Origin of the sequence: Pseudomonas sp. PDM13, from assembly GCF_025685765.1 — a bacterium.
Lineage (GTDB): Bacteria > Pseudomonadota > Gammaproteobacteria > Pseudomonadales > Pseudomonadaceae > Metapseudomonas > Metapseudomonas solani.
Map to the genome: position 1 here is coordinate 1 of NZ_JAOTQU010000037.1, position 56,032 is coordinate 56,032.

General features: G+C 64.9%; 53 protein-coding genes (1 of these 53 cut by a window edge). 22 read left to right on the plus strand and 31 right to left on the minus strand.

Going from position 1 to position 56,032, the window contains the following annotated elements; all coding sequences use genetic code 11:
- Positions 1-38: 38 nt before the first annotated feature.
- The 4 genes from msrQ to ilvC form a co-directional block, all read right to left on the minus strand.
- A complete protein-coding gene (msrQ, locus tag OEJ36_RS27970) occupies positions 39-665 on the minus strand; it encodes a protein-methionine-sulfoxide reductase heme-binding subunit MsrQ (RefSeq protein ID WP_263404290.1) in 627 nt (208 codons plus the stop codon).
- A complete protein-coding gene (msrP, locus tag OEJ36_RS27975; RefSeq protein WP_263404291.1) occupies positions 665-1,666 on the minus strand; it encodes a protein-methionine-sulfoxide reductase catalytic subunit MsrP in 1,002 nt (333 codons plus the stop codon). The genes msrQ and msrP overlap by 1 nt, the downstream gene beginning before the upstream one ends.
- Before the next feature lie 61 nt (positions 1,667-1,727).
- Positions 1,728-2,543, minus strand: a complete 816-nt coding sequence (gene pssA / locus OEJ36_RS27980; RefSeq protein WP_021219282.1) for a CDP-diacylglycerol--serine O-phosphatidyltransferase — start codon at positions 2,541-2,543, stop codon at positions 1,728-1,730.
- Positions 2,544-2,697: 154 nt separating this feature from the next.
- Positions 2,698-3,714, minus strand: a complete 1,017-nt coding sequence (ilvC, locus tag OEJ36_RS27985; RefSeq protein ID WP_021219283.1) for a ketol-acid reductoisomerase — start codon at positions 3,712-3,714, stop codon at positions 2,698-2,700.
- 124 nt (positions 3,715-3,838) lie between these two features.
- Between ilvC and ilvY the strand changes: the two genes are divergently transcribed.
- Complete coding sequence (ilvY, locus tag OEJ36_RS27990) at positions 3,839-4,720, plus strand: HTH-type transcriptional activator IlvY (RefSeq protein ID WP_263404292.1); 882 nt, start codon at positions 3,839-3,841, stop codon at positions 4,718-4,720.
- Positions 4,721-4,775: 55 nt separating this feature from the next.
- Here ilvY and ilvN read toward each other — a convergent pair whose 3' ends face one another.
- Together ilvN and OEJ36_RS28000 are read right to left on the minus strand one after the other, a co-directional pair.
- On the minus strand, positions 4,776-5,267 hold the full coding sequence (gene ilvN, locus OEJ36_RS27995) for an acetolactate synthase small subunit (protein ID WP_173179236.1): 492 nt from the start codon (positions 5,265-5,267) through the stop codon (positions 4,776-4,778).
- Positions 5,268-5,269: 2 nt separating this feature from the next.
- The gene (locus OEJ36_RS28000; protein ID WP_263404293.1) at positions 5,270-6,994 is read right to left on the minus strand and encodes an acetolactate synthase 3 large subunit; all 1,725 of its coding nucleotides are present in this window, start codon (positions 6,992-6,994) and stop codon (positions 5,270-5,272) included.
- Between the two features lie 410 nt (positions 6,995-7,404).
- Between OEJ36_RS28000 and OEJ36_RS28005 the strand changes: the two genes are divergently transcribed.
- Complete coding sequence (locus OEJ36_RS28005; RefSeq protein ID WP_263404294.1) at positions 7,405-7,905, plus strand: DUF4124 domain-containing protein; 501 nt, start codon at positions 7,405-7,407, stop codon at positions 7,903-7,905.
- Between the two features lie 40 nt (positions 7,906-7,945).
- On the opposite strand, the gene OEJ36_RS28010 is transcribed toward OEJ36_RS28005, so the two are convergent.
- The 3 genes from OEJ36_RS28010 to mrcB are packed head-to-tail and all read right to left on the minus strand — an operon-like array spanning position 7,946 to position 11,327.
- Positions 7,946-8,266, minus strand: a complete 321-nt coding sequence (locus OEJ36_RS28010) for a YqcC family protein (protein ID WP_263404295.1) — start codon at positions 8,264-8,266, stop codon at positions 7,946-7,948.
- On the minus strand, positions 8,266-8,991 hold the full coding sequence (locus OEJ36_RS28015) for a tetratricopeptide repeat protein (protein WP_031287622.1): 726 nt from the start codon (positions 8,989-8,991) through the stop codon (positions 8,266-8,268). The genes OEJ36_RS28010 and OEJ36_RS28015 overlap by 1 nt, the downstream gene beginning before the upstream one ends.
- A gap of 17 nt (positions 8,992-9,008) precedes the next feature.
- On the minus strand, positions 9,009-11,327 hold the full coding sequence (gene mrcB, locus OEJ36_RS28020; protein ID WP_263404296.1) for a penicillin-binding protein 1B: 2,319 nt from the start codon (positions 11,325-11,327) through the stop codon (positions 9,009-9,011).
- 116 nt (positions 11,328-11,443) lie between these two features.
- Between mrcB and OEJ36_RS28025 the strand changes: the two genes are divergently transcribed.
- The 4 genes from OEJ36_RS28025 (at position 11,444) to OEJ36_RS28040 (ending at position 14,849) form a co-directional block, all read left to right on the plus strand.
- Positions 11,444-13,003 (plus strand): AAA family ATPase, encoded by a 1,560-nt coding sequence (locus OEJ36_RS28025; RefSeq protein WP_263404297.1) that lies wholly within the window; start codon positions 11,444-11,446, stop codon positions 13,001-13,003.
- A gap of 83 nt (positions 13,004-13,086) precedes the next feature.
- Complete coding sequence (locus tag OEJ36_RS28030) at positions 13,087-13,434, plus strand: pentapeptide repeat-containing protein (RefSeq protein ID WP_263404298.1); 348 nt, start codon at positions 13,087-13,089, stop codon at positions 13,432-13,434.
- 236 nt (positions 13,435-13,670) lie between these two features.
- The gene (locus OEJ36_RS28035) at positions 13,671-13,943 is read left to right on the plus strand and encodes a TfoX/Sxy family protein (protein ID WP_021219293.1); all 273 of its coding nucleotides are present in this window, start codon (positions 13,671-13,673) and stop codon (positions 13,941-13,943) included.
- 105 nt (positions 13,944-14,048) lie between these two features.
- Entirely contained in the window at positions 14,049-14,849 is an 801-nt protein-coding gene (locus OEJ36_RS28040) for a cyclic nucleotide-binding domain-containing protein (protein ID WP_263404299.1), read from the plus strand.
- Between the two features lie 290 nt (positions 14,850-15,139).
- Here OEJ36_RS28040 and OEJ36_RS28045 read toward each other — a convergent pair whose 3' ends face one another.
- The 12 genes from OEJ36_RS28045 to OEJ36_RS28100 all read right to left on the minus strand — a co-directional run bounded on the left by OEJ36_RS28045 (position 15,140) and on the right by OEJ36_RS28100 (position 28,068).
- Positions 15,140-16,072 carry a S1/P1 nuclease gene (locus OEJ36_RS28045; protein WP_263404300.1) on the minus strand — a complete coding sequence of 311 codons (933 nt, stop codon included), beginning with the start codon at positions 16,070-16,072 and terminating at the stop codon, positions 15,140-15,142.
- 80 nt (positions 16,073-16,152) lie between these two features.
- Positions 16,153-16,866 (minus strand): purine-nucleoside phosphorylase, encoded by a 714-nt coding sequence (deoD, locus tag OEJ36_RS28050; protein ID WP_263404301.1) that lies wholly within the window; start codon positions 16,864-16,866, stop codon positions 16,153-16,155.
- Complete coding sequence (locus OEJ36_RS28055) at positions 16,867-18,105, minus strand: phosphopentomutase (RefSeq protein WP_263404302.1); 1,239 nt, start codon at positions 18,103-18,105, stop codon at positions 16,867-16,869.
- Between the two features lie 9 nt (positions 18,106-18,114).
- A complete protein-coding gene (gene deoA / locus OEJ36_RS28060; protein ID WP_263404303.1) occupies positions 18,115-19,422 on the minus strand; it encodes a thymidine phosphorylase in 1,308 nt (435 codons plus the stop codon).
- Between the two features lies 1 nt (position 19,423).
- Positions 19,424-20,200: a deoxyribose-phosphate aldolase gene (gene deoC / locus OEJ36_RS28065; protein WP_263404304.1), complete on the minus strand. Its 777-nt coding sequence runs from the start codon at positions 20,198-20,200 to the stop codon at positions 19,424-19,426.
- Positions 20,201-20,251: 51 nt separating this feature from the next.
- The gene (locus OEJ36_RS28070) at positions 20,252-21,514 is read right to left on the minus strand and encodes a NupC/NupG family nucleoside CNT transporter (RefSeq protein ID WP_263404305.1); all 1,263 of its coding nucleotides are present in this window, start codon (positions 21,512-21,514) and stop codon (positions 20,252-20,254) included.
- Between the two features lie 48 nt (positions 21,515-21,562).
- Positions 21,563-21,976 (minus strand): cytidine deaminase, encoded by a 414-nt coding sequence (cdd, locus tag OEJ36_RS28075; protein WP_236209346.1) that lies wholly within the window; start codon positions 21,974-21,976, stop codon positions 21,563-21,565.
- An 80-nt stretch (positions 21,977-22,056) separates the two neighbouring features.
- Positions 22,057-23,769 (minus strand): bifunctional metallophosphatase/5'-nucleotidase, encoded by a 1,713-nt coding sequence (locus OEJ36_RS28080; protein ID WP_263404306.1) that lies wholly within the window; start codon positions 23,767-23,769, stop codon positions 22,057-22,059.
- A 20-nt stretch (positions 23,770-23,789) separates the two neighbouring features.
- Positions 23,790-24,428 (minus strand): MotA/TolQ/ExbB proton channel family protein, encoded by a 639-nt coding sequence (locus OEJ36_RS28085; RefSeq protein WP_111260127.1) that lies wholly within the window; start codon positions 24,426-24,428, stop codon positions 23,790-23,792.
- A 65-nt stretch (positions 24,429-24,493) separates the two neighbouring features.
- Positions 24,494-26,830: a TonB-dependent receptor family protein gene (locus tag OEJ36_RS28090; protein WP_263404307.1), complete on the minus strand. Its 2,337-nt coding sequence runs from the start codon at positions 26,828-26,830 to the stop codon at positions 24,494-24,496.
- A gap of 61 nt (positions 26,831-26,891) precedes the next feature.
- Positions 26,892-27,656 (minus strand): energy transducer TonB, encoded by a 765-nt coding sequence (locus OEJ36_RS28095; protein WP_263404308.1) that lies wholly within the window; start codon positions 27,654-27,656, stop codon positions 26,892-26,894.
- Between the two features lie 4 nt (positions 27,657-27,660).
- Positions 27,661-28,068 (minus strand): ExbD/TolR family protein, encoded by a 408-nt coding sequence (locus OEJ36_RS28100; protein WP_263404309.1) that lies wholly within the window; start codon positions 28,066-28,068, stop codon positions 27,661-27,663.
- Positions 28,069-28,512: 444 nt separating this feature from the next.
- Between OEJ36_RS28100 and aphA the strand changes: the two genes are divergently transcribed.
- Positions 28,513-29,160 (plus strand): acid phosphatase AphA, encoded by a 648-nt coding sequence (aphA, locus tag OEJ36_RS28105; RefSeq protein WP_263404310.1) that lies wholly within the window; start codon positions 28,513-28,515, stop codon positions 29,158-29,160.
- On the opposite strand, the gene OEJ36_RS28110 is transcribed toward aphA, so the two are convergent.
- From OEJ36_RS28110 to OEJ36_RS28135, 6 genes are all read right to left on the minus strand, one after another.
- Positions 29,154-30,050, minus strand: a complete 897-nt coding sequence (locus OEJ36_RS28110) for a ChaN family lipoprotein (RefSeq protein ID WP_263404311.1) — start codon at positions 30,048-30,050, stop codon at positions 29,154-29,156. The genes aphA and OEJ36_RS28110 overlap by 7 nt on opposite strands.
- Positions 30,051-30,071: 21 nt before the next feature.
- Positions 30,072-30,839 carry a heme ABC transporter ATP-binding protein gene (locus OEJ36_RS28115; RefSeq protein ID WP_263404312.1) on the minus strand — a complete coding sequence of 256 codons (768 nt, stop codon included), beginning with the start codon at positions 30,837-30,839 and terminating at the stop codon, positions 30,072-30,074.
- Positions 30,839-31,876, minus strand: coding sequence for a FecCD family ABC transporter permease (locus tag OEJ36_RS28120; RefSeq protein WP_263404313.1), 1,038 nt, complete (start codon positions 31,874-31,876; stop codon positions 30,839-30,841). The genes OEJ36_RS28115 and OEJ36_RS28120 overlap by 1 nt, the downstream gene beginning before the upstream one ends.
- On the minus strand, positions 31,873-32,772 hold the full coding sequence (locus OEJ36_RS28125; protein WP_021219311.1) for a hemin ABC transporter substrate-binding protein: 900 nt from the start codon (positions 32,770-32,772) through the stop codon (positions 31,873-31,875). The genes OEJ36_RS28120 and OEJ36_RS28125 overlap by 4 nt, the downstream gene beginning before the upstream one ends.
- 85 nt (positions 32,773-32,857) lie before the next feature.
- Positions 32,858-33,922, minus strand: a complete 1,065-nt coding sequence (locus tag OEJ36_RS28130; protein WP_263404314.1) for a hemin-degrading factor — start codon at positions 33,920-33,922, stop codon at positions 32,858-32,860.
- A gap of 18 nt (positions 33,923-33,940) precedes the next feature.
- Positions 33,941-34,543 carry an energy transducer TonB gene (locus OEJ36_RS28135; RefSeq protein WP_263404315.1) on the minus strand — a complete coding sequence of 201 codons (603 nt, stop codon included), beginning with the start codon at positions 34,541-34,543 and terminating at the stop codon, positions 33,941-33,943.
- A 351-nt stretch (positions 34,544-34,894) separates the two neighbouring features.
- Here OEJ36_RS28135 and OEJ36_RS28140 point away from each other — a divergent pair, with 351 nt between their 5' ends.
- A complete protein-coding gene (locus tag OEJ36_RS28140; RefSeq protein ID WP_263404316.1) occupies positions 34,895-37,114 on the plus strand; it encodes a TonB-dependent hemoglobin/transferrin/lactoferrin family receptor in 2,220 nt (739 codons plus the stop codon).
- 80 nt (positions 37,115-37,194) lie between these two features.
- Positions 37,195-37,512 (plus strand): Rieske (2Fe-2S) protein, encoded by a 318-nt coding sequence (locus OEJ36_RS28145; protein WP_263404317.1) that lies wholly within the window; start codon positions 37,195-37,197, stop codon positions 37,510-37,512.
- A gap of 154 nt (positions 37,513-37,666) precedes the next feature.
- Here OEJ36_RS28145 and OEJ36_RS28150 read toward each other — a convergent pair whose 3' ends face one another.
- From OEJ36_RS28150 to OEJ36_RS28160, 3 genes are all read right to left on the minus strand, one after another.
- Entirely contained in the window at positions 37,667-37,963 is a 297-nt protein-coding gene (locus OEJ36_RS28150) for a hypothetical protein (protein WP_263404318.1), read from the minus strand.
- Between the two features lie 287 nt (positions 37,964-38,250).
- A complete protein-coding gene (sfsA, locus tag OEJ36_RS28155) occupies positions 38,251-38,958 on the minus strand; it encodes a DNA/RNA nuclease SfsA (RefSeq protein WP_263404319.1) in 708 nt (235 codons plus the stop codon).
- Positions 38,955-40,136, minus strand: coding sequence for a pyridoxal phosphate-dependent aminotransferase (locus OEJ36_RS28160; protein WP_263404320.1), 1,182 nt, complete (start codon positions 40,134-40,136; stop codon positions 38,955-38,957). The genes sfsA and OEJ36_RS28160 overlap by 4 nt, the downstream gene beginning before the upstream one ends.
- A gap of 192 nt (positions 40,137-40,328) precedes the next feature.
- Here OEJ36_RS28160 and dksA point away from each other — a divergent pair, with 192 nt between their 5' ends.
- The 11 genes from dksA to pgi all read left to right on the plus strand — a co-directional run bounded on the left by dksA (position 40,329) and on the right by pgi (position 52,915).
- Positions 40,329-40,772 carry an RNA polymerase-binding protein DksA gene (gene dksA, locus OEJ36_RS28165; RefSeq protein ID WP_015478905.1) on the plus strand — a complete coding sequence of 148 codons (444 nt, stop codon included), beginning with the start codon at positions 40,329-40,331 and terminating at the stop codon, positions 40,770-40,772.
- Positions 40,773-40,826: 54 nt separating this feature from the next.
- Complete coding sequence (gluQRS, locus tag OEJ36_RS28170) at positions 40,827-41,714, plus strand: tRNA glutamyl-Q(34) synthetase GluQRS (protein WP_263404321.1); 888 nt, start codon at positions 40,827-40,829, stop codon at positions 41,712-41,714.
- 68 nt (positions 41,715-41,782) lie between these two features.
- Complete coding sequence (locus tag OEJ36_RS28175) at positions 41,783-41,959, plus strand: hypothetical protein (protein ID WP_003095129.1); 177 nt, start codon at positions 41,783-41,785, stop codon at positions 41,957-41,959.
- The gene (locus tag OEJ36_RS28180; RefSeq protein ID WP_263404322.1) at positions 41,943-44,897 is read left to right on the plus strand and encodes a sensor histidine kinase; all 2,955 of its coding nucleotides are present in this window, start codon (positions 41,943-41,945) and stop codon (positions 44,895-44,897) included. The genes OEJ36_RS28175 and OEJ36_RS28180 overlap by 17 nt, the downstream gene beginning before the upstream one ends.
- A 23-nt stretch (positions 44,898-44,920) precedes the next feature.
- On the plus strand, positions 44,921-46,345 hold the full coding sequence (locus tag OEJ36_RS28185; RefSeq protein WP_021219320.1) for a sigma-54-dependent transcriptional regulator: 1,425 nt from the start codon (positions 44,921-44,923) through the stop codon (positions 46,343-46,345).
- Positions 46,346-47,028: 683 nt separating this feature from the next.
- Complete coding sequence (locus tag OEJ36_RS28190) at positions 47,029-48,429, plus strand: polynucleotide adenylyltransferase PcnB (protein WP_184491005.1); 1,401 nt, start codon at positions 47,029-47,031, stop codon at positions 48,427-48,429.
- A 2-nt stretch (positions 48,430-48,431) separates the two neighbouring features.
- Positions 48,432-48,944, plus strand: a complete 513-nt coding sequence (gene folK, locus OEJ36_RS28195) for a 2-amino-4-hydroxy-6-hydroxymethyldihydropteridine diphosphokinase (protein WP_031287631.1) — start codon at positions 48,432-48,434, stop codon at positions 48,942-48,944.
- A 103-nt stretch (positions 48,945-49,047) separates the two neighbouring features.
- The gene (gene panB / locus OEJ36_RS28200; protein WP_263404323.1) at positions 49,048-49,848 is read left to right on the plus strand and encodes a 3-methyl-2-oxobutanoate hydroxymethyltransferase; all 801 of its coding nucleotides are present in this window, start codon (positions 49,048-49,050) and stop codon (positions 49,846-49,848) included.
- A complete protein-coding gene (panC, locus tag OEJ36_RS28205) occupies positions 49,845-50,705 on the plus strand; it encodes a pantoate--beta-alanine ligase (protein WP_263404324.1) in 861 nt (286 codons plus the stop codon). The genes panB and panC overlap by 4 nt, the downstream gene beginning before the upstream one ends.
- A gap of 82 nt (positions 50,706-50,787) precedes the next feature.
- Entirely contained in the window at positions 50,788-51,168 is a 381-nt protein-coding gene (gene panD / locus OEJ36_RS28210) for an aspartate 1-decarboxylase (protein WP_263404325.1), read from the plus strand.
- Between the two features lie 82 nt (positions 51,169-51,250).
- Positions 51,251-52,915, plus strand: a complete 1,665-nt coding sequence (gene pgi / locus OEJ36_RS28215) for a glucose-6-phosphate isomerase (RefSeq protein ID WP_263404326.1) — start codon at positions 51,251-51,253, stop codon at positions 52,913-52,915.
- A gap of 56 nt (positions 52,916-52,971) precedes the next feature.
- Here pgi and OEJ36_RS28220 read toward each other — a convergent pair whose 3' ends face one another.
- Complete coding sequence (locus OEJ36_RS28220; RefSeq protein ID WP_263404327.1) at positions 52,972-53,961, minus strand: GlxA family transcriptional regulator; 990 nt, start codon at positions 53,959-53,961, stop codon at positions 52,972-52,974.
- 113 nt (positions 53,962-54,074) lie between these two features.
- On the opposite strand from OEJ36_RS28220, the gene OEJ36_RS28225 reads away from it, so the two are divergent.
- Together OEJ36_RS28225 and acs are read left to right on the plus strand one after the other, a co-directional pair.
- Positions 54,075-55,160 (plus strand): DJ-1/PfpI family protein, encoded by a 1,086-nt coding sequence (locus OEJ36_RS28225; RefSeq protein WP_263404328.1) that lies wholly within the window; start codon positions 54,075-54,077, stop codon positions 55,158-55,160.
- Between the two features lie 111 nt (positions 55,161-55,271).
- Positions 55,272-56,032, plus strand: the 5' portion of a protein-coding gene (acs, locus tag OEJ36_RS28230; RefSeq protein ID WP_263404329.1) for an acetate--CoA ligase. Its footprint extends 1,177 nt past the window's final position; only the first 761 of its 1,938 coding nucleotides appear in the window; the start codon lies at positions 55,272-55,274; its stop codon lies off the right edge, out of view.

Below are 56,032 nucleotides of genomic sequence, written 5' to 3' on the forward strand. Positions count from 1 at the left end.
GTGCGCATTATAGGGATCCGAAACGGCACGTCAACACTTTATTGAAATCTTTTCGTCATCTTCTCTGCAGGCCTCGGAACTGGCCGCTTGAGCCTCCTGGAAATCACCGGCAGGCGCAGCGCAAGAAGCGCGCTCCCGGCAATGGCATAGCCCGCCCATTCCGCCATATCCGCACGCACCACCCAAAGCATATGCAACAAGGCCAGTCCGAGAATCAGGTAGACGAGCCGATGCAGCTGCTTCCAGCGCCTACCGAGCCTCCGAATGCTGGACCGGTTCGAAGTCGCCGCCAGGACAAGAAGCATGAAGAAGGCCAGTGCGCCCACGATGATATAGGGGCGCTTGCTCAGGTCTTTCGCCAACTGGCCCAGATCCAAACCAAGCAAGAAAACCGCGTAGGCACTTATATGGAGTACCACATAGGTGAAGCACCAAAGCCCCAGCTGCCGGCGAACAGCGATCCAACCACCCCAGCCCGTCAGCTTCTGCAATGGCGTCATCCCAAGAGTGATGAGTAGGAGCCATAGCGCACCGAGCCCAAGGCGATCGACAAGCGTCTTCCCCGGGTCCGGGCCCAGGTCAAAAATCCAGGCCTGATATACCCATAAGGAAGGAGGAACCATCGCCGCCAGGAAAACCGCCACGCGCCACAACCGATACCGCATCAGTAGTACTTCCGCAGATCGAGGCCGCTATAGAGAGTGGCCACCTCGTCATAACCATTGAACATCCGCGTCGGAATCACGTTAGGGCTGAACAACCCACTGGGAAGACGCCGCTCATGAGCCTGGCTCCAACGTGGATGATCCACTTCAGGATTCACATTGGAATAGAAGCCGTACTCGTTGGGCGCAATGGCCTCCCAGGTCGTCTTCGGCTGCTCGGCTACCAGACTGATGCGCACAATGGATTTGATGCTCTTGAAGCCGTACTTCCATGGCACCACCAAGCGCAACGGTGCCCCATTCTGATTAGGCAGTACACGCCCATACATGCCAACAGCCAGCAGCGTGAGCGGATGCATCGCCTCATCCAAACGCAACCCTTCTATATAAGGCCAGTCGATCAACGAGAACCCCGAACGCACACCGGCCATCTCATCAGGAGCCAGTCGCGTCTCGAAGCGCACGAACTTCGCATTCCCGGTGGGCTCCACCAATTGCAGAAGATCCGCCAGCGGGAAGCCCAGCCAGGGGATGACCATCGACCACCCCTCGACGCAACGTAGTCGGTAGATACGCTCTTCCAGTCGATGAGGTTTCAGCAGGTCTTCGAGCGAGTAAGTACCTGGCTTAGCCACCTCCCCATCGATCTTCACCTGCCAAGGCTCGACGCTGAGCTTGTCCGCGTAACGCGCGGGGTCGCCCTTGTTGGTGCCAAACTCATAGAAGTTGTTGTAGTGGGTGGCATCCTTGAAGGGCGTCACCGGCTCGTTCCCCGCGGTGATCGCCTGCCAGTGGGCCTCCTGCAGCTTGCCCGAGAACCAGGCAGGCGCATTAGCCGGCTCTACATCGGCATAGGCTGGCTCGGCAGCCTGACCAGGAAGAGAAGAAAGTGCAGCGGCAGCCCCCACTCCCGCCATGAAGGCGCGACGCGAGAGGTAGATGGATTCGGGGGTTACTTCATCTTCACGGGAGGAAGACGCGGCGGGAGTTCTGATCAGCATGACGGCTCCACAGTTACGGCACGAGTTGCCCAGTAGACTGCGGAGCCGGGAGGAAATTACATCACTCGACGCGCTTGCGGCGACGCAGTTGCAGCAAGTATTGCACTGGGCCGGAAGCTGCGTAAGCAAGGAAGATCAGCAGCAGGATGCGCGGCGGGTCGCTGAACACCACGGCGAATGCCAGCACCACCACAAGGATGGCCACGAACGGGACGCGCCCCTTCAGGTCAAGGTCCTTGAAGCTGTAGTACTTGACGTTGCTGACCATCAGCATGCCAGCAGCCGCTACCAGCAGGGCGACGATGAAGGACATGTTCGAGCCCTTGATACCGAAATCACTGAACGCCCACACCGTACCTGCAACAACACCGGCGGCGGCCGGGCTGGCCAAGCCAATGAAGTAGCGCTTGTCGGTCTTGCCGATCTGGGTGTTGAAACGCGCCAGACGCAGAGCCGCGCCCGCTACATAGATGAAGGCGACCGTCAGACCAACGCTGTTGAGCCCACTCAGTGCCCATTCGAATGCCAACAGCGCGGGCGCGACGCCGAAGGCGACCATGTCCGAGAGCGAGTCGTACTCGGCGCCGAATGCACTCTGGGTATTGGTCAGGCGCGCAACCCGCCCATCGAGGCTATCGAGCACCATGGCAACGAAGATGGTGGCCGCCGCGACGGAGAAGTTTCCGTTCATGGCATTGATGATGGCGTAGAAGCCAGCGAACAGGTTGGCAGTCGTGAACAGGTTGGGCAGTAGATAGATGCCGCGATGACGGACCTTGCGCCCCTCATCATCGTGCCCCTCTTCGACATGCTCGTCGATCGGCAGCAGGCTTTCGGCGTCGGGAGCCTCGTTCGGCTCTTCGGGACGGTCACTCATGAACAACATCCTTGCGAGGTATGCGAATGAATTTGACCGGGATGCAACAGGCTGGTTCGCGTCACGTGCCCGGTAAACAGGCTTTATACCAGAAGCGGGAGCACCATGAAAAAACGCGGCCGTAGCCGCGTTTCTTCTTCGACCGCGCGAGACCTTAGTTCTTGGTCTTGTCGACGATCTTGTTGGCGGAGATCCACGGCATCATCGCGCGCAGACGCTCGCCAACCTGCTCGATCGGGTGAGCAGCGTTGTTGCGGCGGTAGGCGGTCATCGACGCATAGTTCGAAGCACCTTCCTGGATGAACATCTTGGCGTATTCGCCGTCCTGGATGCGCTTCAGAGCGTTGCGCATGGCCTGACGGGATTCGGCGTTGATGACTTCCGGACCGGTCACGTACTCGCCGTATTCGGCGTTGTTGGAGATCGAGTAGTTCATGTTGGCGATGCCGCCTTCGTACATGAGGTCAACGATCAGCTTCAGTTCGTGCAGGCACTCGAAGTAGGCCATTTCCGGCGCGTAGCCAGCTTCGACCAGGGTTTCGAAACCGGCTTTCACCAGCTCGACGCAACCGCCGCAGAGAACGGCTTGCTCGCCGAACAGGTCGGTTTCGGTCTCGTCCTTGAAGGTGGTTTCGATGATGCCGGTACGGCCGCCGCCAACGCCGCAGGCGTAGGACAAGGCAACGTTCTTGGCATTGCCGGAAGCGTCCTGGTAGATGGCGACCAGGTCAGGGATGCCGCCGCCCTTGACGAACTCGGAGCGTACGGTGTGGCCCGGAGCCTTCGGCGCGATCATGATCACGTCGAGGTCGGCACGCGGAACGACCTGGTTGTAGTGGATGGCGAAACCGTGGGCGAAAGCCAGGGTGGCGCCTTTCTTCAGGTTCGGCTCGACTTCGTCCTTGTACAGCTTGGACTGGAATTCGTCGGGGGTCAGGATCATGACCAGGTCGGCGGCTGCAACAGCTTCCGGCACGCTCTTCACAGTCAGGCCATGGGCTTGAGCCTTGGCGACGGTGGCGGAGCCCGGGCGCAGGCCGACAGTTACGTCGACACCGGAGTCTTTCAGGTTGCAGGCATGAGCATGACCCTGGGAGCCGTAACCGATGATGGCTACTTTCTTGCCCTGGATGATCGAGAGGTCACAGTCTTTGTCGTAATAAACTTTCATGTTCATGACTCTTCTAAAACGAAAGGGATGGGTGCGCGCACCGCGACAGAGGCACATTAAGCGATCAGACCCGTTGCGTAAAATGATATATTCGCAACGTCATGTGCCTGTAAATGAAACGCTTATGGACAACCACTCGCTCAGGCTCTTCCTTTCCCTGGCAGACAATCTGCACTTCGGCAAAACCAGCCGCGAGCAGCATGTCAGCCCCTCCGCACTCAGCCGAAGCATCAAGCAGCTCGAAGACGAAGTCGGCGCGCCCCTGTTCGTACGCGACAACCGTTCGGTCCAGTTGACCCGGGAGGGGCAACAGTTCCGCGAGTATGCCAGCGAGGTCATGAGCGGCTGGCACGCCATCCGCCAGCGGTTCATGCAGGACCAGGTGGACCTGCACGGCGAGCTCTCCCTGTATTGCTCGGTGACGGCAAGCTACAGCTTCCTCTACGACATCCTCAGCAGCTTCCGCCAGGACTACCCCCGCATCGAAATGAAGCTACACACCGGCGACCCCGCCAAGGCGGTCGAGCGAGTACAACAAGGGCTGGAGGATCTCTCCATCGGCGCTCGGCCCGACAACCTGCCGGCCGGCGTCGACTTCCAGTCGATCACCCGCTCGGAGCTGCGCTTCATCGGACCACAGTCACCTCAGTTACTGAGCGAGGAACAGCTGAGGCAGCCCACAGCGCAAAACTGGAAGGACGTGCCGATGATCCTATCGGAAGAAGGCCTGGCCCGAACACGCACCGAGCGCTGGCTGAAAAGCCACAGCATCAAGCCGCGGATCTATGCCCAGGTGGCTGGCAACGAAGCCATCGTCAGCATGGTGAGCCTGGGATTCGGCATCGGCGTGGTTCCGCAGATCGTGCTCGACAACAGCCCGCTGACCGAGCGCATCCGCATCTACGACATCCAGCCGCCATTGACCGCTTACGACATCGGCCTGTTCGCTCTGGAAAAGCGCCTCAAGGACCCGCTGATCGCCGCCTTCTGGAATCGCCGCCAATAAATCCGGGCAATAAAAAACCCCGCACAAGGCGGGGTTCTTCAAGACAGCATGGCGATCAGATGCTCAGCACCTTGTCGCCACGGGCAATGCCGGTAACACCACTGCGCACGGTCTCGAGGATCGACGCGGTGCCGATCGCCTGGATGAAGCTGTCCAGCTTGTCGGACGTACCGGCCAGCTGGATGGTGTAGACGCTACTGGTCACATCGACGATCTGCCCGCGGAAGATGTCGGTGGTGCGTTTGACCTCGGCGCGCTGGGCACCGGTGGCCTTCACTTTCACCAGCATCAGTTCGCGCTCGATGTGAGCGCTTTCCGACAGGTTCACCAGCTTGACCACTTCGATCAGCTTGTTGAGGTTCTTGGTGATCTGCTCGATCACCTCGTCCTGGCCGACGGTGGTCAGCGTCAGACGCGACAGGGTCGGATCCTCGGTGGGCGCTACGGTCAGGCTTTCGATGTTGTAGTTGCGTTGGGAGAACAGGCCGACGACGCGGGACAGCGCACCGGGTTCGTTCTCCAGCAGCAGGGAAATGATGTGTCGCATGTTCAGGTCCGCTCCGTCTTGCTCAGCCACATATCGCGCATGGCGCCATCCCGGATCTGCATCGGGTAGACGTGTTCGCTCGGATCGACCTGGATATCGAGGAACACCAGGCGATTCTTCAGCGCGAACGCTTCTTCCATCTTCGGCTTCAGATCCTTCAGGTCGGTGATGCGCATGCCAACGTGGCCATAGGCTTCAACCAGCTTGACGAAGTCCGGCAGCGACTCCATGTAGGAGTGCGAGTAACGGCTGTTGTACTGCATGTCCTGCCACTGGCGGACCATGCCCAAAGCACCGTTGTTGAGGTTGATGATCTTCACCGGCAGGTCGTACTGCAGGCAGGTGGACAGTTCCTGGATGTTCATCTGGATACTGCCTTCACCGGTCACGCACGCCACATCGGCGTCCGGGAAGTTGAGCTTCACGCCCATCGCCGCCGGGAAACCGAAGCCCATGGTGCCGAGGCCACCGGAGTTGATCCAGCGATTGGGCTTGTTGAAGCGGTAGTACTGCGCCGCGAACATCTGGTGCTGGCCCACATCGGACGCCACATAGGCATCACCCTTGGTGACATCGCACAGGGTCTCGATAACGGTCTGCGGCTTGATGATGCTGCCGTCGCCCATTTCATAGGGGAACAGGCCGCGGTCACCGCGCCACTCTTCGATCTGCTTCCACCAGCTGGCGACGGTCTCCTTGTTCGGGGTCTCGCCGATTTCCTTGAGGATGGCGACCATCTCGGTGAGGACGCTGTCCACCGGGCCCACGATCGGGATATCGGCCTTGATGGTCTTGGAGATCGAAGCCGGGTCGATGTCGATGTGGATGATCTTGGCGTTCGGGCAGAACTTGCTCGCGCCGTTGATCACACGGTCATCGAAACGCGCGCCGACAGCCAGGATCACATCAGCGTGGTGCATGGCCAGGTTGGCGGTGTAGCTGCCGTGCATGCCGAGCATGCCGACGAACTGGCGATCCATGCCCGGGTAGGCTCCGAGGCCCATCAGGGTGTTGGTCACCGGCAGGTTGAGCATCTTCGCCAGTTCGGTCAGCGGCTCGGAAGCGCCGCCCATGATCACGCCGCCACCGGCGTACATGATCGGACGCTTGGCAGCCAGCAGCATCTCGGCCGCCTTGCGGATCTGGCCGGAATGGCCACGAACGGCAGGGCTGTACGAGCGCAGCTTGACCTTCTTCGGGTAGCTGTATTCGAACTTCTGGGTCGGATCGCCCATGTCCTTCGGAATATCGACCACAACCGGGCCGGGACGGCCGGACTGGGCGAGATAGAAGGCTTTCTTGATCACTTCGGGGATTTCCGAAGGATGCTTGATGATGAAGCTGTGCTTCACGATCGGTCGGGAGATACCGACCATGTCGGTTTCCTGGAAGGCATCGGTGCCTACCATGCCGCTCGGTACCTGACCGGACAGCACGACCATCGGAATGGAGTCCATATAGGCGGTGGCGATGCCGGTGATGGCGTTCGTCGCACCGGGGCCGGACGTCACCAGCACCACGCCGGGCTTGCCGGTAGCGCGGGCGTAGCCGTCAGCCATATGGGTAGCAGCCTGCTCGTGGCGCACCAGGATATGGGTGACGTCACTTTCCTTGAACAGGGCATCGTAGATATGCAGGAGGGCACCACCCGGGTACCCGTAGATGTACTTAACGCCTTCGTCACGCAACGAGCGGACGACCATTTCAGCGCCAGATAAAAGCTCCACGTTGTTCACCTCTAAAACGCCAGTAAACCGCCCGCACCGGACGGCCTGAAATAGGTTTGCTTGCAAGCAGTGACGTGCACGACGGGTAGTCGAACTACATCAGCTACTGACTGAGCAAGCATCGGGTCAGCCCCTGAGAGTTGTTGCGGGACTTTCCCACCCAGCGCGAGGTAACGCGTTGCGGGTGTAACAGGTCGGCGCGGGTATGCACCTCATCGACTGCGGCAGCTACCGGCTTGCGGCCGGCCCACTGAAACAGCGAACCACGGATTCTTCGGATAAGCGTGCGACAAGTCAAGTAATCCGTAAGTGTTTCTTGCATCACAAGCCTGTGACACGTAGCAGCATGACGATAGGCGGGTTTTGGTTATAGTAATTGCCAGGTCTCGAGTCGATCACAAGGAAACAACATGCGTCGCATCATTCTCACAGGCAGCCTGCTGCTCGCCCTGAGCGGTTCTGTCATGGCCAGCCAGGTCTACAAATGGGTGGACGCGCAAGGTGTAACCCACTTCGGCGCGCAGCCGCCCCAAGGGCAGGACGCCACGTCGGTCAACACCGGCACCGGCGCCGCGCAGCCCAAGGAAGTCAAACCCACGTTCGAGAACCCCTACCCCGTCCAGCCCAAGGCCGAGGAAAAGACCGCCACGCCGGCGACGCCCGCCGCCCCTGGAAAGGCCAGCAGCGATGAGCAGCAGAAGGCGCTGGATGAAAAGGTGAAAAGCGATGTCGCCAAGCAAGAAGCCGAGCGCAAGAAATACTGCGACACGATGCGCACCAATCTCGCGCAGTTCCAGAACAACCCGCGTGTACGCATGGAAGTAAACGGTGAGATGCGCCGGCTGGGCGAAGACGAGCGTCAAACCAAGATTGCCGAAGCCAAGAAAGCGATCGACGAGAACTGCGACTGATCCATGGAACTGCGGCGCCTCTCGGCGCCGCATTCATGTCTCAACCGATCAACCGATCGAACTCTCCCAGCGACTCCAGCAGGGCTCGCACTTCCACCGGACGCTCACGGAAGGCCATCTCGGCCATCGGGCGAACCCCCGACGCCTGGGGCAGATCAGCCCCGGACTCCAGGATGACTTTCATCCTCGGCAGGAAGATCCACTGCAACCACTCTTCGAAGGCCAGCGTATCGACGCAGAACGGCTCCGGGCTGGAAAGCGCTTCTGCGCTGGGCGCCGTATCCGCCCACCATCCAAGCACGCGCAGTTCACGCTCGATCAGCAGCAACTGCTCAGCCACCTCGGAGAGGCGCGGATCCATCAGGAACTGACCTTGGCGCGCTGACGGGCCTGGGCGGCACCGGACGGGTCGCCCTGGCGCTCGCGGGATTTGGCGACCAACTCCCACAAACTCGCCTGCAACGCCGGGCGACCATTGGAAAGGCTCAGGCCACGACGAGCGAGCTGCTCGGCCTGGGCGGCATCGCCCTGGGCCAGGCGCACTTCAGCGAGGCGATAAAGCACCTGCGGCTCGCGCGGGGCGATGCGCTGGGCACGCTCCAGGCTGGAGGACGCGCCATTGAGGTCGCCACCGCCCTGTTGCTGCTGGGCGGTGGTCAGCAGCGCCAGCACGGGGCCGTCCAGCTGCTCGTCAGCGGCGAGGCTGCCGCCGCTGGGAATGCCGCTCGGCGCGGAAGGCATGCTGTAGCTGCCAGTGGAGATCGGTGCGGAGCTCGAAGGCCCTGGGGTGATCGGGCCAGGCGTGATGGGGCCGGAACTGATCGAGCCACTGATGGGCGCGCTCGGCGCCGGCATCGCCTGGGCGGAACTGCCGCTGGCCCCCGGCACCATCACCACCACACCGGAATCCTGGGAATCGTATTGAGGCTGCTGAGCAGCGACCGGGGCACGGTAGCCACCAGAGCCCTCTTCCTGTTCGGACATCGGGCCACCGGAGTCGACCACCGGAATGGCGTTTCGCTGGGGAGTCGCACAACCGGTCAGCATGACCGCAACGGTCAAGGCAGGAATCCACCCTTTATTCACATCAGATCCTCTTCGGTTCATTGCATCCAGCCACGGACCCAGTCCATCACCGAGTCCACTGGCGCACCCATGCCACAGGACTGGCCCGGCGCCGGCTCGCTGCCGCGAATATACGGCATCTGTACCGCACCCGGGCAGCTGGAGTCAGAGCCCTGGCCACTGTGCGGGTCGATCCATGCTTGCACAACGTTATCCGGCATCGGCATGTCCAGCGGCAGCGGATCAGCCTTGCGCATGAAGCCTGTCCACACCTGCAGCGCACCGGTCGCCCCGGTGAGTGGCGTCTTGCCGTTATCGTCGCGGCCCAGCCACACCACTGCCAGCAAATCCTGGCTGAAGCCGGCGAACCAGCTGTCACGGGAATCGTTGGTGGTGCCGGTCTTGCCGGCCAGGGTCAGCGAGCTTGGCAGCTGGGTATAGACCGAACGCCCGGTGCCCTCGCGCATCACCCGCTGCATGGCGTTCTGCACCAGGTAGATGGCGCCCGGATCGAAGCGCTGCTGGATCTGGAACGGATAACGCTTGAGCGGCTCGCCCTCAGCGGTCAGCACGCTGCGAATACCCCGCAAGGGCGTATTGAAGCCGCCATTGGCCAAGGTCTGGTACATGGTCGCCACCTCCATCGGGCTCAGTGCGCCTGCGCCCAGCAGCATGGACGGGAAGGCCGGCCACTCGCGGGAGACACCGAGTCGTTCGAGGGTTTTGAGCACATTCGGCACGCCCAGTTCCAGGCCCAGCTTGGCGGTCGACAGGTTGTACGAGTTCGCCAGCCCCTGGTACAGGTAGATGCTGCCGTGGGCCTGACGGTCATAGTTCTGCGGCGTCCACACCTGGCCGTCCTGCCCCTTCACCGAGAACGGCTCATCCTGCACCCAGCTGGTCAGGGTGTACTGGCTGGGCCGCTCCAGGGCGGTGAGGTAGACGGCGGGCTTGATCAGCGAGCCGATCGGGCGCACAGCGTCGATGGCGCGGTTGAAACCGGCGAAGCGCGGCTGGCGGCTACCGACCAGCGCCTGCACTTCCCCCGTCTCGGGGTTGCTGACGACCATGGCGGATTCGACCTCATCGACACCCTTGCGACCGGACAGGCGCTTGAGGGTTTCATCGAGGGCGGATTCGGCTTTGAGCTGCAGGATCGGGTCGAAGCTGGTGAAGATGCGCAGCCCTTCCTCGGTAAGGTCTTCGTCACGGTAGTCCTGACGCAGCTGGCGCTTGACCAGGTCGAGGAAGGCCGGGAACGAACTGTCCGCCAGGCTGCCGCGCTGGGTCACGCCCAGCGGCTTGGCCTTGGCCTCAGCGGCCTCCTCCGGCGTGACGATGCCCTGTTCAGCAAGCAGGTCCAGCACCAGGTTACGGCGCTCCAGCGCACGCTCCGGGTTGCGTCGCGGGTTGTACTGGGACGGGCCCTTGACCATACCCACCAGCAACGCGACCTGATGCAGCTTCAACTCGGAAAGCGGCTGGCTGAAGAAGTACTGGCTGGCAAGACCGAAGCCGTGCACGGCGCGCTGGCCGTCCTGGCCGAGGAACACCTCGTTGAGGTACGCCTCGAGGATCTCGCGCTTGTCGTAATGCACCTCGAGCAACACCGCCATCATGGCTTCGGTGGCCTTGCGGCTGATGCTGCGCTCGTTGGTCAGGTAGAAGTTCTTCACCAACTGCTGGGTCAGGGTACTGCCGCCCTGGCGCAGCTGGCCGGCGGTGGCGTTGACCCAGATCGCACGCGCGATGGACTTGAGCGAAACACCCCAATGGTTGAAGAACTCACGGTCCTCCACCGCCACCAGTGTCTCCACCAGATAGGCCGGGACCTGGTCCAGCTTGATCAGCACCCGATCCTCATGATGGGCAGGATAGAGGCCGCCGATCAGCAGCGGCTCGAGGCGCGCGACCGCAAGGTTGCTGCCGTTGGCCTGGGTCAGGCCCGCCACATAATCGCCAGAGAAGCGCACCTTGATCCGCTGCGCAGGCTCGGGGCCTTCATAGAACTGGAAGCCGCGGGTATTGAGTTCCACCGCCGCACCGGCCACCGAAGCGGAACCCGGGCCGTTGGACGCGCTTTCGCGGCGATAGCCCAGCGCATCGAGTTCCTTGAGGAAATCATCCTTGGCCAGCTTCAGGCCAACGAACAATTCCAGCGGTCGCGCATAGACCTTGGCTGGAACCGTCCAGCGCTTGCCGGAGAATTTTTCCTGGACGATCGCGTCGAGGTAGATGGCGAATCCCGCCAGCACGACCAGGCCCACAAGGCCGAGCTTCAAGCCCCAGCCAAATAGGGTTCGGAGGCCGCTGGAGCGGGGCTTTTTACGGGCGCGGGGGGATCGGGAACGAGTCATGGCGGCGCATTATACGCACTTTATCCACAGCCAGAAGGCGCCTCCTGACGGTTTGCAGAGTGGTGCACAGCGGCCATAATCCCCCGCTCTGCCAGCATCTCCAGCAAGGAAAGACCGTGAGCCAAGCACTGATTACCGCCCTGCAAGACCCCGCCCTTTATCCGCATCCCGTGGAAGGCTTCAAGGTCATCGAGACGCACATCTCCTGGGTACTCCTCACCGGTCCCTACGCCTACAAGATCAAAAAGCCGGTCAACTTCGGCTTCCTCGACTTCACCGACCTGGCTGCCCGCGAGCGCTTCTGCGGTGAAGAGGTGCGCCTCAATCAACGCCTCACCCATGACCTGTATCTCGACGTGCTGCCGATCACCGGCAGCGAAGCGGCCCCGAAGCTGGGCGGCGAAGGTCCGGCCATCGAGTTCGCCATCCGCATGGCGCAGTTCCCCCAGGCCAACCTGCTGAGCGAAGTGCAGTCGCGTGGCGAGCTCACCCCAGCCCACATCGACGCCCTGGCCATACAGATCGCCCAGTTCCACATGGAGTCGCCCCAGGTCGCCATCGAGCACCCGCTGGGCACCCCGGAAATGGTCATGGCCCCGGTGCAGCAGAACTTCGACCAGATCCGCCCGATGCTGAGCAACAAGGCCGACCTGCAACAACTCGACGCCCTCGAAGCCTGGGCCCAAAGCAGCTACGAGCGCCTGCTGCCACTGCTGGCCGAACGCAAGAAGAATGGCTCGATCCGCGAATGCCATGGCGACATCCACCTGGGCAACGCCACCCTCATCGAAGGCGAAGTGGTGCTGTTCGACTGCATCGAATTCAACGAGCCCTTCCGCTTCACCGACGTCTATGCCGACATCGGCTTCCTGGCCATGGACCTGGAGGATCGCGGCCTCAAGTCGCTGTCCCGTCGCCTGGTCAGCCGCTACCTGGAAGAGACCGGCGACTACAAGGGCCTGGAAGTGCTGAACTTCTACAAGGCCTACCGCGCACTGGTCCGCGCCAAGATCGCCCTGTTCAGCCTCGCCCACCAGAGCGACGCCGTGCAGCAGGCCGCCACCCTGCGCCAGTACCGCAACTACGCCAACCTGGCGGAAAGCTACAGCGCCATTCCCTCGCGCTTCATGGCCATCACCCACGGTGTGTCGGCCGTCGGCAAGAGCCACGTGGCACTGCGCCTGGTGGAAGCCCTCGGCGCCATCCGCCTGCGCTCCGACGTCGAGCGCAAGCGCCTGTTCGGTCAGCAGCAGGGCGAGCAAAACGACCTTTACAGCGGCATCTACAGCGCCGAGGCGACCGCCCGCACCTACCAGCAACTGCATGACCTGGCGGAAACCGTGCTGCACGCCGGCTTCCCGGTGGTGATCGACGCGGCCTACCTCAAGCAGGCCCAGCGCCAGGCCGCCCAGGACGTCGCCGAGCAGGTTGGCACCCCCGTCGTCATCCTCGACTGCCACGCCCCGGAAGCGGTCATCGCCGGCTGGCTGGAACAGCGCAAGCAGCAGGGCGGCGACCCATCCGATGCCACCCTGGAGGTCGTGCGCGCCCAGCAGGCGAGCCGCGAGGCCCTGACTGCGGAAGAACAGACCCACAGCAAGCGCATCGACACCCACGACGCCAGCAGCCTGGACAGCCTGGTCGAGCGCATCCGTCAGCACCTGCCCGGTCTCTGATCGGACGCTGCCCTACGCCCCATGGCGGGCACTGCCCGCCATGGGCTCTATACTCCCGGTGAACTCTCACCGGATGAGTACCCATGAGCGCACCACGCCAACTCGATAGCCCCCTCTATCGCCTGCTGCATAACGACGATGTCGTCGGCTTCAATGACCAGAAGCCCAAGGAAGGCTCGGTCGACCTCGCCTCGGGCGACTTCCGCGGCCTCGACCTACGCACCCTCGATGCCGCACGCATCGACTTCACCGACGCCTATTTCCGCGGCGCCGACCTGCGGGGCGTCGACCTGCGCGAAGCCAGCCTGGAAGGCGCCAGCATCGCCCATGCGCAGATATCCGGCGCCTACTTCCCCACCGAACTGGCGGCCGACGAGATCCTCATGTCGGTCAATTTCGGCACCCGCCTGCGCTACAACACCCACAAGTAGCCAGGCCAACCTGCAGACCCAACCTGTGATCGGCCCCGCTCGGTTAGCGCCCACGCGGATGCCGTCTACGCTGATATCCGGGCGCGAACTCCGCAAAAGCGGATTGGAGGGGCCAACGCCCGCCGGGCGCGGGACAGGGATGATGCCACTGGGCCACGCAGTAGCAGATGGCCGCTACACTTCCCGGGTGAACCGGGTAATGAGTCCTTCGCGCCCCACCAACGCAAGGAGGCTGGATGAACGACGAACTGCAACACCTGAAGAATCTTGGCAAGACCTCGGCGCAGTGGCTGCATGCGGTGGGCATCCACAGCGCCTCGGACTTGCGCCGCCTGGGTGCGGTCGGGGCTTATCGTGCAGTACGGGCACGGGGCTTTCGCGCCTCCAAGGTCCTGCTCTACGCGATCGAGGGTGCGCTGCTGGATGTGCACTGGAACGACTTGCCGCCCAGCCACAAGGCTGAACTCAACGGTCAACTGGACGCACTGCAGCCCCACAACAAGAGCTAGCTCACAACCTGGACGTTGGAGGATTTACTGCGATAGCAATGCGCCCTATTGTTTCAGGGACGTTCGTGCGTCCAAGCCGCCCAGCCAGTTCAAGGAATTACTGTCATGTACCTACTCGGGGAGCAACCTGCTTACGCCGACCAGCTGATCAACCGACTGCAAAGCATTCCCGGCCAGCTGCTCGATGGGCTAGAACCCTCGGGCCCACCCCTGCGCCTCGATGCAGTGGAGGACCTGGCCAAGGTGCTGCCCGGCAATCAGCTGTTCCTCATCGAGAACGGCCTGCTCCACGCGCTGGTCGACGAACGCCCGCTGTTCTACCTCCAGGAAGGTGACCTCGTAGGCCTGCGCCAAGGCATCGAACTGCCGAGCTGCCGCTACCGCAGCGACGAGCCGCTGAGCCTGGTCCCCTATGCGCGCGGCGACGTGTTCAAGCACATCTATGGCAGCGAGAAAGGCCAGGAACTGTTCATCCAGTACCTGATCGGCCACACCGCGCTGCTGTCCGACGCCCTCGCCCGCCTCAAGCAGCCCGAAATCCGCCCCGCCACCGGCTTCCAGCACTTCGCCGCCGGCGAGGAGCTGATCCACCAGGGCGACGAAGCCGACCATGTGTTCATCATCATCGAAGGGCACGCCGAAGCCTTCGTCGACGGGCAGAAGGTCGGTGACGTGCAGAAGGACGAAATCTTCGGCGCCATGGCCGTGTTCACCCGCGAGAAGCGCAGCGCCACCGTGGTCGCCAGCGAGCCCTGCACGGTGATGGTGATCCCCAAGGACCAGTTCCTCAGCCTGATGCAAAGCAACCCGCGCATCGCTCACAGCCTGATCGAGAGCATGGCCCGTCGCATCGACCTGCTGAATAAGGAAGTCACCCAGCAACGCCAGGCAAAACCGGCGGAGTGACCTTCGGCACCCCCACAAAAAACCCCGGCCAAGTGCCGGGGTTTGTGCTTTACAGCCCACCTCGATGAGCGAGATGAAAATAATTCGCAGAAAGCGTTGACAGCGAAATGAGAATTGTTATTATTACCACAACTGGTCGCGAGATCAGCCGGTAAGCTGGGAGACCAAGCAGTCGGACTCTTCAGATTATCTCCTCATCAGGCTAATCACGGTTATTGACCCGGCAATTTTGCCGGGTCTTTTTTTGCCTGTGAGAAAGTGCCGCCGCTTCGCTCCCACGGCACCGCCCATTACTTCTTCGGCGCGCCTTCCGGCAGGTTGGCATTGAGCAGCAGCGCCAGGCGGACGCCCGCTTCCTGTACACGACGCTCGGCCAGGGGCAGGAATTTCTTCAGGTAACGGCGATCCAGGGTGTCCTGGTTGCCCCCTGCCTCGCCCTCCTCGTCACCACCCTGGGTGCCACGACGGGCCCACTCCTCGCTCTTCGACTGCTTGAAGGCATCCGGCTTGAAGGCCTTCTTGCCGCCGGTCTTCGGGTACAGGTCGTCGTCACGGACGATGGCGCAGGACTCCCCCGACCAACTCGCCGGAGTACCCACCTCGGGTTTTGGCAGGTCCTCGGACAGCTTCGCCGTATAGGCCGCCTGGTCCAGGCGGCGGCTCGCCAGCAGGTAGCTGTCCCAGACGCTGTGCAGGTTGTAGTCACGCCCGCCGACCACCACCGGGAAGTCGTTGCCGCCCTTGTCCAGGCGATAGCTGTTATGCAGCGGCTGGTGGATGTCACCCACGAAGTGCACCACGAACATCAGCGCCATGACCTTCTGGTTGTCGTTCGCCTTGGGGTCGGCCAGCAGCGCCGCATTGCGCTCGATGGCCGCCACCACGCACTGGCCGTCCGGGCAATCACGCGGGGCCTGGTAGGTGCAGTCATCGGTCTTGTAGGTGATGTAGTGCTGCGCACGGGTCTGCTCCCAGAGCGTCTGGAAGTCCGGCATGTTGCGCAGGTTGTCCGCCCAGCTGGCGACAGCAGAAAGGTGCTGCTGCCGCACCAGCGCCAGCAGGCGATCGGCCTCGGCCTTGGCCGCTGGCGTCAGTTGCGCTTCGGCGATATCCGCCACCACCGCGTGGCCCAGCTGACCCCAGGCACCGGCCTGGGCACCCCAGAGCAGGCTGCCGATGAAGAGACCAGCGCCCAGCGCCCGACGAAATCCGTTGTGCTGCATGTTTCCCCCTAATGGCTGTGCCCAGGCATGAAGCGCCCCCGGGCGCGCCTGGACATCGCACCCACGCGCAAAGAAATGACTCAGTGATCGAGGGTCATGGCATCCAGCGTCAGCCGCACCATGTCGTGAAAATCTTCCTGGCGCTGCTCGGCCGTTAGCTTCTCGCCGCTGATCAGGTGGTCGCTCACCGTCAGCACCGCCAGGGCCTGGTGCCCCAGTTCCGCCGCCACGCCGTAGAGCCCGGCGGCCTCCATCTCCACCGCCAGCACGCCCATGCGGGTCATGCGCGCGGCCCAGTCCGGGTCCGGTTCGTAGAACAGGTCGGCGGAGAACACGTTGCCCACGTGCACCGGCAGCCCGCTCTCGTCGGCGCGGCGCACGGTGCGTTCCAGCAGCCGGTAGTCGGCCAGGGCGGCGAAGTCGAAGCCGCCGAAACGTTTACGGTTGACCACCGAATCGGTGGACGCCCCCTGGGCGATCACCAGGTCACCCACCTTCACGCCGTCCTGCAGCGAGCCGCAGCTGCCGACGCGGACGATGCGCTGCACGCCGTACTGGCTGAACAGCTCGTGGGCGTAGATCGACAGCGAGGGAATGCCCATCCCCGAGCCCATCACCGAGATGCGCTGGCCCTGGTAGAAGCCGGTGAAGCCCAGCATGTTGCGCACCGCATTCACCTGGCGGACGTCCGTCAGGTAGGTGTCGGCGATCATCTTCGCCCGCAGCGGGTCGCCCGGCATCAGCACGGTTTCGGCGAAGTCGCCCGCAAGGGCGGTGATATGGGGAGTGGCCATCTACAGGTTTCCGGATTCAGGATGAATGAAGGATTCGCCATGCTCGCAAGCCGGCAGGTCGAAGAAGGTGGCCAGGCTCTGGCCGATATCGGCGAAGCTGCCGCGCTCACCCAGGCTGCCGGGCGTGATGCCGGCACCGAAGGCCAGCACCGGGATGTGCTCGCGGGTGTGGTCGCTGCCTGGCCAGCTCGGGTCGCAACCGTGGTCGGCGGCCAGCATCAGCACATCGCCCTCCCCCATCACCGCCAGCAGCTCCGGCAGGCGACGGTCGAAAGCCTCCAGTGCCAACGCATAGCCGGCGATATCGCGGCGGTGGCCGAAGAGCATGTCGAAGTCGACGAAGTTGGCGAACACCAGGGTGCGTTCCGGCGCTTCCGCCAAGGCCTGCAACGTGGCCTCGAACAGCGCCTCGTTGCCGTCGCCCTTGTACAGCCGGCTGATGCCCCGGTGGGCGAAGATGTCGCCGATCTTGCCCACCGCGAACACCTGACCGCCGGCGTCCACCAGGCGATCCAGCAGGGTCGGTGCGGGAGGCGGCACGGCGTAGTCGCGGCGGTTGCCGGTGCGGCGGAAATCGGCGGCGGAGGTGCCGACGAAGGGCCGCGCGATCACCCGGCCGATGTTCCAGTCATCGCACAGCTCGCGGGCGATCTCGCACAGCCGATAGAGCCGCTCCAGGCCGAACACCTCCTCATGGGCGGCGATCTGGAACACACTGTCCGCCGAGGTGTAGCAGATGGGTTTGCCGCTCTGCAGGTGCTCCTCGCCCAGCTCTTCGAGGATGGTGGTGCCCGAGGCGTGGCAGTTGCCGAGGATGCCCGGCAAGCCGGCACGTTCGATCAGCACATCCAGCAGCTCGGGCGGAAAGCTCTGCTGTTTTTCGGCGAAGTAGCCCCAGTCGAACAGCACCGGCACCCCGGCCATCTCCCAGTGGCCGGACGGCGTGTCCTTGCCGCTGGACAGCTCGCGGGCATGGCCGTGGGCACCGATGACGGGCGCTTCGGGATCGAAGCCCGGCGCATAGGCGCCAGCACTGGCTGCAGCTGCATGGCCCAGCCCCAGGCGCTCCAGGTTGGGCAGATGCAACGGGCCGCTGCGCAGGGGACCATCCGCTTCGCCACGGGCACAGGCTTCGGCGATGTGCAGCAGGGTGTTGGCGCCCTGGTCGCCGAAGCGCGTGGCATCCGCCGTGGCACCGATGCCGAAGGAGTCGAGGACCAGCAACAAGGCTCTGCCCATGGTCCGCTCCTAGTAACGCTGGCCGATCAGCTCGGCGACGTTCGCCTCGCCATCGCCCAGTTGGTAGGCCGCACGCAGGGCCGCCGCCGCACGTTCGGCGCTGGCGGCATCCCGCGCATGCACCAGCCCCAGCGGCTGCTCGTCTCCGACCCTCTCCCCAGGCAACGCCAGCGCGCTGAAGCCCACCGCCGGGTCGACCTCGTCTTCCGGACGCTTGCGACCGCCACCCAGGGCGACCACCGCGAGGCCGATGGCGCGGGTATCCACCGCCTGGACGATACCGCCGCGCTCGGCATGCACCGGGTGCACCACCGGCGCCCAGGGCAGGTGGCGCCAGGGCTCGCGATGCAGGCCCCGGGGGCCACCCAGGGCATCCACCATCAGGTTGAAGCGTTGCAGTGCCGCGCCGTCGCGCCAGGCCTGCAGCAGGCGCTCGCGGGCCTGGGCGCAGTCCTCCGCCAACCCGGCGGCCACCAGGGTTTCCTCGGCCAGCACCAGGGTCACTTCCCACAGGCGCGGGCTGCGCACCTCGCCCTTGAGCAGGGCCAGCGCCTCCTCTACTTCCAACGCGTTGCCGGCGCTGCGGGCCAGCGGCTGGTTCATGTCGGAGATCACCGCGCGGGTGCGCACGCCAGCGCCATTGGCCACTGCCACCAGGCTGCGTGCCAGCAGGTCGGCCTGTTGCGGGTCGCTCATGAAGGCGCCATTGCCGCTCTTCACATCCATGATCAGCACATCGAGCCCGGCGGCGAGCTTCTTCGCCAGGATGGACGCGGTGATCAGGTCCACCGACTCCACCGTGCCGGTGACATCGCGAATGCCGTACAGGCGCTTGTCCGCCGGCGCCAGGTCGGCGGTCTGGCCGATGATCGCGCAGCCCACCTCCGCCACCACCGCGCGCAGGCGCTCAGGCTCCGGGCGGGTGCAGTAGCCGGGGATGCTTTCCAGCTTGTCCAGGGTGCCACCGGTGTGGCCCAGGCCACGCCCGGAGATCATCGGCACGTAGCAGCCACAGGCCGCCAGCAACGGCGCTAGCACCAGGCTGACCAGGTCGCCGACACCGCCGGTGGAGTGCTTGTCCACCACCGGGCCAGGCAGGTCCCACGCCAGCACCTGGCCGGAGTCGCGCATGGCGGTGGTCAGGGCGATGCGCTCGTCCAGGCTCATGCCCTTGAGCAGCACCGCCATGGCGAAGGCCGCCACCTGGCCTTCACTGAGACTGGAATCACTGATGCCCTCGACGAAGCGGCGGATGTCCTCACCCGCCAGCTCCTGGCCATCGCGCTTGCGACGGATCACTTCCTGCGCCAGCCACATATCAGTAGCCCTCCGAAACAACGGCATCGGCCTGGCCAAGCACCCGCAACAGGTCGCCAAGCAGGCTGGAGGCCCCCAGACGCAGGTGACGGGCATCGATCCAGTCCAGGCCCAGCTCACCGGCCGCCAGCTCGATATAGCGGCGCGCGTCGGCCAGGGTGCGGATGCCCCCTGCCGGCTTGAAGCCCACCCGGCCGCCCGTCTCGCGGATCACATCGAGCATCAGCGCTGCGGCCTCGGGCGTGGCGTTGACCGCCACCTTGCCGGTGCTGGTCTTGATGAAGTCGGCACCGGCGGCGATGGCGTCGCGGCTGGCCTGGCGGATCAGCTCCGGGTCGGTCAGTTCGCCGGTTTCGAGTATCACCTTGAGCAGCACCCGCTCCCCGCACGCGGCCTTGCAGGCAGCGACCATCTCTCGGCCACGCTCGGCATCGCCAGCCAGCAGCGCGCGATAGGGGTAGACCAGGTCCACTTCATCCACGCCATCGACCACCGCTGCAGCGGTCTCGCGCACGGCGGCGGCGATGTCGTCGGCGCCCTGGGGGAAGTTGGTCACGGTGGCGATACGCAGGTCGCCGGCACCCAGTTCCTCCAGGGTCCGTCGGGCGAAGCCGATGAAGCGCGGGTAGATGCACAGCGCCGCCACCCGCCCCTCGGGGGTCAGTGCGCGCTGGCAGAGGGCGGCGATGGCGGCCTCGTCGTCATCGTCGTTGAGCGAAGTCAGGTCCAGCAGGCCGATGGCCAACCGGGCCAGTTCGGTATCCGTCAATTGAGTCATTCAGAACATTCCCCAGGGATGCGCCATGAGCCGGCATCCCGTTGCAGTGATTCAGAGCGAAACGAACAGTCCGGCCAAAGCCGCACTCATCAGGTTAGCCAGGGTGCCGGCGATCATCGCGCGCACCCCGAGCCGGGCGAGGTCCTTGCGGCGGTTGGGTGCCATTACCCCCATGCCGCCCAGCAGGATGCCGATGGAAGATAGGTTGGCGAAGCCGCACAGGGCGAAGGTGACGATCACCTGGGTGTGGGCGCTGAGCACCTCGACACCCGCGGCCGACGCCTGGATCGGATTGATGTAGCGGGCGAAGTCGACATAGGCGACGAACTCGTTGAGTACGATCTTCTGGCCGATGAAGCCGCCGGCCTGGATGGCCTCCGCCCAGGGCACGCCGAGCAGCCAGGCCACCGGGGCGAAGGCGTAGCCCAGCAGCAATTGCAGGGTCACGCCGGGGTAGCCGACGAAGCCGCCGAGCCAGCCCATCAGGCTGTTGAGCACCGCCACCAGGGCGATGAACACCAGCAGCATGGCGCCCACGTTCAAGGCCAGCTGCAGGCCGCTGGACGCACCGGCGGCGGCCGCATCGAGCACGTTGGCCGGGCGGTCGTCGGCGTAGCCCTCGATCAGGTCCGGACGGTCCTGTGGCGTCTCGCTTTCAGGCTCCATCAGCTTGGCCATGAGCATGCCGCCAGGCGCCGACATCAGGCTCGCGGCAATCAGGTACTTGAGGTCAACGCCGAGGCTGGCGTAGCCGATCATCACCGAGCCGGCGGTGGAGGCCAGGCCACAGACCATCACCGAGAACAGCTCGGAGCGGGTCATGTGCGGGATGTAGGGGCGCACCACCAGGGGCGCCTCGGTCTGGCCGAGGAAGATGTTGGCGGTGGCGGAGAGCGACTCGGTGCGGCTGGTGCCCATGGCGCGCTGCAGGGCGCCACCGATCACCGAGATGATCACGTCCATGATGCGCAGGTAGTAGAGCACCGCAATGAAGGCGCTGAAGAACACGATCACCGGCAGCACCTTGATGGCGAAGATGAAGCCACCGCCACCGAAGAGGTCGAACATCTTGGCGCTGTTGAGGCCGCCGAAGAGGAAGTCGATGCCCTTGGTGGCGCTGTCTTCCAGGCTGCTGACGACATTGGACATGGCCGCCAGGGAGTTCTGCCCCCAGGGCACGTAAAGCACGAAGGCGGCGAACCCCGCCTGCAGCACGAAGGCGGTGCCGACCGTGCGCAGATTGATGGCGCTGCGCTTGGAGGACAACAGGTACGCGATTACCAGCAACATCAGGATGCCGAGCATGCCGATCATGAAATGGATTCCCCGGAAGAAAGGTGCGTCGTTGTTCTTGTCGTTGTTCTAGAGGGCGAAGGCGCCGGGCAGCAGCTCGTCGACGCGCCACAGGCGGGTCGATTCCGGGTCGCTGCCGCAGCAGATCACCGGGCAGTCGGCTTCCATCAGCTCGCTGATCACCTGGCGGCAAGCGCCGCAGGGGCTGATCACCGGGACCTCCGGGGCGAACACCAGCAACGCCTTGAAGCTGCGCGGCGCATGGCCCTGGCTGATGGCGGCGAACAGCGCACTGCGTTCGGCGCAGTTGGTCAGGCCGTAGGAGCCGTTTTCCACGTTGCAGCCGAGGATCACCTGGCCGTCATGGGTGAGTAGCGCCGCCCCGACGGGGAATCGGGAATAGGGACTGTAGGTTCGTGCCGCAGCCTCGATGGCCTGGGGCAACAACCGCTCGCACAGAGCGGATCGAGCAACATCATTCATGGGTACCGTCCGGGACTCTGGGTCGCCTTCTTTATGGTTATCGGGCGCCCGTCGTGCGGGCGCCTCCTTGTCGCAAGCCGCTATTCCCGTTGAGTGAGGGAACCCTCCACACGGCGGATCCGCCCCACGCCTTCGGCCGCACCCGCCGGCGTACCGGCCTGGTCCTGGGCCACCAGGTAGTCGATCAGCGCGTCCAGGTCGGAGATGCCGCTGTCGCGGTGCTCCGCCCCTTCGCGGAACAGGCTGAAGCCATCGCCCCCCTCTGCGAGGAAGGCATTGGAAACCACCCGGTAGCGTCCATCCGCCAGCACCGGCTGGCCATCGACACGCAGGCTGTCGACCAGCACGTGTTGCCCCACCGGGCGCCCCGCATCCCACTGGTAACTGAAGGACGAAGACACTTGCAGCGGCTTGAAGGCACCCTCGGCGTTCCACTGCTGCTCCAGCAGCGCCACCAGCTGGGTGCCGCTCAGGGTCAGCAGGTGCAGGGTGTTGTTGAAGGGTTGCGAGCTGGCCACCTGGGAATAGCTGACCGTCTCCAGCCCCTGCTCCAGTGCCAGGTCGCCACGGATGCCACCCGGGTTCATCAGTGCCAGCTGTGCGCCCTGCGAGCGGGTCGCGGCCAGCTGTGCATCGGCGATCAGATCACCCATGGCCGATTCGCCCGCCTCGTTCACCTCGCGACGCACCTCAGCAGCCGCCAGCCGGGCGATGGGCCGCGCCAGCACCGCATTGCTGCGCGCTTCGATCTCGCTTTGCAGCGCCGCGAGCTTTTCGTCCGCGGCATAACGCGCCGGGTCGGCCAGCAGGTTGCGGGCCTCGACGCGGGTCACCTTGTGAGTCCCTGGCGTCACCTCCAGCGTGAGCTGGGTGAGCAGATGGCCGTAGGAGGAGCCCTGGGTCACCGGCAGCTTGCCCACCTGGCACAGATAGCCCTGGTGGCTGTGGGCGCTGAGCAGCAGGTCCACCGCCGGGTCCAGGCGCTTGGCCACATCGACGATCTCGCCGCCCAGTTGCTGGCAAGCGGGTTTGTCGAAAGGCTCGGGCGTGCTGCCACCCTGGTGCACCACGGCAACGATGGCGTTGGCACCGGCGGCCTTGATCTCGGGGATCAACGCGTTGATCGAATCGGCCTCGTCGCGCACCTCCAGCCCGGCCAGGCCGCTGGGGCGGACCACGCTGGCGACGTCGCGCAGGATCGCGGCGACGAAGGCCACCTTGACCCCCTTCACCTCCTCGATGCGGTAGGCCGACAGCAACGGCTTGCCGGTGGCGCTGTCCACCAGGTTGGCGGCCAGGTAATCGAAACCCGCGCCCTTGTAGTCACCGCGGAAGCTGCAGGCTTTCTCCGGGCGTGGCGACTCGCAGCCGCCGTGGATCTGCCGCAGCAGCTCGGCCTTGCCCAGGTCCAGCTCGTGGTTGCCCACGGCGGTGAAGCGCAGGCCCATGGCCTTGAGCGCTTCGAGGCTGGGCTCGTCGGCCCACATGGCGGAGATCGGCGGGCTGCCGCCCACCAGGTCGCCGGCGCCGATGAACAGCAGCTGCGGGTCCTGCTTGCGCAGCTCCGCCAGCATGCCGCCAAGGGTGGCGATGCCGCCGGCGTTCACCGACAGCGTCTTGCCGGGGTTGGCCGGGTCCGGGTAGCGGAAACTGCTGCCCTGGATGTAACCGTGGAAATCGTTGATCGCCACCAGGTTCACCGCCACCGGCTGCGCGGCTTCCTGCCCGCAGCCGGCCAGGCCGGCGAGAAGGAGTGCGCCCAGCAAGCGGCTGCGGGCAAGGGAACGGAACATGCGTGACTCCCCTGCGCGCATCAGGCCGGCTGCAACTGGCCGTTGGCGACCGGCGCCGCCGTGCGGACCACGGTGCCCATGCCGGCACGCAGCAGGAGGATCTTCAGGTGGTCGGTGATGCGCTCGACGCGGTCCTGGAAGTGGTTGTGGAAGATCATCGCGACCAGGGCGATGGCGATACCCAGCGCGGTGGCGAACAGCGCGGTGCCGATGCCCTTGGACACTTCGCCCGGGTCGGAAACGCCCGCCTCGGCGAGGGCACGGAAGGTATCGATAATGCCGAGAATAGTGCCCAGCAGGCCCAGCAGCGGCGCCGCGGTGACCACGGTCTCGAGAATCCACAGGCCATGCATCAGCTTGCCGCGGGTGGCGATGTAGATGGATTCGCTGAGGTCTTCCAGGTCCTTGTGGGAGCTGACCGCGCCCTTCTGCTCGAACAGCTGGTCGATCATCTCCAGCGGCAGGCTCTTGCGGCCATTCAGCGCGGCCGGCAGTTCGTCGATGCCGTGCATGCTCGGCACCAGCGCCGCTTCCAGCTTCACGGCCTGGCGCAGGCTGTAGGCGAAGAAGATGCCCCGCTCCACGGCGATGAACGCAGCGAGAGCGGCGGCGCCGTACATCACGTAGAAGGTGATGTCGTGCAGCAGATCCATATTCATGTGGTACCTCCAGCGAACTCAGGGTGTGCCGAAGGGCCCGAAGGCCCTGCGGACTTCGGGGTGGATTAGAAGGAGCCTTCCAGGGTGATGGAGGCCACGCGCTCTTCACCGATGGTGTAGAACGGCGAGTTGGCGCCCGCGAAGGCGGAACCGCTGCCGTTGTAGCGCACGGAGTTGAACGACACCGACTTGACGCCGCTCAGGTACTCCTTGTCGAACAGGTTGGTCACCGAGAAGCGCACAGCGGCGCTCTTCAGCGCAGTGCCCTGCACCGGCAGGCGTACGCCCAGGTTCAGGTCGGCGACGACGAAGTCGGGGATGCTCTCGTCGTTGGTCATGTCGCCGTACTGGCGGCCCACGTAGCGGCCGGCGATGTTGCCGTAGTAGCGACCGTCGTCGTAGCCCAGGCTCAGGTTGAACATGTTCTTCGGCACAGCGGCCACCTGCTTGCCTTCGGTGGGCAGGTAGACGTTGCGGGTCAGGATGGAGTCCTGCTGCTCGGCCTCGGTGTAGGTGTAGGACGCGTAGTAGTTGAAGTTGTAGGGCAGCAGGCCGCTCCACTCCAGCTCCACGCCCTGGTTGATCACCTTGCCGACGTTGAGCATTTCGTAGTCGTTGGCCGCCTGGTTGTAGCTGGAGACCTGGCGATCGGTGAAGGTCAGGTAGAACAGCGTCGCGCCGAGGGTCATGTCCTCGGTGGTGAAGCGCCAGCCGACCTCGTTGTTCCAGCTCAGCTCGGGCTTCAGCTCGATGGAGCTGCCGGCGTTGTAGAGCACGTAGTTCGGCGGCGTGCGCATGTTGCGGGTCAGGTTGTAGAAGACCTGGTTCTCGTCATCCAGCTGGTACTTGGCGCTGAAGCTCGGTAGGAACTCGTGGTACTTCTGGTTCTTCTTGCCAGGCCTCCTGTCGACGGTGCTGCCGGTGGCCAGGGAAACCTTCTTCTCGCCCTGGCGCTCGGAGTGGTCGTAGGCCAGGCCGGCGGTGATGGTCAGGTCCGGGGTCGCGTACCAGGTGTCCTGGACGAACAGCTTCTGGCTCGGCGTGGTGGTGAACCAGTTACGGCCCTGGACGACGGTGCCGTTGGCGTCGCGCACCTGGTTGCTGTCGTGGAAGTCACCCCAGATATCCACAGGTTTGCCTTCGGCATCCAGGGAGATGAAGGGCTGGGTCTGGCGCTGGCGCGCACGCTCATACCAGTAACCCACGTCGAAGGTGTGCTCGTCGTTGATCATCCAGGTGAGCTTGGTGTTAACGCCAGGGCGCCAGGTTTCGGTCCAGGACGGGCGGTAGTAGAGGCCGCTGGTGGGACTGCCGTCGGCCGCGTAGTCGGCCGAGGTCCCCAGATTGCCCAGGTTGTACTGGTTGGAACCGGTGGACGTGCGGTTGAGGCTGGCGGCGTTGCCGTAGGTGGAATAGCTGCCGCCGTTGGCCCAGTAGTAATAGGGCATCACGGTCAGCGTGACGTCATCGTCGAGCTGGAAACGACCGGTGATCTGGGTAGTGAGGTTCTCGAACGGGTTGCGGTTGATGGCGTAGCTGGACGCCGTCATGTTGGTGTTGCCACCCACGGTGGTGTAGGTCGGCCGGTCGGCGAACTCGTAGCGCGGGTCGGCCTTGAACTGCGCCTTGCTGGCGGTGGCGTAGTTGTAGTTTTCCTGCTTGTGGTACCGGACGATCGCGTTGAGGCTGTTGCCTTCGCCGAACTTGTACAGGCTGTTCAGCTCGACCTTCTCCGCGTCCAGGTCGCCCTTGCCCTTCCACTTGTCGGCGTTGGTCTTGGACACGGAGATGTAGTTCGACAGGCCCATGTATTCGCCGGTGTTCAGGCGCACGAAGGACTTGGTCAGGTTGTTGCTGCCGAGGGTCTGCTTGGCGAAGACGCCGAAGTCCTTCTCGGGCGGCAACGACACCAGGCCGATGTTGCCGCCGGAGGCGCCGATGTGCGGCGCGTCGATCTCGGACGAACCCTGGGTGGCGAAGACCTCGCCGAGGTTCTCCGGGTCGCCCATCAGGTTCGGGTACAGCTCGTAGCTGCCGGAATCGTTGATCGGGATGCCATCCATGGAAACGCCGATCTGGTCGGATTGCATGCCGCGCATGGTGAAGGTGGTGCCGCTGAGGCCGGTGGAGTCGGTAGAGCTGACGTTGATACCCGGCTTGTATTTCAGCTTGTCGATGGCGTTCGCCGCCGGCGCCATCTTTTCCAGCGCCTCTTTGGTGATGGTGGTGCGCGCCTTGCCCGCCTCCTCCACAACCATCTGGCCATTGCCCAGGTTCTGCCCGGTGACTTTCACCTTGCCCACATCAACGGAATCTGCGGACTCTTCAGCGGCCAGCGCCGCCATCGTCCATCCCCCCAGGCCAGCGGCCAGGAACATTGCAAATAACTTATTAAACTTCACGGACCAAACTCCTCGATAAAAAGGAACGCCTTCGTTTATTTGATTAGTTATGGGTACTTGATCACTCGACGTTGTAACTAAAGGTCGCCGTAAATCGTTGTTTGTCTTTTCCCTGGAAGGCTTCGCTCGGGAACGGCGAAACTTTTTCCAATCGACGCAAACTTGTTTGTGCAGCCTTGTTCAGCAACATGTTCGTTGCCTTGCTTTCAATGCCTGCATCCAGGACATTCCCCACTCGGTCCACCAACAGCCAGACCACCACGTTGCCTTCGGGGCGCTGCAACGAAGCCTCGCGACCACGCGGGTATTGCTTGTATTTCTCCAGCTCCTTGCGCAGGGCGGCGGTGTAGACGCCCTCCATCGCCGCGCTGTTGTCGCGGCGTGCGGGCGGCGCCACCGGCACGCTCACCGGGGCCGGTGCGGGCGTCGGAGCCGGGGCTGGCGCTGTCTTGGCCACCACGGGCGGGGCGGGCTTGGGCTCCTGCTTGACCACCTGCAGCTTGGGCTTCTCCACCTGCTTCACCACAGGCTTGGGCACCGGTTTGGGGACGGGCTTGGGCTTCGGCGGCTCGATCACCACCGGCTCCTCGACTTCGGGCTCGGGCAGCGGCTCGGGTTCCGGCTGCGGCGCTTCGACCACGGGTTCCGGCTCGGGCGGTGGCGGCATGAAGTCGGCCGGATCCACCAGCGCGATTTCCACGGCGCTGTCGTCGTACTTGGGTTTCATCTGCAAGCTCTGCGAACTGGCGGAATAAACGAATACGAGAAGCAGGCAAGCCGCCGGCACACACGCAATGAACTTGCGAGTTCGATAGATAGGAAACATGGCGTCAGGATTTACGCGTGGCGATGGAAACGGAAGAGAAGCCATTGCCCTTGAGCAAGTCCATCACCGCCACCAGGCGCTTAACTTCCACGCCCTGGTCGCTATTGATGATGATGACCAACTTCTCGGCCGTGCCTTCCAGCACTTTCAACTGTTCGACCAGCAGGCTCTCGCTGACATCCTGGCCATCGAGCTGCAACTTCTCTTCCAGGCCCAGGGTGATCACCGCCTTGTTCTGCGGCTTCAACTGCTGGGCATGGGCGGCAGTCGGCAACTGCGTCTTGATGCCTACGGCGGGAATCACGTTGAGACTCACCAGCACGAAAAACACCAGCAGGAACATCATCACATCGATCATCGGGATGATCTCGATGTGGGCCTTCTTCTTCTTCGCAACGTCCCAGCTACGCATGAGGACACAACCTCCCACAGTCATCAGCGATGGGCGGCCGCAACCTGCCCTCATTTGATCCTGACCATCAACGCAGGATTGGCGCGAATGATGGCGAGTTCATGTAACGCTTTGATGACAGCACGGAGCGTGCCAGGAACTGACTTCACAATCAGAATTGAAATAAGCGTTTGATTGGCGGGCCCCGCAGCAGAGCCACAGGCTTCTGAGCGGTGAACTGGCTCATATCGGCCAATGCCCCAATCTGGCGACTTCGGCGAGCAGCCCGCACCAAGTTGTCTCAGCAGACAGGATCAAGCACTGATCGTCCGACAATTTATCAACCTGTCATCTACGTCAGGTTTCATGGGGGCAGCCGCCGCCCGTGCCGGACGCCCTTCCGGGCCCGTGGCGGCATGCCGGTTGCTAGTCAACCGACGAGCAAACCCATCGATGGAGTACGCAATGCGCAAGACGATCCACGCCCTGGCCCTCGCTGTCGCGGCAGCCTTCCCCACCGCCTTGCTGGCGGAGGAGGTACTGCCTTCGGAGGTGCACTGGGTTTCGGTAGAAGAGATCGGCGGCAGCCTGTCGGGGCAGGCGCCCATCAGCGTCGGTTTCGATATCGACGACACGCTGCTGTTTTCCAGCCCCTGCTTCTATCACGGCAAGCAGAAGTACTCGCCAGGCAGCGACGCCTACCTGCACGACATGCGCTTCTGGCAGGAAACCAACGGCGGTTGCGACCGCTACTCGCTGCCCAAGGAGGTAGGGCGCAGGCTGATCGACCTGCACCAGGCCCGGGGCGACCGCATCTTCTTCATCACCGGACGGCCGAGCACGCCCGGGGAGAAGCTCAGCGAGATCCTCCAGCAGACCTTCGCCATCAAGGCGATGAACCAGGTGATCTTCTCGTCCGGCCCGGAGAAGGCCGCGTTCATCCGCCAGCAGGGCATCGCGCTCTACTACGGCGATTCGGACAGCGACATCCGCTCGGCGCGGGACGCCGGCATCCGCGGCGTGCGGGTGATGCGTGCCGCCTCCTCGACCAACCAGCCGCTACCGGAGAACGGCGCGCTGGGCGAGGAGGTGATCATCGATTCGGATCACTGAGCCGGCTTCATCCGCTCGCGCAGCTCGGCGCAGTGATCCTTGGCCGGCAGCGCGGCGGTGTACCAGACGTAGTCGGCGCTGCCGGGCTCCACGGTCTTGCCGGCCTCGGCGAGGATCAGCACAGCACTGCCCTCCCCCGCACCGAGATCGGCCAGGTGCAGCGGCACGCCCAGGTCGCGGCGCACATGGAAGGCACCGGCGAAGAGCAGCGCCGGTTGCGGGGCCGCCAGCAGGCGCTCGGCCATGCGCCGGTCACGCTGCTGCTGCACGGCGAGCATGGCCGGGAACTGGCTCTCCGGCAGCAGCCCGCAATGGGACTCGCGGATCTGCTCGCGCAGGGCGCCCTGGACGGTGGCCGTGGTCGAGGCGGTGCCGCTGAGCGCTGGCTGCTCGCCATAGATGCGCATGATCTCGCTGCGATCCAGGTTCGCCGCCAGCAGCGGGTAAGGCTGGGCCAGCGCATGGCGCACGATCGGGCCATACATCGCCCAGTCCCAGTTCTTCTGCCAGGCCAGCGCGCTTTCCAGCTCACCTTCGCCGGCGCCGGAACGGATACGTGCGTGCACGGCATCCACCTTGGCCTGCTGGTCGGGGTTGAGCATTTCCAGCAGCAGGCTGCCCTGGCTGCGGCGGCCTTCCAGCGCCTGTAGCAGCCACAGCTGCAGGGCGTGGTGGTCGGGGTTGTCATGCTGCTCGCCCACCAGCACGCGCGGCGCCTCGGCGAGACGGTCGAGCAATTGCTGCGGGCTCAGGGTTTCGCCACTGCGCAGGTCGCGGATCACACCGAGATCGGCATGCTGGCGGGCCTCCGGGCTTTGCCACTGCGGCAGGGGCGGGGTGGCCTGGCACGCCGCCAGGGACGCGATGACGAGCAGGAGAAGCAGACGCATGGATGGATTCCTCGGGTTCGTTCAGCGCGCGACGATCAGGGGATGGCCGCGTTCCGGGTGGCGCTGCACCAGCACGTCGAGGCCGAACACGGCCTTCAGCGGCTCGGGTTGCAGCACCTCGTCCGGCGTGCCCAGCACATGGGGGCGCCCGTCGCAGAGCAGCAGCAGGCGGTCGCAGTAGCGCGCCGCCAGGTTCAGGTCATGAAGGATCACCAGCACCGCGGCGCCACGCCCGGCGAAATCGCGCACCGCCTGCAGGGTGGTGTGCTGGTGCAGGGGGTCGAGCATGGAGGTGGGCTCGTCCAGCAGCAGGTGCTGCCCTTCCGCGCCCGGCCACAGTTGCGCCAGCACCCGCGCCAGATGCACGCGCTGGCGCTCGCCGCCGGAGAGCGCGAGGTAGCTGCGCCCGGCCAGGTGCGCGGCATCGGCCGCATCCAGGGCTTCGCCGATGATTTCCGCATCGCGCACGCGACCCGTCGCGTGGGGCAGGCGACCCATGCCGACCACCTCCTCGACGCGGAAGCCGAAGTTAAGGGTGGAGCTCTGCGGCAATACCGCCAGGCGCTGGGCACGCTGCGGGCCGGTCCATTCGGCAAGCGGGCGCTGCTCCAGGCTGACCTGGCCAGCGGCCAGGCCCAGCTCGCCGCTCAGGGCGCCGAGCAGGGTGCTCTTGCCCGCGCCGTTGGGGCCGAGCACGCCCAGCACTTCGCCGGGGCGCAGCTCCAGGTCCACGCCCGCCAGCACGACGGTGCTGCCGCGGTGCACTTCAAGCTGTTCGACACGCAGCATCAGTGACGCCCCCGCAGCAGCAGATAGAGGAAGAAGGGCGCGCCGATCAGCGCGGTGACGATGCCGATGGGCATCTCCGCCGGCGCCAGCACCAGGCGCGCGGCCAGGTCGGCGAACAGCAGCAGGCTGGCACCGGCCAGCGCCGAGGCCGGCAGCAGGACGCGGTGATCCGGCCCGGCGACCAGGCGCACCAGGTGCGGCACCACCAGGCCGATGAAGCCGATCAACCCCGCAGCGGCCACCGCAGCACCGACGCCCAGCGCCGTGCACAGCACCAGCTCGCGCTTGAGCTTCTCGACTTCGAAGCCCAGGTGACGCGCCTCGGACTCGCCCAGCAGCAAGGCGTTCAGCGCCTTGGCCCGGCGCGGCAGCCACAGCGCCACCGCCCCGGTGATCAGCAGCAGCGGCCACAGCCGCGCGTAGCTGGCGCCGTTGAGGCTGCCCAGGTTCCAGAAGGTCAGGGTGCGCAAGGTGGCGTCGTCCGCCAGGTAGGTGAACAGGCCGATGCAGGCGAAGGCCAGGGCGTTGAGGGCGATGCCGGCGAGCAGCATGGTCACCACGCTGGTCTGCCCGTCGCGACGGCCGAGGCGATAGACCAGCGCCGTCACCCCCAGGCCGCCGGCGAAGGCGCAGGCGGAGAGCAGGTAGGGCGCGATGTTCTCGGACAGCCCGCCGAGGGCCGCACCGCCGACGATGGCCACCGCCGCGCCGAGGGCCGCACCGCTGGAAACGCCGACCAGGCCGGGGTCCGCCAGCGGGTTGCGGAACAGGCCCTGCATGGCCACGCCGGACAGCGCCAGCACCGCGCCAACGGCAAGGCCCAGCAAGGTACGCGGCAGGCGGATCTGCCCGAGGATCAGTTCGGCCTGCTCCAGGCCTTCGGGCGCCAGGGGCATTCCGGCCAGACGCAGGGCAGCGCGCAGGGTGTCGCCCAACGGCAGGCTCACCGGGCCGAGGGCCAGGGACAGCCAGAGGGCGAGCGCGAGCAAGGCGCCCAGTGCGATGAACAGTGGGCGCGAATGTACAGCTGAGGTCATGGCTGGTTCTGGCTGTTAGCGGTCAGGGCTGGAGCCTGAGGATAAAAGCCTGCGGACAGCGCAGCCACTCCATCCGGCAGGCGCGGGCCGAGGCCGCCCACCAGCAGGGTCGGGTCCAGCGGCAGCAGGCGGCCCTGCTTGCCGGCGCGGGTCATGGCCAGGGCGGGGTTCTGCTTGAGCAGCGCGGCCTTGGCTTCTTCACCTTCGAGACGGCGATCGGCGAACACCACCACGTCCGGGTCCAGTGCCGCCAGCGCCTCGTTGGAGATGGCCTTGTAGCCGAGGTGATCGGTGATGTTCTGGCCTCCGGCCTGTTCGATGATCCAGGCGGCGGCGGTGTCCTTGCCGGCGGCCATGGGGTTGCTGCCGGCATGGCCGAGCAGCAGCAGGACGCGCGGCGCCTTCTGCGTGCGCTGGGTCTCGGCGACCCATTTGGCCTGCTGCTCGAAGCGCTGGCTGTAGTCGGCGAAGACCTTTTGCGCGCGAGCCTCGTCACCCAGCAGGCCGCCGATCAGCTTGAGGTTCTTCTCCAGCACCGGCAGCTCGGCCTTGGACGGCAGCAGCTCGATGCGCACCCCTGCGGCCTTGACCTGCTCGATCACCGGCGGCGGGCCCATTTCCTCGGTGCCCAGCAGCATGTCCGGGCGCAGCGAGAGAATGCCCTCGGCGGCCAGCTGGCGCTGGTAGCCGATGCTCGGCAGCGACTTCAGCGAGGCGGGGTTGAGGCTGGTGGTGTCGACGCCCACCAGCTTGCTTTCGCCACCCAGCGCCACCACCCACTCACTGAGGGAGCCACCGGCACTGACCCAGCGTTGCGGCAGCGGATCGGCGGCCAGCGCCGCTTGGCTCAGGAACAGGCCAGCGCACAGGCCGGCAAGGGAAACAGCAACACGCATCCTATGACTCCTTCAGATTCAGGCGGAACGACGCCCCGGCATGGGCGGGGCGTCGGGGTGGATCGGGCCGGGGCTCGGCCAGGCGTCAGAGCGCCGGGGCGGTCTCGGCCAGGGCACGCCAGTCTTCACGCTCCGGGATGCCCGGTTTGCGCGCGCCGAACAGTTGTACCACCAGTTCGCCCTCGGCATCGAAGGCTTCCCAGCTGGTGATCACGCCGTCGCTGCTGGGCTTGCGCACGCGCCACAGCTCGGTCACGCCCGGGGTTTTCAGGTGCAGGTTGAACTCGGGGTCGAGCACGTTGAACCAGGTGTCCATCCACTTCAGGTTCTGCACCGGGCCGCTGTGGATCTGGATGCAGTGACGGTTGCCGACGAACACCATGATGGGGATGTCCTTCTCGCCGGCCGCTTCCAGCAGGCGAGGCAATTCGGCGGTGTCCAGCTTCTCGGCCCACTCGGTGCCGGCCAGGCGCAGGGCCTGGGTGCGCGCCGCGCCGTGCTTCTTCAGCAGGGCGAAGAAGTGGTGGGTGTCCTTCAGGGTGGACCAGCCTTCACGCAGGCCGGCGACGTCGATCTCGGCATCGGGCTTGGCCGGCTCGGCGACGGGCAGCGGCTGCAGGTCCAGCTCGGTGCTCTGCTCCTCGGCCTGGAAGCGCTCGACCAGCGGCGCCCAGGCAGCGACTTCGCTGCGCTCGGTGAGGAACACCTTGTGCACGGCCACGCCCTGCTTGTCGAAGATCTGGATGCTGCGCTGGGTGCCGCGCGGGGTCTCTTCGGCGACGGCGAACACGCTGGACCAGCCACCGAGGAACAGGCGCAGGTCGATGTCGGCGGATACCACCAGGCCCATCTGCCCATTGGCCATCACCGACACGTCGCGGTAGACGCCCTTGCGCTCATGCACGCAATGCTCGTTGCGGGTCAGCGCCATGATGTGGCCCAGCTCACCCAGCGCGGGCAGCAGGTTCGCCCACTCGGGGCGCAGGCGCACGGCATCCACGCCCAGGCGGCTGGCGGTGAGCTCGCCCTCGCTGACCGAGAGGCGCTCGGCGGCGTCACGGGCGCGCAGGCGCGGCTCTTCGCCACGCAGCGTCTGCCAGGCCTGGTACAGGGCGGGGCCCGCCGTGGCGGTTTGGGTGAGGGCAGTCATGGTGTCACTCCTTCAGGATCAACGGCTCGCCGTAAGGGCGAATTCAATGGGTATTCTCACGCGGCTCGGTACCGGCTCGCCGTCCTGGACCTCGGGACGGAAACGCCAGCTGGCGACCGCGTTCATGGCCGCTTCGTCGAGGCTCTCGATGCCTGACGAGCGCAGCAATTTCATCTCCCGCAGCCCGCCGCGCTCGTCCAGGCGGACCTCCACCAGGACCACGCCCTGCTGGTTGCGGCGGCGCGCCTGGGCTAGGTAGATCGGGGGCTTGGGCGGTGTAAGGAAGGAAGGCTGGTCGATGACCGCCTCGGCTTTCGGTAACTTGGCGGCGATGGCGACCTGCTGGGCGGGTGCCGGCTGCGGGGTAGCGCTGGGCGTCGACGCTGCGGCTTGCGCCACGCTCGGCTCGCTGCTGGGGCGGGATTGCGGGCGCGGCGTGGGCTCGACGCGAGCGACCTTGCGCGCGGGGGTTTCAGGGCTGACCAGGCGCGGCTTGACGGCAGCGGGCTTGGCCTCCGCTACCGGGCGGCTCTGCGGCTCCACCTTGCGGGGAGCCGGTGCCGGACGCGCCACGGGCTCAGCCACGGCAGGCGTCGGTTCGGCCAGGCTGACCAGGTGCACCACTTCCTCCCGGGCTTTTCCCCGGGCGATAGCCGGCTCCGCCCGCAGGTCGTGCAGGAGCCATGCAAACCCCGCGTGCGCGACGAGCGACAGCGCAAGGCAAAGTGGAATACGCGGCATTTTCAGCCCTGATCATTTAAATGCGAATACATTTGATAATTGTTTGCATTTGCCTGTCAACCTCATTATGTTCTGCGCCGATGCCAATCTGCGATCACCAGAGAGGCCGGCGAAAACGATGGTCAGGATGGCCATCAGGAAAGGCACCAGAGGCATGACGCCCGTGGCTTCCAGCCACACCAGAAGTGCCCGGCCGGTCCCTGGTTACGCCTTGAACCCGGGAGTCCATCCATGTCGCTTCGCCCCCCCTTCGCCCGCCGCCCCTGGCTGGCCTTGCTTCTTCTTTCCCCTTCCCTCGCCCTGGCCGCGGAAAAAACCGCGACCCAGTTCGACACCGTCACCGTTACCGCCACCCGCAGCGAGCAGACGCTCGACCAGGTGCCAAACACAGTGTCGGTAATGACTGAACGAGAGATCGACCAGAAGAACGTAAAAAATATTCAGGATCTGGTGCGTTACGAGCCGGGGGTAACGGTGAGCGGAGCGGGCAGTCGCTTCGGTCTGTCCGGCTTCACCATCCGCGGCCTGGGCGGCAACCGCGTGCTGACACAGGTGGACGGCGTCTCGGTTCCCGATGCGTTCGACTTCGGACCCTTCCTCAACGCGCGCCGCAACTATGTCGACATGGACACGGTCAAGCAGGTGGAGATCATCCGTGGCCCAGCCTCATCGCTTTATGGCAGCGATGCGATCAGCGGCGCGGTGAGCTTCATCACCAAAGACGCCGCCGACTACCTGGATGAAGGCAACGACACCTACGCCCGCCTCAAGACCGGTTACGACGGTTCGGATGACAGCTGGATGCGCAGCGCCACCTTCGCCGCCCGCCAGGGCTCGGTCGACGGCGTGCTGCATATCGGCCGCCGCGATGGCCAGGCCGTGGACACCTACGGTGGACGCAGCGGTATCGGCGCGGGCCGTGAAGAGGCCAACCCGCAGGACTACACCGCCGAGAACCTGCTGGCCAAGGTCGGCTGGAACTACAACGACACCGACCGCCTGCAGCTGACCTATGACCGCTACGCGGACGATGCCGACACCAAGGTCCTGAACGAGTACAGCACCACTGCGGCCGTGCGCACCTCGGACGCCCAGGACAGCACCGACCGCCAGCGCATCAGCCTGCAGAACCAGTTCGAGATCGGCAGCGTACTGGCGGACAAGGCCGAATGGCAGATCAGCTACCAGGACAGCCAGATCCGCCAGCGCACCTTCCAGACCCGCGTGGTCAGCGGCGTAGTGCGTGATCGCACCCGTGACTCCAACTACCAGGAGAAGCTCTGGAACCTGAATGCCAAGTTCGACAAGCTGTTCGAAACCGGCATCGCCCAGCACCACCTCATCTATGGCGTGGACCTGAAGCGCCTGGAAAGCAGCGACCTGCGCAAAGGCCGTGAAGTGGTCCGCGCCACCGGTGCCGTGGTGCCGCAGAACCCGGCAGCAGGCGACGAGATCTTCCCGCTCAGCGACTTCCCGGATCCGACCACCTTCGAGCACGCGGTCTTCGCCCAGGACAGCATCCAGATCGGCCGCTGGACCCTGCTGCCGGGCCTGCGTTACGACCACTACAAGATGGAACCGGATGTCACCCAGGAATACCTGAACAGCCAGCCGATCTCGCGCAACCCGGCCAACTACAGCGATCACGCGCTGTCGCCCAAGTTCGGTGTCACCTACCAGGTGGATGATGCCCACAGCGTCTATGGCCAGTACGCCGCCGGCTTCCGCGCTCCCAACCCGGTAAACATCTTCGGTGAGTTCATCAACTTCGGCCGCAACTACCAGACCATCGCCAACACCAACCTCAAGGCCGAAACCAGCGACAGCTACGAGCTGGGCGTGCGCGGCAAGTACGACGTCGGCAGCCTGGGCGTCGCGCTGTTCTACAACCGCTACGACGACTTCATCGAACAGGTGACCCTGCCCAGCGACCCGACCGGCAATGGCCGGATGACCTTCCAGTACCAGAACCTCGATCGCGTCACCATCCGTGGTGCCGAAGCGCGCGGCGAACTGTTCCTCGGTCAACTGGGCCTGCCGGAAGGCACCCGCCTGCGCGGCTCCATCGCCTATGCCCGTGGCAAGGACGAAGGCCGTGGCCAGCCACTCAACAGCGTCGACCCGCTCAAAAGCGTGCTCGGTATCGGCTATGACGCGCCCAGCGGCAAATTCGGCGGCGAACTGGCCTGGACCCTGGTCGCAGCCAAGGACCGCATCGACGACACCCAACTGGCCAACCAGTACAAGCCATCGGGCTATGGCCTTCTCGACCTCAATGGTTACTGGCAGGTCACCGAGCAGTTCTCGGTCAATGCCGGCCTGTTCAACCTGACCGACAAGGAATACTCCCAGTGGGGTGATGTGCGCGGCCTTACCTCCACCAACACCGGGCTGGTCCGCTACACCCAGCCGGGTCGTTATGGCGCGATCAACCTGATCTGGGAGATCTGACCCTTTCAGCGCAAGGACGCGCACCCCCCTTGGCAATCCACGGCAGCACGGGATAATGCCCGCCTGCCGTGGAGACGCCGATGATCCTGCTATGCCGCCCCGACGAACTGGCCGAAGGCCAGAGCCGGGGCTTTCTGATCGATGACCTGAAGCTGCTGCTGGTTCGCCGGGAGGGCCGGGTCCATGCCTACGAAAACCGCTGCCCGCACCGGGGCATTCCCCTGGAATGGCAACCGGACCACTTTCTCGACGACAGCGGCAGCCTGATCCAGTGCGCCACCCACGGCGCACTGTTCCTTATCGAATCCGGTGAATGCGTGGCCGGGCCTTGCGCTGGGGAGTCCCTGCGCGCCCTTGAATGCAGTGAAGATGACAGGGGCATCTGGCTAAAGCGTTAGCTCTGTACCCATAACGTGTTGAGCCTCGGCCAAACTAGATGTTACGCATTGCAGATACTGCTTTCCGTTCAGCATTTATGCTGGCTTGAACACTCCAATCATTCAGTATCTATCCAGTCGCACCCAACGCACCTCAACGTCCCCATCACAGGAATTAAGCCGAAAGCTTTTCAGCAACGAAAAATGCTGACGCCATGAAAAGCGCACTCAATAGAAAAGAGTACCTACCGCGCTTATACACAGCATTAAACCGCCCTTCCCCCCAATTTTTCCGCCTGATGAACTCAATGAAGAAAGCGGCATTCCCCACCACTTCGAAAAGCGCCGTGTAGCGGAAGTCAGCCGGAGCAAGACCTTCTTTCTTCATGCCAACCAATGCACTCAGAAAAAATACATAAAGTGCGGTAAACAGAAACCCCAATCCAAGAAACACGAAAAACATACCGAACATACTAGCCACCTACTTTAAATCCCGCTCCAAACAACGTTCTCGATATATGATCCAAGATTGAAACTCGCATCATACTCAACAACAGAAACTCATCTGCCCTGACACCCACCCAATCGACACACCCAATAGGTTGCTCGAACGCACATGGCCTCCCGCCTGAACCATTTTTTCTTCCCTAAGCGCCAACTGCCTTCCCCCTCTCTCAAGGACCACAGCTCCTCCAACTCCTTTGAAAGAGCCAGAATCGATATAAATCCAGGGAAGTTTCAGCCCGATAAATAACCCAGTCAGAGCAGCACTTGCAGCCTGCGCTGCAGCACCAGCCCTTCAGGGCTGACCTCGGCGCCATAGGCGAGCACCTCCACCCCGGCGGTTTTGGCGTCGGCCAGTGCTGCGGCGTACGCCGGGTCGATCTCCTCCGCTGCGCGCACAGCCTCGATGCCGGAGAGGTTGACGCAATAGAACTGCACCGCGCGCATGCCCTGGCGCGCCAGCGCCGCCAGCTCGCGCAGGTGCTTGCTGCCCCGCACCGTGACGGCATCGGGGAAGGCCCCCACGGCGGTGCCGTCGAAGCCCAGGGTCACGCTTTTCACTTCCACGAACACTTCGCCCGTCGGGTAGTCCAGGCGGAAGTCGGCGCGACTGTTTTCCACGCCGTAGGCGACCTCGCGCTTGAGCGCGGTGAAGCCGGCCAGCTCGGGAATCAGGTCGGCGCGCAGGGCTTCCTCTACCAGGGCGTTGGCCCGTGCGGTGTTCACACAGGCCAGGCGCCCCTGGGGCGTTTCGGTGATTTCCCAGGTGCCGGGGAGTTTGCGCTTAGGGTCGTTGGAGCGGCTGAACCAAACCCGGCAGCCTTCGCTCATGCAGTTGAGCATCGAGCCGGTGTTCGGGCAGTGGATGGTCAGCAGCTCGCCGTCGAGGGTCTCGATATCGGCGAGGAAGCGCTTGTAGCGGCGCAGCAGGCGGCCCTGCTCCAGGGGCGGCTCGAACTTCATGCCGTCAGCGCCGCCCAGGTCTTCAGGCCTCGGGCGATGCGCTGCACCGCCTCTTCCAGGCGCGGCAGGCTCTGGGTGTAGGCGAAACGCACATGCTGGTTGGCCAGGTGGCGACCGAAATCCAGGCCCGGGGTGAAGGCCACGTGCTCGGTTTCGATGAAGTGCCGGCAGAAGGCGTAGGCGTCCTGGGTGAAGGCGGAAACATCTGCATATAGATAGAAGGCGCCTTCCGGCTCGACGGCAATGCGGAAGCCCAGCTCGCGCAGGGCGGGCAGCAGGTAGTCGCGACGGCGGGCGAACTCGACGCGCCGCTCTTCGAGTATCGCCAGGGTATCCGGCTCGAAGCAGGCCAGGGCAGCGTGCTGGGCCATGGAGGGGGCGCTGATGTAGAGGTTCTGCGCCAGTTTCTCCAGTTCGGGCACCGCGTCCGTCGGCGCCACCAGCCAGCCGAGCCGCCAGCCGGTCATGCCGAAGTACTTGGAGAAGCTGTTGAGCACGAAGGCGTCGTCATCCACTTCCAGCACGCTGGCGGCATCCACACCATAGGTGAGGCCGTGGTAGATCTCGTCGACCACCAGGTGCCCGCCCTTGGCCTTCAGCGCGGCGGAAAGGCCGCCCAGCTCGTCGCGGGTGAGCAGCGTGCCGGTAGGGTTGGCGGGCGAGGCGACCAGGGCGCCGACGCTGTCGCCATCCCAGTAGCGCTCCACCAGGTTCGGGGTGAGCTGGTAGCGGCTTTCGGGGCCGACCGGCACCAGTTGCGCCGCGCCTTCCACCAGGCGCAGGAAGTGACGGTTGCAGGGGTAGCCCGGGTCGGCGAGCAGCCAGTGGCGGCCCGGGTCGACCAGCAGGCTCGCGGCCAGCAACAAAGCCCCTGAACCGCCGGGAGTAATCAGGATGCGTTCGGGGTCGATATCCAGGTCGTAGCGATCGCCATAGAACCCGGCGATGGCACTGCGCAGTTGCGGCAGGCCCCGTGCGGCGGTGTAGCGCGTGTGGCCGGCGGCCAGGGCAGCCTGCCCCGCCTGGACGATGGGCGCGGCGGTGCTGAAGTCCGGCTCGCCGATCTCCAGGTGGATGACGTCATGCCCCTGGGCCTGCAACTCGTTGGCGCGAGCCAGCAGGGCCATCACGTGGAAGGGTTCTATGGCACGGCTGCGTGCACTGTATGACTGGGCCATCGGCCTTCCTTTATTAGCGCAAAGAGCGGATTCTACCGAATGGTCCGGGAAGGCTGCAGCAACCAAGATAACTGGGAGTAGCGTGCCCGGAGTCGATCTGGTAAGTTCGCCCGCTTGCAGTCGCAGGGCCGGGTTACCGGCGATGGACCAGAACCTGCGCAATGGATTAGAGAAAGTGAGAGGCGGCCATTCATGCCCACCAAAGCTAAGCAACAGAGCAGCCAACTGATCCGTGGTTTCGAGCCCTACCAGGAAACCAAGGGTGAGGAATACATGAGTGATCGCATGCGCGCTCACTTCACCAGCATCCTCAACAAGTGGAAGGTTGAGCTGATGGAAGAAGTGGATCGTACCGTGCACCACATGCAGGACGAAGCCGCTAACTTCCCCGATCCGGCCGACCGCGCCAGCCAGGAAGAAGAATTCAGCCTGGAACTGCGTGCCCGCGACCGCGAGCGCAAGCTGATCAAGAAGATCGACGAGACCCTGCAGCTGATCGAAGACAACGATTACGGCTGGTGCGACTCCTGCGGCGTCGAGATCGGCATCCGCCGCCTCGAAGCACGCCCCACCGCTACGCTCTGCATCGATTGCAAGACGCTGGCGGAGATCAAGGAAAAGCAACTCGGTTCCTGATCCCAGAACGGGGCGCTTCGGCGCCCCGTTTCGTTTCAGCAGGCCCGCATCCCAATGAGCTCCCCCGCCTACATCGGCCGCTTCGCGCCCACGCCCAGCGGTTATCTGCACTTCGGCTCCCTTGTCGCCGCCCTCGCCTCCTACCTCGACGCCCGCGCCGTGGGTGGCCGCTGGCTGCTGCGCATGGAGGACCTCGACCCACCCCGTGAAGTGGCCGGCGCCCAGGACGCGATACTGCGCACCCTGGAAAGCTACGGCTTCGAGTGGGACGGTGAACTGGTGCGCCAGAGCGACCGCCACGACGTCTATGCCCAGGTGATCGACCGCCTGTTCGACCAGGGCCTGGCCTATGCCTGCACCTGCTCGCGCAAGCAGCTCGAAGGCCACCAGGGCGTCTACCCCGGTTTCTGCCGCAATGCGCTGCATCCCCAACACGACGCCGCGATCCGCCTGCGCGTGCCGGAGCTGATCTATGGCTTCACCGACCGCGTGCAGGGCGAGTTCCGCCAGCACCTGGGGCGCGAAGTCGGCGATTTCGTCATCCGCCGCCGCGATGGCCTCTACGCCTACCAATTGGCAGTGGTGCTCGACGACGCCTGGCAGGGCATGACCGATGTGGTGCGCGGTGCCGACCTGCTCGACTCCACGCCGCGCCAGTTGTACCTGCAGGAGCTGCTGGGCCTGCCGCAGCCGCGCTACCTGCACGTGCCGCTGATCATCCAGCCGGACGGCCACAAGCTGGGCAAGTCCTACCGCTCCCCACCGCTGCCGGCCGACCAGGCCGCGCCGCTGCTCAACCGTGCGCTGCGTGCACTGGGCCAACGCCCCCCGCAGGAGCTCGCCGACGCCAGCGCCCGCGAGGTGCTGGACTGGGGCATCGCCAACTGGGACGCCACGCGCATCCCCGGCAGCCGCACCCTGGCCGAAGCGCAATTGCGCTAGGCGCCACCCCCCTCGCACCGGCATCTGGCATTCGCTACCATCGCCGCACTCCCGACGTGAGATGCGGCATGTATATCTACCGACTGGTCCTGCTCCTGGTGGTGGGGATCTACCTGTTCTCCCCCGCCATCATGGATTGGTGGATCGACCCCAATGGGGCCTGGTACCGCCCCTACCTGCTCTGGCTGATCCTGATCGTGGTGACCTTCATCCTCCAGAGCCAACGCGATGCTGACGAGCTTTAGCCTGAGCCAGCTGATCCTGATCAGCGCGGCTTACCTGTTCACCCTGTTCGGCGTCGCCTGGCTCAGCGACCGTGGTTTCGTACCGCGGCGCATCGTCCGCCATCCGCTGACCTACACCCTGTCGCTGGGCGTCTATGCCAGCGCCTGGGCCTTCTATGGCACGGTCGGCCTGGCCTACCAGTACGGCTACGGCTTCCTCGCCAGCTACCTGGGCATCTCCGGCGCCTTCCTCCTCGCGCCCGTGCTGCTGTACCCGATCCTGCGCATCACCCGCACCTACCAGCTGTCTTCGCTGGCGGACCTGTTCGCCTTCCGCTTCCGCAGCACCTGGGCCGGCGCGCTGACCACGCTGTTCATGCTGGTGGGTGTGTTGCCGTTGCTGGCATTGCAGATCCAGGCGGTGGCGGATTCCATCGGCATCCTCACCCGCGAGCCGGTGCACGACCGCGTGGCCCTAGGCTTCTGCGCCCTGATCACGCTGTTCACCATCCTCTTCGGTGCACGCCACATCGCCACCCGGGAGAAACACGAGGGCCTGGTCTTCGCCATCGCCTTCGAATCCCTGGTCAAGCTCACCGCCCTCGGCGGCATCGGCCTCTACGCGCTGTACGGCGTATTCGGCGGCCCCCATGAACTGGAGCTGTGGCTGCTGCAGAACCAGGCAGCGCTCTCCACCCTGCACACCCCACTGCAGGAAGGCCCCTGGCGCACGCTGCTGCTGGTGTTCTTCGCCTCGGCCATCGTGATGCCGCACATGTATCACATGACCTTCACCGAGAACCTCAACCCCCGCGCCATGGTAAGCGCCAGCTGGGGCCTGCCGCTGTTCCTGCTGCTGATGAGCCTGGCGGTGCCGCTGATCCTCTGGGCCGGCCTCAAGCTGGGTGCCACCACCAACCCGGAATACTTCACCCTCGGCCTGGGCATCGCCGTGAACAGCGACGCCCTGGCACTGCTCGCCTATGTCGGCGGGCTGTCGGCGGCCAGCGGCCTGATCATCGTGCTGACCCTGGCACTGTCGGGGATGGCGCTGAACCACCTGGTGCTGCCGCTCTACCAGCCGCCGTCGGAAGGCAACATCTACCGCTGGCTGAAATGGACGCGCCGGGCGCTGATCGTCGCCATCATCATGGCGGGCTACGGCTTCTATCTATTGCTGGGTGCCGAGCAGGACCTTTCCAACCTGGGCATCGTCGCCTTCGTCGCCACCCTGCAGTTCCTTCCCGGCGCCCTGTCGGTGCTTTACTGGCCGACCGCCAACAGCCGTGGTTTCATCGCCGGCTTGCTGGCCGGTATCGGCGTCTGGCTGTTCAGCATGCTGCTGCCGCTGGTGGGCAACCTGCAGGGCATCTACCTGCCGCTGTTCAACGCCATCTACGTACTCGACGACACCAGCTGGCACATCGCGGCCATCGCCTCGCTGGCCGCCAACGTGCTGGTCTTCACCCTGGTCTCGCTGTTTACCGATGCCAGCGCCGAAGAGCGTGGTGCCGCCGAGGCCTGCGCCGTGGACAACGTGCGCCGCCCGCAACGCCGCGAACTGGTGGCCGGCTCGCCCCAGGAATTCTCCGCGCAACTGGCCAAGCCGCTGGGCGCGAAGACCGCGCAGAAGGAGGTGGAGCAAGCCCTGCGCGACCTGCACCTGCCCTTCGACGAACGCCGCCCCTATGCCCTGCGTCGCCTGCGCGACCGCATCGAGGCCAACCTTTCCGGGTTGATGGGGCCCAGCGTGGCCCAAGACATGGTCGAGACCTTCCTGCCGTACAAGTCCGGCAGCGAAAGCTACGTCACCGAGGACATCCACTTCATCGAGAGCCGCCTGGAGGACTACCACTCCCGCCTCACCGGCCTGGCCGCCGAGCTGGACGCCCTGCGCCGCTACCACCGCCAGACCCTGCAGGAACTGCCGATGGGCGTGTGCTCGCTGGCCAAGGACCAGGAAATCCTCATGTGGAACCGTGCCATGGAGGAGCTCACCGAAATCCCTGCCCAGCGCGTGGTCGGCTCGCGCCTCTCGGCCATCGCCGAACCCTGGAAAGGGCTGCTGGAAAGCTTCATCAACCTGCCCGACGAGCACCTGCACAAGCAGCGCCTGCAGCTGGAGGGCCAGACCCGCTCGCTGAACCTGCACAAGGCGGCCATCGACGAGCCCCTGGCGCCCGGTAACAGTGGCCTGGTACTGCTGGTGGAAGACGTTACCGATACCCAGTTGCTGGAAGACAAACTGGTGCACTCCGAGCGCCTGGCGTCCATCGGTCGCCTCGCCGCCGGCGTCGCCCACGAGATCGGCAACCCCATCACCGGCATCGCCTGCCTGGCGCAAAACCTGCGCGAAGAGCGTGAGGGTGATGGCGAGCTCACCGAGATCAGCAGCCAGATACTGGAACAGACCAAGCGCGTGTCACGCATCGTCCAGTCGCTGATGAGCTTCGCCCATGCCGGCGGCCGCCAGCAGGCCACCGAGCCGGTGTGCCTGGCCGATGTGACCCAGGACGCCATCGGCCTGCTATCGCTGAACAAGCGCAGCGTCGACGTGGAGTTCTTCAACCTGTGCGACCCGGAACACGTCGCCGAGGGCGACCCGCAGCGCCTCGCCCAGGTGCTGATCAACCTGCTCTCCAACGCCCGCGACGCCTCCCCGCCCGGTAGCGCGATACGCGTGCGCAGCGAGATATCCGACCACGCGGTCGACCTTATAGTGGAGGACGAAGGGAGCGGGATTCCCAAGGCGATCATGGACCGCCTGTTCGAGCCGTTCTTCACCACCAAGGACCCGGGCAAGGGGACCGGCCTGGGCCTCGCGCTGGTCTATTCGATCGTGGAAGAGCATTATGGCCACATCACCATCGAAAGCCCGGCCGACCCCGAACAACAGCGCGGCACCCGAATCAGGGTGACGTTGCCACGATTTGTCGAAGCGACGTCCGCTGTGATCTGAGACCGTCGAGAGAGCTGAATTTAATGCCACATATTCTCATCGTCGAAGACGAAACCATTATCCGTTCTGCCTTGCGCCGCCTGCTTGAACGCAACCAATACCAGGTCAGCGAAGCAGGTTCCGTCCAGGAAGCCCAGGAGCGCTACAGCATCCCCGGCTTCGACCTGATCGTCAGCGACCTACGCCTTCCCGGCGCCCCCGGCACCGAGCTGATCAAGCTCGCCCAGGGCACCCCGGTGCTGATCATGACCAGCTACGCCAGCCTGCGCTCGGCCGTGGACTCGATGAAAATGGGTGCGGTGGACTACATCGCCAAGCCCTTCGACCACGACGAAATGCTGCAAGCCGTCGCGCGCATCCTCAAGGAGCGCCAGGAAGGCAAAGGCGCCCCGGCCGAACGCAGCGGTAACGCGCGCGGCACGGAAAAAGCCGCAGCGAGCAGCAGCGCCGCAGACGGCGAAATCGGCATCATCGGCTCCTGCGGCGCGATGCAGGAGCTGTACAGCAAGATCCGCAAGGTCTCGCCCACCGACTCCACCGTCCTGATCCAGGGCGAATCCGGTACCGGCAAGGAACTGGTGGCCCGCGCCCTGCACAACCTCTCCCGCCGCGCCAAGGCGCCGCTGATCTCGGTGAACTGCGCCGCGATCCCGGAGACCCTGATCGAATCCGAGCTCTTCGGCCACGAGAAAGGCGCGTTCACCGGCGCCAGCGCCGGCCGCGCCGGCCTGGTGGAAGCGGCCGACGGCGGCACCCTGTTCCTCGATGAAATCGGCGAGCTGCCGCTGGAAGCCCAGGCGCGCCTGCTGCGCGTGCTGCAGGAAGGCGAGATCCGCCGGGTCGGCTCGGTGCAATCGCAGAAGGTCGATGTGCGCTTGATCGCCGCGACCCACCGCGACCTGAAGACGCTGGCCAAGACCGGCCAGTTCCGCGAAGACCTCTATTACCGCCTCCATGTGATCTCGCTGAAGCTGCCCGCCCTGCGCGAGCGCGGTAACGACGTGATCGAGATCGCTCGCGCCTTCCTCGCCCGCCAATGCACACGCATGGGGCGCGAAGACCTGCGCTTCGCCCACGATGCGGAGCAGGCCATCCGTCATTACCCCTGGCCGGGCAACGTGCGCGAACTGGAGAACGCCATCGAGCGCGCGGTGATCCTGTGCGAAAGCCCGGACATCTCCGCCGAGCTGCTGGGCATCGACATCGAGCTGGACGACCTGGATGACGACGTCTTCCTCGATTCGCCCATGCAAAGCGCCAGCAGCAGCCACGAGCCGACCGAAGACCTGTCACTGGAAGACTACTTCCAGCACTTCGTCCTCGAGCACCAGGATCATATGACCGAGACCGAGCTTGCCCGAAAACTGGGCATCAGCCGCAAATGCCTGTGGGAACGCCGCCAGCGCCTCGGTATCCCCCGCCGCAAATCGGGTGCAGCCACCTCCTGAGGCGGTGAACCTCAGGAGTAGAGCGGTGCGGCGGATTGCATCGCTTTGTTACCGCGTTAATCTCTCGTAACAAAAGCCGGGTCTTAAGGTAACGAAAGCCCGGCTTTTTTGTACCTGCCGATCCATCCCTGATCTTCGCAAACCCTTGATTTACAAGGATTCGCAAAAGTTGGCACGGCAACTGCTTTATCTCCAGTACAACAACAATAACAAACGTGTAACCCCACAATAAAAACAAGACGTATCGACTCCAGCACAACAAAAACAAAACCGCGGAGGCGCAGCTAACTGATTCTTTTGGAGAGGAGTTGCCTTTGGGGCTCGCCCCACGACCAGGCTGAGAACAACAAAACTGCCCTTAGGCAGCGCCGGAACTGGTTGGATCACGGAATGATCATGGCACCGTCAGCGTCCAAAGCAATCCGTTTGCTATTGACCCTCGATTCGAGGGCATTTTCAGAGGCCGAGAGCCTGCTGGAACGGGTCAAACAACAAAAACACCAAGCCCGACACAACAATAAAAACAAAGCACGCACCAATTTGGGGGGGAGCTTCGGCTCCCCCAGTAGCTTTGACACACCCCCGCCGCTTCCTTCACCATCTCCCGACCCAGTGCTAGAATCCGCGTCCATCGTGCGGTCTTATTCAATTCTGGCCGTCCATTCCGCAAAACAGTGCATCCCATGCTGAAGAAGCTGATCCAGTCTTTTCGCTCTCCCCTGCGCCGCGCGCAGCATCCCCGCAGCACACCCGAAGTATTGAGCAATCGCCAACACTCGCTTGAGCGTGCGGATATCAGCCGCAACGCGGTGAACGTGGTCGAGCGCCTGCAAAAGGCCGGATACCAGGCGTACCTGGTCGGTGGCTGTGTACGCGACCTGCTGCTGAACCTGGAGCCCAAGGACTTCGACGTGGCCACCAGCGCTACACCCGAGCAGGTCCGCGCGGAGTTCCGCAACGCCCGGGTCATTGGCCGTCGCTTCAAACTGGTCCATGTGCACTTCGGCCGCGAGATCATCGAGACCGCGACCTTCCGCGCCAACCACCCCCAGGGTGCCGACGAGGAAGACAGCAACCAGTCCTCGCGCAACGAGAGCGGCCGCATCCTGCGGGACAACGTCTACGGCAACCAGGAAGAAGACGCGCAACGCCGCGACTTCACCATGAACGCCCTCTACTACGATCCGGTCACCGAGCGCATCCTCGACTACGCCCACGGCGTACACGACATCCGCAACCGCCTGATCCGCCTGATCGGCGATCCCGAGCAGCGCTACCTCGAAGACCCGGTGCGCATGCTTCGCGCCGTGCGCTTCGCCGCCAAGCTCGGCTTCGAGATCGAGAAGCACAGCGCCGCGCCCATCCGCCGCCTGGCGCCGATGCTGCGGGACATCCCGTCCGCCCGCCTGTTCGACGAGATCCTCAAGCTGTTCCTCGGTGGCAAGGCCGAGCGCACCTTCGAACTGCTGCTGGAATACGACCTCTTCGCCCCGCTGTTCCCGGCCGCTGCGGCGTCCCTGGAGCGCGACCCGGAGTACGCCGGCGCGCTGATCCGCCAGGCACTGGCGAATACCGACGAACGCATCCGCCAGGGCAAGCCGGTAACCCCCGCCTTCCTCTTCGCCGCCATGCTCTGGCCGGCCCTGCCTGCCCGTGCAGCGCTGCTGCAGGAACGTGGCATGCCGCCGATCCCGGCCATCCAGGAAGCGGCCCACGGCCTGATCCTCGAACAGTGCCAGCGCACCGCCATTCCCAAGCGTTTCACCATCCCGATCCGCGAGATCTGGGACATGCAGGAGCGCCTGCCGCGCCGCAGTGGCAAACGTGCCGACCTGCTGCTGGAGAACCCGCGCTTCCGTGCCGGCTACGACTTCCTCCTGCTGCGTGAAAGCGCAGGCGAGCAAACCGATGGCCTCGGCGACTGGTGGACCGACTACCAGGAAGCCAGCGACAGCGAGCGCCGCGCCATGATCCGCGACCTCAGCAGCAAGGACGACGGCAGCGGCGCACCGCGCAAGCGTCGCCGTGGTGGCAGCCGTCGCAAGCGCGGCCCGCGTGAAGGCTCGGCTCCCGCCAGCGAGTGATGATGGAACGCATCTATATAGGGCTTGGCAGCAATCTCGCCGAGCCCGCGGCACAACTGGCCAGCGCCCTGCAGGCCATGGCCGCCTTGCCACGCACTCGTCTGGCGGCCGTATCCTCGCTCTACAGCAGCGACCCGCTCGGCCCACCCGACCAGCCCCGCTATGCCAATGCCGTGGCCGCCCTCGACTCCGAACTCATGCCCCTGGAACTGCTCGACGCCCTGCAGGCGATCGAACTCGCCCAGGGCCGCGTGCGCAAGGACGAGCGCTGGGGCCCGCGCACCCTCGATCTGGACATCCTGCTGTTCGGCGAGCGCACGCTCGACGAGCCACGCCTGCAGGTTCCGCACTACCACATGCACGCTCGCGCCTTCGTTCTCTATCCCCTCGCGGAGATAGCCGGCGGCGGCCTGAAGCTCCCGAATGGCCAGCCCCTGCAAGCACTTCTGGACGCCTGTCCCTTCGAAGGGCTCGAGGTCGTGGGGCGCCTTCCGGGCATGGCGGTAACGCCGTAACAGATCGGTAACACCCGCAATTGACACCATGCCCCACCATCGGGACTATAAGCGTCCCGTTGCCCCGTGCCGGTGCAGAATCGGTACCGATGAGGACGTTTTCATGCCTGATGTGACCCTGACCACCCTTCAAGAGCTGAAGCAGAAAGGCGAGAAGATCGCCATGCTAACGGCCTATGACGCCACCTTCGCCCAGGCCGCGAGCCAGGCCGGTGCCGATGTGCTGCTGGTGGGCGATTCCCTTGGCATGGTCCTGCAAGGCCATGACAGCACCCTGCCGGTGAGCGTCGCCGATATGGCGTACCACACCGCCGCCGTGAAGCGCGGCAACCAGGGCGCGCTGATCATCGCCGACCTGCCGTTCATGGCCTATGCCACCCTGGAGCAGACCTTCGCCAACAGCGCCGCCCTGATGCAGGCCGGCGCGCACATGGTCAAGCTGGAAGGTGCCGCCTGGCTGGCCGAGCCCATCCGCCTGCTGGCCGAGCGTGGCATTCCCGTCTGCGCCCACCTTGGCCTCACCCCGCAAGCGGTGAACATCCTCGGTGGCTACAAGGTACAAGGCCGCCAGGAAGCCCAGGCTCGCCAGCTGCGTGCCGACGCCATGGCCCTGGAACAGGCCGGCGCCGCCATGCTGCTGCTGGAATGCGTGCCCAGCGAGCTGGCCGCCGAAATCACCCAGTCGGTGAAGATCCCGGTCATCGGCATCGGTGCCGGTAGCGCCACCGATGGTCAGGTCCTGGTGATGCACGACATGCTCGGCCTCTCCCTCACCGGTCGCGCGCCCAAGTTCGTGAAGAACTTCATGGAAGGCCAGCCCAGCATCCAAGCCGCCATGGCCGCCTACGTGAAGGCCGTCAAGGACGTCACCTTCCCGGCCGCCGAACACGGATTCTCCGCATGATCACCGTCAAGACCGTCCGCGAGCTGCGGGCCGCCGTGGCCCGTGCTCGTGGCGAAGGCAAGCGCATCGGCCTGGTGCCGACCATGGGCAACCTCCACGCCGGCCACGCCGCGCTGGTGGAAAAAGCCGCCCAGCGCGCCGACTTCGTCGTCGCCAGCATCTTCGTCAACCCGCTGCAGTTCGGCCCCAGCGAAGACCTGGCCAAGTACCCCCGCACTCTGCAGGCCGACCAGGAAAAACTGGTCGCCGCCGGCTGCCACCTGCTGTTCCACCCGGACGTCGAGGAGATGTACCCCGACGGCATGAGCGACCAGACCCGCGTCAGCGTTCCCCTGGTCTCCGAAGGGCTCTGCGGCGCCAGCCGTCCCGGCCACTTCGAGGGCGTGGCCACGGTGGTCAGCAAGCTGTTCAACATGGTCCAGCCGGACCTCGCCCTGTTCGGCGAGAAGGATTTCCAGCAGCTCGCAGTGATCCGCAAGCTGGTCCGCGACCTCAACATGCCGATCCAGGTCATGGGCGAGGCCACGGTCCGCGCCGAAGACGGCCTGGCGCTGTCTTCGCGCAACGGCTACCTGGACGAGCAGCAGCGTGCCGCCGCGCCGGCCCTGTATCGCATCCTCAAGCAGCTGGCGGCCTCCGTAGCCAGTGGCAACAGCGACTTCGCCGCACTGGAAGCCCAGGGCCGCGACGAGCTGAGCAAGGCCGGTTTCCGCCCCGACTACCTGGAAGTCCGCGAGGCCTCCAGCCTGCGTCCGGCTCAGCCCGGCGAACGCGACCTGGTGATACTGGCCGCCGCCTACATGGGCACCACGCGACTGATCGACAACCTCGCCTTCAGCCTCGAAAAGCAGGCCTGAAACCCGCGCCCGGCACGGCTTGCCCGCCCCTCGTGGTTCGGGCAAACTCTGCCGCCGCCAGCGTCCAGACAAGGAAAACGCCATGCACGCCATCATGCTCAAGGCCAAGCTGCACCGCGCCGAAGTCACCCACGCCGTACTCGACTACGAAGGCTCCTGCGCCATCGATGGTGAGTGGCTGGACCTCGCCGGCATCCACGAATACGAGCAGATCCAGATCTACAACGTCGACAACGGCGAGCGTTTCACCACCTACGCCATCCGCGGTGAAAACGGCTCGCGCATGATCTCGGTCAACGGCGCTGCCGCGCACAAGGCCAAAGTAGGTGACCGGGTCATCATCTGCGCCTACGCCCACTACAGTGAAACCGAACTGGCCAGCTTCAAGCCACGTATGCTTTACATGGCCCCCGGTAACGAGCTGAGCCATACCAGTAACGCCATTCCGGTACAGGTCGCCTAAGCCCTGACCCGCTAGACTGGAAGCCCGGAACACTCCGGGCTTTTTCATGTTCATAACCAAGTTGATTGCTTGAAGGCACGCCATGAACCACCACCTGACTCCGCTCGACGTAACCCAACTGCCCAGCTGGGGCGCGCTGTCCGCGCACCGTGAGGAGCTGGCCGGTTTCAAGATGCGCCAGGCCTTCCAGGATGACGCCGAGCGCTTCAAGCGCTTCACCCTCAGCGCCTGCGGCCTGCTGCTGGACTTCTCCAAGAACCTGATCCGCGACGACACCCTGGCCCTGCTGGTGAAGCTGGCGGAAGAAGCGCAGCTCAGCGAAGCGATCAAGGCGATGTTCCGTGGCGAGGTGATCAACGCCTCCGAACAGCGCCCGGTGCTGCACACCGCACTGCGCCGCCCCATCGGCGACAAGGTGCGGGTGGACGGCACCGACGTGATGCCCGAGGTGCACCGCGTGCTGCACCAGATGACCGAGTTGGTGGGCTACGTGCACAACGGCCTGTGGCGCGGTTACACCGAGAAGCCCATCACCGACGTGGTGAACATCGGCATCGGCGGCTCCTTCCTCGGCCCGCAACTGGTTTCCGAAGCCCTGCTGCCCTTCGCCCAGAAAGGCGTGCGCTGCCACTACCTGGCCAACATCGACGGCAGCGAGTTCCGCGAGCTGGCCTGCAAGCTCAACGCCGAAACCACCCTGTTCATCGTCTCCAGCAAGTCCTTCGGCACCCTGGAAACCCTGAAGAACGCCCAGGCCGCCCGCGCCTGGTACCTGGCCCAGGGCGGCAGCGAGGAAGAGCTCTACCGCCACTTCATCGCCGTTTCCAGCAACAAGGAAGCGGCCATGGCCTTCGGCATCCGTGAAGAGAACATCTTCCCCATGTGGGACTGGGTGGGAGGCCGCTACTCGCTGTGGTCGGCCATCGGCCTGCCCATCGCCATGTCCATCGGCATCTCCAACTTCAAGGAGCTGCTGTCCGGCGCCTACAGCATGGACCAGCACTTCCAGACCACGCCCTTCGAGCGCAACATCCCGGTGATCCTCGGCCTGCTGGGCGTCTGGTACAGCGACTTCTGGGGCGCTCGCAGCCACGCGATCCTGCCCTACGACTACTACCTGCGTAACTTCACCGACCACCTGCAGCAGTTGGACATGGAGTCCAACGGCAAGAGCGTGCGCCAGGACGGCAGCCCGGTCACCGCCGGTACCGGCCCGGTGATCTGGGGCGGCGTCGGCTGCAACGGCCAGCACGCCTACCACCAGTTGCTGCACCAGGGCACCCACCTGATTCCGGCCGACTTCATCGTCCCGGTTTCCAGCTACAACCCGGTGGCCGACCACCACCAATGGCTGTTCGCCAACTGCCTGTCCCAGAGCCAGGCGATGATGCTCGGTAAATCCCGCGAGGAAGCCGAGAGCGAGCTGCGCGCCAAAGGCCTGCCCGAGGCCGAGGTGCAGCGCCTGGCACCGCACAAGGCGATCCCCGGCAACCGCCCCAGCAACACCCTGGTGATGGAGCGCATCAGCCCTCGTCGCCTGGGCGCGCTGATCGCCATGTACGAGCACAAGGTCTATGTGCAGAGCGTGCTCTGGGGCATCAACGCCTTCGACCAGTGGGGCGTCGAACTGGGCAAGGAGCTGGGCAAGGGCGTCTACTCGCGCATCGTCGGCAGCGAGGAAACCCCTGCCGAGGACGGCTCCACCCAGGGCCTGATCGACTTCTTCCGCGGCCGTCACCGCGGCTGATGCAGCTGCCGCACCCGCCCCGAGTGCGGCACTCCCCGGCCAGGTACCCGCCGCTGCTAGCGGCAGAAACGCTGGCGGTACTCGCTCGGCGTCACCCCCAACTCCAGCACGAACGCCCTTCTCAGGTTGTACTCGCTTATGAAGCCGGTGCGTTGTGCCGTGCGCTTGAGCGAGGCCGCCCCCGCCTCCAGCAACCGACAGGCCGCCTCCAGGCGCATCTGGAACAACAGCCGCGCAGGGCCCATGTCCAGTTCCTCCTTGCAGCGTCGATGCAGGGTACGGGGCGACACCGCCAGCGCCGCCGCCATCGCCTCGATGTCCAGGTCCTCCTGCAGGTGCTCCCGCAGCCAGGCCGATAGTTGCTCCACCAACCCGCCCACCGGCGCCTGCTGAGCCAGCAACTCGGCACTGAACTGGCGCTGCCCGCCAGGGCGCCGCAGGTACATCACCAGCCCCTTGGCCACCTGCAGCGAAACACCACGCCCCAGGTCCTCCTCCACCAGACTCAGGCACAGGTCGATGCCCGCGGTAACACCCGCGGAGCTGTAGAAGGCCCCGTCACGCACGAATAGCGCGTCCTCCAGAACCCGCACCGTCGGAAACAGCCGTTGCAAAAGCGCTGCGTAGCGCCAGTGGGTGACCACCTGGCGCCCATCAAGCAACCCCGCGCGCGCCAGCAGAAAGGCGCCGGTGCAGACCGAACAGCAACGCCGCGCAACCTGCGCCACCTCGGCCAGCCAGCGCACCAGCACCTCCGCCCCCATGGCCCGCTGCACGCCATGGCCGCCGGCCACCAGCAAGGTGCAGCCCACGAGCTCGGAGGGTGGCGGCAGCGCCTCGGCCTGCAACTGCAACCCGGTGGACGACGCCACCAGCCCCGCCTCAGGCGCCACCGTGCGCAAGCGATAAGGCGCCGCACGGCCGCCCGGCAGGTGCTCGCCGACGGCAGCGAACACATCCGCCGGGCCACTGGCGTCGAGCAACTGGAAATCGGCGAAGACCAGCAAGACGACGAGATGGGGCGGCGATTCGGGGGCTACGGGCATGGGACACCTGGCAGGCATTCACGAGGATTGGCGGAGTTTCATCCATCACTGTCATTCGCGCCAGAGCAGCCCGATGGACACTCCAGGCAACCCGACCGCCAAGGAGCCCTCGCATGTCCCGCCTAGCCGCCCTGCTGCTCGCCTGCCTCTTCTTCTGCCATCCCCTGCCCCTGCGGGCCGACGAAGCGTCCGAGCGCCTGCCCGCCTACCAGCAGCGCTTCGAGCGCGAACGGCCGCTGGTGGCGGTGATCGGAGAAAACCGCATGACGGAACTGGTCGATTACGTTCTTCCCTATGGGCTGCTGAAGCGCTCGGGCGTCGCCGAGGTCGTCGCGCTTTCCACCCGGCCGGGGCCGATGCAGATGATGCCGGCGCTGCGCCTGCTGGCCGAGGCCGATATCGACGGCTTCGACCGCCGCCACCCCGAAGGCGCCGACTACATCGTCGTGCCCGCCGTCCACCACAGCGACGACCCGCAGTTGCTGCGCTGGGTCCGCCAGCAAGCCGCCAAGGGCGCGACCGTCGTCGGTATCTGCGACGGCGCCCTGGTGCTCGGCGAAGCCGGCCTGCTGGAGGGGCGTCGCGCCACCGGCCACTGGTACTCCCGGCGCCAGCGGGAGGACGACTTTCCCGGCACCCGCTGGGTGAGCGATCGCCGCTACCTGGCCGACGGCAAGGTGATCACCACGGCCGGCGTCAGCGCCGCGATGCCTGTCTCCATCGCCCTGGTGGAAGCCATCGCCGGCACCGTCCGGGCACAGGCGCTGGCCACAGGCATCGGCCTGGCGGACTGGTCGCCCAGGCACGACGGCGATGCCTTCGCCCTTGGCACCGACGGCTACCTGGCCGCCGCCGGCAATCTGCTGTCGTTCTGGCACCACGAGGAGCTGGGGCTGGAGGTGCGACAAGGCGAAGACGAACTGGCCCTGGCCCTGCGTGCAGACGCCTGGTCACGCACCTTCCGCTCCGAGGTCCTGGCACTGGCGGCGGATGCAGCCCCCATCCGCACGGCAAGCGGCCTGGTCCTGCTGCCGGAGCCCATTGCCGCGCACCCGGGTATCACGCTCCTGCAGCCCACCGACGCACCACTGGCCAGCCTCTTCGACCAGACCCTGGGCGCCATCGCCGGGCGCTACGGCCAAGCTACTGCCGCACTGGTGGCAGCCCAGCTCGAGTACACCCCTGCGCTGAACGAATAACCTTGGGGCGGGCTCAAACGCCTGTGCAAAGCCGGCGGGCACTTGAACCGAGCAACTGCTTGGGTGCACCCTAGCCGGCATTGCGGCAACACAAAAACAAGGACCCGCCTCATGTACGAAATCAGCCTTCACGCCGTGCCCGAGGACGTGCGCAAGCGCGCCTTCCTGGATAACGATGCCTACCTGCGCCTGTACCAGCAGTCGGTGGATAACCCCGAAGAGTTCTGGAGCGAGCAGGCCACCACCTTCCTCGACTGGTTCCAGCCCTGGGACCAGCTGCACAGCAGCGACCTGCGCCAGGGCCAGGCCGAATGGTTCAAGGGCGGCAAGCTCAACGTCAGCTACAACTGCATCGACCGCCACCTGGAAAAACGCGGCGAGCAGGTCGCCATCATCTGGGAAGGCGACAACCCGGCCGAGTCCGCGCAGATCACCTACCGCAAGCTGCACCAGCACGTCTGCCGCCTGGCCAACGTGCTCAAGGATCGCGGCGTGAAGAAGGGCGACCGGGTGTGCATCTACATGCCGATGATCCCCGAGGCGGCCTACGCCATGCTCGCCTGCTCGCGCATCGGTGCCGTGCATTCGGTGGTGTTCGGCGGCTTCTCCCCCGATGCCCTGCGTGACCGCATCCTCGACGCCGACTGCCGTGCCGTGATCACCGCCGACGAAGGCGTGCGTGGCGGCAAATACGTGCCCCTCAAGCAGAACGTCGACAAGGCGCTGAAGGACTGCCCCGATGTCTCCACCGTTGTCGTGGTCGAGCGCACCCAGGGCGAAGTCGCCTGGGTCGAAGGCCGCGACATCTGGTACCACGAGGCCCTGCGCGGCGCTTCGGATGAATGCGTACCGGAGTGGATGGACGCCGAGGA

What these genes read in the sequence shown, in the direction of transcription:
- msrQ (WP_263404290.1), bottom strand. Translation starts at nt 665, where the DNA reads ATGCGGTATCGGTTGTGGCGCGTGGCGGTTTTCCTGGCGGCGATGGTT.
- msrP (WP_263404291.1), bottom strand. Translation starts at nt 1,666, where the DNA reads ATGCTGATCAGAACTCCCGCCGCGTCTTCCTCCCGTGAAGATGAAGTA.
- pssA (WP_021219282.1), bottom strand. Translation starts at nt 2,543, where the DNA reads ATGAGTGACCGTCCCGAAGAGCCGAACGAGGCTCCCGACGCCGAAAGC.
- ilvC (WP_021219283.1), bottom strand. Translation starts at nt 3,714, where the DNA reads ATGAAAGTTTATTACGACAAAGACTGTGACCTCTCGATCATCCAGGGC.
- ilvY (WP_263404292.1), top strand. Translation starts at nt 3,839, where the DNA reads ATGGACAACCACTCGCTCAGGCTCTTCCTTTCCCTGGCAGACAATCTG.
- ilvN (WP_173179236.1), bottom strand. Translation starts at nt 5,267, where the DNA reads ATGCGACACATCATTTCCCTGCTGCTGGAGAACGAACCCGGTGCGCTG.
- OEJ36_RS28005 (WP_263404294.1), top strand. Translation starts at nt 7,405, where the DNA reads ATGCGTCGCATCATTCTCACAGGCAGCCTGCTGCTCGCCCTGAGCGGT.
- OEJ36_RS28010 (WP_263404295.1), bottom strand. Translation starts at nt 8,266, where the DNA reads ATGGATCCGCGCCTCTCCGAGGTGGCTGAGCAGTTGCTGCTGATCGAG.
- mrcB (WP_263404296.1), bottom strand. Translation starts at nt 11,327, where the DNA reads ATGACTCGTTCCCGATCCCCCCGCGCCCGTAAAAAGCCCCGCTCCAGC.
- OEJ36_RS28030 (WP_263404298.1), top strand. Translation starts at nt 13,087, where the DNA reads ATGAGCGCACCACGCCAACTCGATAGCCCCCTCTATCGCCTGCTGCAT.
- OEJ36_RS28035 (WP_021219293.1), top strand. Translation starts at nt 13,671, where the DNA reads ATGAACGACGAACTGCAACACCTGAAGAATCTTGGCAAGACCTCGGCG.
- OEJ36_RS28040 (WP_263404299.1), top strand. Translation starts at nt 14,049, where the DNA reads ATGTACCTACTCGGGGAGCAACCTGCTTACGCCGACCAGCTGATCAAC.
- OEJ36_RS28045 (WP_263404300.1), bottom strand. Translation starts at nt 16,072, where the DNA reads ATGCAGCACAACGGATTTCGTCGGGCGCTGGGCGCTGGTCTCTTCATC.
- deoD (WP_263404301.1), bottom strand. Translation starts at nt 16,866, where the DNA reads ATGGCCACTCCCCATATCACCGCCCTTGCGGGCGACTTCGCCGAAACC.
- OEJ36_RS28055 (WP_263404302.1), bottom strand. Translation starts at nt 18,105, where the DNA reads ATGGGCAGAGCCTTGTTGCTGGTCCTCGACTCCTTCGGCATCGGTGCC.
- deoA (WP_263404303.1), bottom strand. Translation starts at nt 19,422, where the DNA reads ATGTGGCTGGCGCAGGAAGTGATCCGTCGCAAGCGCGATGGCCAGGAG.
- deoC (WP_263404304.1), bottom strand. Translation starts at nt 20,200, where the DNA reads ATGACTCAATTGACGGATACCGAACTGGCCCGGTTGGCCATCGGCCTG.
- OEJ36_RS28070 (WP_263404305.1), bottom strand. Translation starts at nt 21,514, where the DNA reads ATGATCGGCATGCTCGGCATCCTGATGTTGCTGGTAATCGCGTACCTG.
- cdd (WP_236209346.1), bottom strand. Translation starts at nt 21,976, where the DNA reads ATGAATGATGTTGCTCGATCCGCTCTGTGCGAGCGGTTGTTGCCCCAG.
- OEJ36_RS28080 (WP_263404306.1), bottom strand. Translation starts at nt 23,769, where the DNA reads ATGTTCCGTTCCCTTGCCCGCAGCCGCTTGCTGGGCGCACTCCTTCTC.
- OEJ36_RS28085 (WP_111260127.1), bottom strand. Translation starts at nt 24,428, where the DNA reads ATGAATATGGATCTGCTGCACGACATCACCTTCTACGTGATGTACGGC.
- OEJ36_RS28095 (WP_263404308.1), bottom strand. Translation starts at nt 27,656, where the DNA reads ATGTTTCCTATCTATCGAACTCGCAAGTTCATTGCGTGTGTGCCGGCG.
- OEJ36_RS28100 (WP_263404309.1), bottom strand. Translation starts at nt 28,068, where the DNA reads ATGCGTAGCTGGGACGTTGCGAAGAAGAAGAAGGCCCACATCGAGATC.
- aphA (WP_263404310.1), top strand. Translation starts at nt 28,513, where the DNA reads ATGCGCAAGACGATCCACGCCCTGGCCCTCGCTGTCGCGGCAGCCTTC.
- OEJ36_RS28110 (WP_263404311.1), bottom strand. Translation starts at nt 30,050, where the DNA reads ATGCGTCTGCTTCTCCTGCTCGTCATCGCGTCCCTGGCGGCGTGCCAG.
- OEJ36_RS28115 (WP_263404312.1), bottom strand. Translation starts at nt 30,839, where the DNA reads ATGCTGCGTGTCGAACAGCTTGAAGTGCACCGCGGCAGCACCGTCGTG.
- OEJ36_RS28120 (WP_263404313.1), bottom strand. Translation starts at nt 31,876, where the DNA reads ATGACCTCAGCTGTACATTCGCGCCCACTGTTCATCGCACTGGGCGCC.
- OEJ36_RS28125 (WP_021219311.1), bottom strand. Translation starts at nt 32,772, where the DNA reads ATGCGTGTTGCTGTTTCCCTTGCCGGCCTGTGCGCTGGCCTGTTCCTG.
- OEJ36_RS28130 (WP_263404314.1), bottom strand. Translation starts at nt 33,922, where the DNA reads ATGACTGCCCTCACCCAAACCGCCACGGCGGGCCCCGCCCTGTACCAG.
- OEJ36_RS28140 (WP_263404316.1), top strand. Translation starts at nt 34,895, where the DNA reads ATGTCGCTTCGCCCCCCCTTCGCCCGCCGCCCCTGGCTGGCCTTGCTT.
- OEJ36_RS28145 (WP_263404317.1), top strand. Translation starts at nt 37,195, where the DNA reads ATGATCCTGCTATGCCGCCCCGACGAACTGGCCGAAGGCCAGAGCCGG.
- OEJ36_RS28150 (WP_263404318.1), bottom strand. Translation starts at nt 37,963, where the DNA reads ATGTTCGGTATGTTTTTCGTGTTTCTTGGATTGGGGTTTCTGTTTACC.
- sfsA (WP_263404319.1), bottom strand. Translation starts at nt 38,958, where the DNA reads ATGAAGTTCGAGCCGCCCCTGGAGCAGGGCCGCCTGCTGCGCCGCTAC.
- OEJ36_RS28160 (WP_263404320.1), bottom strand. Translation starts at nt 40,136, where the DNA reads ATGGCCCAGTCATACAGTGCACGCAGCCGTGCCATAGAACCCTTCCAC.
- dksA (WP_015478905.1), top strand. Translation starts at nt 40,329, where the DNA reads ATGCCCACCAAAGCTAAGCAACAGAGCAGCCAACTGATCCGTGGTTTC.
- gluQRS (WP_263404321.1), top strand. Translation starts at nt 40,827, where the DNA reads ATGAGCTCCCCCGCCTACATCGGCCGCTTCGCGCCCACGCCCAGCGGT.
- OEJ36_RS28175 (WP_003095129.1), top strand. Translation starts at nt 41,783, where the DNA reads ATGTATATCTACCGACTGGTCCTGCTCCTGGTGGTGGGGATCTACCTG.
- OEJ36_RS28180 (WP_263404322.1), top strand. Translation starts at nt 41,943, where the DNA reads ATGCTGACGAGCTTTAGCCTGAGCCAGCTGATCCTGATCAGCGCGGCT.
- OEJ36_RS28185 (WP_021219320.1), top strand. Translation starts at nt 44,921, where the DNA reads ATGCCACATATTCTCATCGTCGAAGACGAAACCATTATCCGTTCTGCC.
- OEJ36_RS28190 (WP_184491005.1), top strand. Translation starts at nt 47,029, where the DNA reads ATGCTGAAGAAGCTGATCCAGTCTTTTCGCTCTCCCCTGCGCCGCGCG.
- folK (WP_031287631.1), top strand. Translation starts at nt 48,432, where the DNA reads ATGGAACGCATCTATATAGGGCTTGGCAGCAATCTCGCCGAGCCCGCG.
- panB (WP_263404323.1), top strand. Translation starts at nt 49,048, where the DNA reads ATGCCTGATGTGACCCTGACCACCCTTCAAGAGCTGAAGCAGAAAGGC.
- panC (WP_263404324.1), top strand. Translation starts at nt 49,845, where the DNA reads ATGATCACCGTCAAGACCGTCCGCGAGCTGCGGGCCGCCGTGGCCCGT.
- panD (WP_263404325.1), top strand. Translation starts at nt 50,788, where the DNA reads ATGCACGCCATCATGCTCAAGGCCAAGCTGCACCGCGCCGAAGTCACC.
- pgi (WP_263404326.1), top strand. Translation starts at nt 51,251, where the DNA reads ATGAACCACCACCTGACTCCGCTCGACGTAACCCAACTGCCCAGCTGG.
- OEJ36_RS28220 (WP_263404327.1), bottom strand. Translation starts at nt 53,961, where the DNA reads ATGCCCGTAGCCCCCGAATCGCCGCCCCATCTCGTCGTCTTGCTGGTC.
- OEJ36_RS28225 (WP_263404328.1), top strand. Translation starts at nt 54,075, where the DNA reads ATGTCCCGCCTAGCCGCCCTGCTGCTCGCCTGCCTCTTCTTCTGCCAT.